Genomic DNA, 56,839 nt, shown 5'->3' on the forward strand with positions numbered 1-56,839 from the left:
CGGTGAGATCTCCACGCGCCATGCCCGATGACCTACCAGGACCGCCGGCCGTACCGCAGGCAATCCCTCTGATCTCAACTCCGTACAGGCCCTAGTGGCACATGACGCCCTGACCCGCGCGGAGCTCAAGTTGCGATCCTCGGTCGCCCCGAAGGGTGACCGCCACGCGCGCGCTCCAGGAGCTGCGCGACGTATTCAAGAAAGTTGCGATCCTCGGTCGCCCCGAAGGGTGACCGCCACCCGACCATCCCGGCCTGGAACAGGCGACGCCAGATGTTGCGATCCTCGGTCGCCCCGAAGGGTGACCGCCACCGTGGGGGTGATGGCCGCGTCGTCGCCGTTGAGGACGTTGCGATCCTCGGTCGCCCCGAAGGGTGACCGCCACTGCAGGTCGTCGAGGAACCGGTTGCACTCCTCCAGGTTGCGATCCTCGGTCGCCCCGAAGGGTGACCGCCACACTACCCCACAATGGGCGCGCTGCATTTGCCACGGGGTTGCGATCCTCGGTCGCCCCGAAGGGTGACCGCCACGGCATTTGATCAGGCATTATGCCCTCACGGAGCCGATAACAAGAACTCTTCAATCTACTTATCAAGGAACAAATACGGCGATATCTCATTCGGAAGCTCCCGCGTGTCGCATGAGCACTCCAGGTTCCGAACTACAGGATCAACGGGTCATGATGGGGCACAGGCTGGGCTACTCCGAGCCGGTGTACTGTGGCGAATCCGTTCGCAGGCAGTCGGTACACCCGTACGGAATCATCGTCGGGGTCAATGATACGAGTGGTTCCATCGAGCAAGGTCAGCAGTTCCGCATCGGTACAGGTAATCTCGAACACGGATTTCTGTACTCGATGCCCGTACCCTTCGCACAGTTTGGCCATTTGTCGAAGGCGGCGTCGCCCTTCAGGGGTGGTGGTAGCCACGTCGTAGGTCAACAGCAGCTGCATCAGCTGACCGTCCAGGGGACGTAGGAGGGAAGCTCCCCGCGAATGTGTCGGGCGAGAAGACGCGATTGGACCACGGGCAAGAGTGAGGCCGAGACCTTGCGGCCGAGAAGCCGGTGAGGCCACTCCTTGCTCTTCCAGCCCTGCCATTCGGTGAGAACAAGGCGCCGTCCGTCTTCGGTAAGCTGCACAGCGCCGCCGGGAAGAGTCTCGAAATGCTCCTTACGGAGCTGCTTGCGATTAAGCATGTTAAGGGCAAGCCGGTCGGCGTGAATTGGCCGAAATTCCTCCATCAGATCAAGGGCGAGGGCAGGTTTTCCTGGGCGCAGGCCGTGAAGGAATCCAAGGTAAGGATCGAGACCAACCTGTTCGGTCGCTCCGTGGACGAGGGCGCGGGTCAACCCGTACAGAAATGACAGCAGGGCGTTGACAGGATCGGTGGGAGGACGCCGGATGCGGGCGGTGAACGGAGCGATGTCGGGCTGGGTGCGCATCATGCCAGCGAGGCCCTCGAAATAGAGTTGGGCGGCCCGCCCTTCCAACCCCATGAGCTTATCCAGGTCAGCAACCTCACGGGAGCGCGTCAGCAGGTCTTCGAGATCTTCAGCCAGGGCTCGTAATGTGGTCTGAAGTGAACCGGTTGCATCACGGGCGCCGCGGAGCAGGATTTGCCGGGAGTTCTGGACTTTGCCAGCGACGCAACATCTGGCGATCTGGAGGCGTGTGTCCGAGGCGGCATGGGCGAGGTGCTGGGCGTGACGGAGCAGAACATTGCCACGGGTGGGGCCGTCGACTCGGCCAAGAAAGCGTCCGGACAGGCTCATCCAGACCACAGACCGGCCGTCGTGAGCACATCGAGTCAGTAGATCCGCTGACAGCGCCACGTGGCCGTAGACAACGATACCGTTCAGGCGGCGCAGCGGAAGTGTCCGTTTCGGAACTTCAGGGGCGACAACCTTGAGGCTGTCGTGGTCCAGGTGGAGGCTGGCACCTTGTGTCTGGACGTACAGGGTGTTGAGAAGTTCAGTCATCCCAGGCTGCTTCGGATTGGGGGAAAAACACTGTCGAGGCCGTGTGGGTGAATGCCTTTGCGCGGGCCAGGACGCGGGGCATGCACATGTCTCGCATCGAACATCGTCGGCATCTCTGATCGGCCGGCGCGGCTGGAAGCGCCATGGCTGCCAGGAGCCCCCTGACGGAATCAGCCAGTGTGATGACACGTCGCTGTATGGCGCCGTCAATAGTGACGGTGTGCCGACGTCGGTCTGCACCGGAGTAGATGACACCGTGCGGGACCGGACGGCTGAACATCGCTTCGAGGCACATGGCCTGGCCCGCTACCTGGATGTCGGCGGGGCCTCCGGGGGTGTAGGCGCCGGACTTGTGCTCAATCGGGATGATGGGACCGTTGTGGTGGATCTCCACGACATCACATACTCCGATCAGTGCGAGTTTGTCGTGCCATACGGGGAGAGCCCGGAGAGTGCGGATCGCGCCACGGGTCTCATGTCCGGGCTCGTGGACACGCTGGTGCATGAGTGTTCCGCGTATGGTGGCCGCGTCATCGGCGTAGCCGTCTTCGAGAAGAATCAGTCCCGCCTGACGGGGACAGTAAGCGTAGTGCTCCAGCGCCGAGAGAGTGACCTGGAGCAGCGGGCCGCTGGTGTCCACGGCCCGCGGAGAGGAGGAGTTCACCCGACCAGGCTGGTGAGGGTAACGCCGTCGGGCAGGTCATTACCGATAGTGATCTTATAGTCGCTGAAGGCCCGCGGGGGCCTGGTCTCGTCGATCAGCTTGGCCTCAACGCGGTCGAACAGCGTGTGAGCGGGCGCGCGGCCGAAGGCGTCATCGTGGGTGAAGGCATACAAACCCCGCAGAGCCACCTCGCCACGGGTGGAGGCGCGATCGTGCTCGAACATCATGGTCAGAGCACGCCAGAAGGTCTCCAGGTCCTGACCGTTCACACCGGTACGGCGAGCCAGCGGGGCACTGAAGTGTCCATAGCCGCGGTAGAGGCCGTACGGGATCATGTGCTTGTTGCCCATCTCTGTCGACTCGCCCTTGTCGATGTCCTCCTGACGGGTCTGGGTTACGCGGGTGATGCCGTGCTCCTGAGGGAGGACGGAGTGGATCGAACGGGAGAAGGTGAGCTGCAAGGGACCCTGTACACGTCCGCAGGGCTTGGTTCCGGTGCTCATCACCGCACCGAACATGCGCACGTCGTAGAAGGTCTGACACATCCACTGCTGGGCTTCCGGCTCGGACTTACGCCGCTGCTTGGGGTCCAGGCTCAAGGCCGTGTAAGCGCGTTCGTGCTGGGCGTTGAGTGCCACACCGGATTCGACGTAGGTGTCATAGCCAGGCACGCCTTCTTTGAGCAGTGCGACCATGTTTCGGATCTTGCGCTTGATCGCGACGTCGGTAACCAGTCCCTGCCCGGTTTCCGGATCGGTGCGAGGCATGCCTCCGGCGTCGGGGTCGCCGTTGGGGTTACCGTCGCGCACGTCGAACAGGAAAACGAAGTCATGCTTGCGTGCCGGGTCTAGGTGGACGGACATCCAGAGGTTCCTTTCAAGGGATGACGGAGGATCTGTGACCAGTCAGAGGTCAGGCGGGTCCAGTCACAGACGACTTACTCCCGATGGCGGCGCGGGCCGCTGCTCGATCAGCGGCCCGCTGGTGGTGGTAGCCGAGGACGAACAGTCCCTGGCCGGGCAGGTCCAGAGTGGCGGGGATCTCGGTGGTGAACAGGTCCAGGACTTCGTCAAGGCGTCTGTCCAGGGCGGCACCGGCCGCACGCTTGGAACCACGCAGCCGTCGCAAGTGGCCGGTGGCGTTCTTGCGAAGCATCATCAAGACGGCCAGGGGCCTGCCCATGGCCGCACCGAAGAACTTGTCGGCGATGGTGGTGTTGATGTTGTCCAGCGCGGTGCGCTGAATGCTCTCCAGTACGGCGAACAGACGCCCGCTCAGATAGGCGGGATCGGTGGTGTTGACGTTGAGGTGGTCCAACAGGATCTCCCTGAGGGCGTGGTTGGCGCGCAAGAGCAGTGCACGTAGCAGGGCCGCGCGAGCCAGGTCGACTCGACCGTCGGTATGGATGCGCTGTATGAGGCGAGACAGCAGGTGAGCGGGGAGCCGTGTGCCGTGCAGGGCCGCGGCCATGAGGTCACGTTCCGCGGAGTCAGGAGCGGTGTCCCTGACATATCCCTGCTTGCCGTGGCGTCCCAGCGCGGCGGCCATCCGCCAGACCGCGACATACTGCGGACCATCGGCCCACAGGTCGGTCATCGCGTGGTCATTGAACCAGGCCCGTACGTTCTTACAGAGTGAGATGAGAGGAACGTCGATCCAGCCACGGATGACGACGCGGCTCTGGTTGGCCGACAACGTGATGGCGTAAAAGGCGTTGTCATCGAGCCAGGAGGCCCGCCGTGCGGCGGGAAGCCGCGCCTGTTCGATGATCGCGTTGACGTCGCCGGGCTGAGCATCGCGAACAGCGCCCAGGACCGAGATGGGCGCCGGTCGACGCAACCACCACGCCAGCACGCTGTCGGTGCCGCGATAGTGGTGATGTGGGTCGGCCAGCAGCGCGTTCAGCGCCGCCATGGCCAGCCCTCCGCAGGTGTCGCAGATCGGAGTGTTGGCCAGCTGGATGATGCCGCCGCGGCCCTGCGCGGTCTTGTTGATCGAGATCAGCTGTGCGTCACGACCTCTGCCGTTCGCGACCGGAATAGCACCGGACTTGACCGGCTCGGGGATGGTGTCCAACAGCGGCCCCGGTTTGCCACAGGCCAGGCAGATGCCATGACCGCTGGAGGAGCTTTTGCGCTCGCGGACGATCTGCCCCCAGGTGGCAACGGCGGAAGGCAGGTCGTGCACCCAGCCGTGGTCGGTCCTGATCGCGATCACGTCGGTCGGCTTGGTCTCCTCGGGGATCACGATCTCGGAGAAGGCTCCGCATTCAAAAAAGCGCACCACAGGGGCGGCCAACGGCTCATCCTTGGCCCACCGGTAGACCAATTCGGCAAAGTCGGCGGTGCGCCGCTCCGCGTCCCTGAGCTGTTTTTCGCTGTCGTCCTTCGGGACGGACAAGACATACTGCAGGGTGTCGGTGAGTAAGAACGGCAGCGATCCGGTGCCCGAACGCTGCACATACGGAGCGGAGAGCATGATGCCGGATTTAGCCTCCGGCCCGCTCAGATCAACCAGCCGGTTGCCCCGGGGGCGACCTTGAGCGTCCAGGTCCACGGCCCAGCGCACGCTGCGGTGCCGGTAATACGGCGGGGGCAGGTCGCTGCGATCGCGGGCGTGCGCGGCGAGACGGTCAATCAACATTCCCTCACCGCCGCCCGCCGGTGCGGCCGGGTCCACCGGTGGGCAGTTCGACGCCCTCACGCGGAATCTCAAGGACGCCGTTCCTCACTTCGGCGTCGAACCAGAGGTAAGTTTCGCCAGCGTTTCCATAGACGATGCTGTGCAGCATCACACCCAGTTTCTCATCGTGCGGGATCGGGGCTCGGTCTGTTGGGGGATGGAAGGACGCGGAGAATTCCCGTACGCCCATGAAGGGCTGCGAGAAACACGCGCCGCGCTCCACCCTGCGACGGAACTGATCACGGTATTTGGCCTCAGGGTCGGCCGTGTGCGGGTGCGGCCGTACCTGGGTGTGGATGCGGTAGGCGACGTCGCGCAGGCAAACCATGTTGCGCTGGTCACGGTCGGCCTCGACGTCAAAGCGGACAGAGGTGTCGCTCATCGCGTCCCGCACCCAGCTCAGCGACAACATCGAGGAGACCTCGTTACGACGGATAGATGTCCAGCAGACCGGCGCCAGCAGGTCGATCCGCACAATGTGGTACGAGAACTCGGGCTTCCAGAAGATCGCCTCCAGCACGCCTCTGGCGGCGGACGGAGTCATCATCGGGTAGCTCAGCCGCTCGGTCTTGAACTCCGGCCGAGTGAAACAGGCATAAGGAGCCTGTACTTCCACCACGAGCGGCGGGGGTGGATGGTGAGCGCGGTGGGTGGTCAAAACACCAGCTCCTGTGGGTCAGGGGAAGCGATCTCAATACCTCGCTGCGGGTGGTAGTCGCCCACCCATTCGACAAGGTCGCCGACGACGGGCACCGCGAGTCCTTCGTTCACGGCACGACGGGCCGCCCCACGGGGCAAAGTCGCCAGGTAGGGGCGGAGCGCCCGCAGTTGGGCACCTCCACCGGGATGGCCGGAGCGCAGATGGTGCAGGATTCGCGCCAACTGCTCGATGTCGCCATAGTGCACGGCCACCGGAACGGTCCACTCGTCGATCATCCGGAACAGTTCGGCCACCCTGGGGAAGTCATGGGCCTGGCGCTCCTTCTGGATCTCCTGACCGGCCTGCTCGACGTTGTGAAAGTCGAAGCGTGCTCGGTAATAGGCCTCCAGCGCATCCAGATCGTCCGGGGAACAGTGCGGGCCGAATCGATCGCGGGTGGCTTCCAGCGCCGCGCCATACAGCATTTGGACACCCTTGTTGCCATCCTCCGGGTCGAAGACGACAACCCGTCCGTAGGGTAGGCGACCGCTGCGATTGACCCGCCCTGCGGCTTGTTGCAGCGAATCCGCCGAAGCGATCGCCCGAAACCCGATGGGAAAGTCCACGTCGACACCCGCTTCGACCAATTGAGTGCTCACCACCGCGACCGGTTTCTCCGCGGCGAGCAGTTGCTTGATCTCCTGCAGCGCATTCCGGCGATGTGCGGCCGCCATCCGCGTGGACAGGTGCAATGCGGGACGGCGTTCGTCGACAAACCGATGCAGTCGGCCAGCGTCCTTGGTCGTGTTGACCACCAACAGCACCCGCTGCTCGGCTGCCGCCTCCTCAGCGATCTGTGCCAGCGTCGGCTTGGGATCCAGCCGCCACTCATAACGCACTCGATCCAGTGCCTTGTACAGCGGTTTCGGCTCCGCGATCACATCGCGAATCGACGTCGTGTGCAAGGGGCTGAGCAACTCGAAAGGCGGCTGGGTGGCCGAAGCCAGCAACACCGTGGCACCGAATCGTTCCGTCAACGTCCGCAGCGCGGACACGATCGGGATCAGCAGGTGATCTGGCAGAGCCTGCACCTCATCCAGCACAATGACCGCCCCTGCTAAACGGTGCACCCGCCGCATCGCCGCCGGCTTGTTGCTGAACAGCGACTCAAACAATCGGACCGTGGTCGTTACAGTGAACGGCGCGTCCCAGTTCTCAGCGGCCAACCGCTGCCAACGGCCCTTGGGGTCACCGCCGTCCAGGTCGATTCCGCTGTGATGTTCCAGCACGACCGGCTCTTCACCGTCACAGTCGAGCAGACGCCGGTAAACATCGGCATTCTGCTCGGTGATCGACATAAACGGCACCGCCACGATGACACGCCGCAGGCCGTGAACATGCGCGTGATGCAGTGCGAAACCGCCCGCGGCGAGCGTTTTCCCCGATCCCGTCGGCCCGGGAATCCGGTAGATCCCCCGAGGTCCTCCCGCTGCGGCGATGGCTTGCCGGTACACCTCCTGACGTAGCCCATCAATCGGAGACGACAGCCCGTCGGCGATAAGCCGTAAGCGTCCCTGTTCAAAACGATCCACCAGATGAGCGGCACTGACCGGATGCGAGGGCCGTGTGGCAGCAGCGAAATGCTCCTCGGTGTCCAGGAAATCAGCATCGACAACCGTGCTGTAGACCATACGCACCAACAGGTCCAATACGTACGGATCCTCCTGGACTGCCCCCGTCAGCCAATCAGGCAGAGCGATAGGCCCCGGTAGATGAATTTCCGGAACAATCTCCCCTACCCGCTGAATCGCCTCGGCGACCAGCGGATGATCATCTGCGAACCGTAACTCCGCCTGCAGTCGCGCCCTGCTCGGCAAGCCACCGTGATGCCCGAACACGATCGCGGCCATGATCCCCAGACTCTGCTGATCCAGCAGCCAAGCACCCGCGTGCTTGTGCGGAACCCCAACGGGACCACTACGGCTTTCCGCTCGAATCAGACCTTTCTGCCATTCGCACGAGCCTTTTCCCACGTCATGAACAAGACCACAGTGAGCGGCCAACGGGCCGGCGCCGAAGATCTCACCGAACGCACCCGCCCGCCACGCCGTACCTCGCAGATGATCGGCAAGCCCATGGCGAAGCCCATCACCATCACGCGCACTGTGCGCCCATAGACGCTCAACCATCCCACTCCTTCATGCATGGAGAAAACAGCGAGAGCCGCACTGTAGGAGACGCCACTGACATTTTCGCGAGATCGACAAACATAGTTGCCGAACAGATTTAACCTCTATCAGCTGATTCGGGTCGGCCACATGGAGGACCGACCCGACATAGCAACCGTTTTCGCAGCTCAGCCACGGTCATTATTACGACCCTCGACCCCATGATCATGCTGAGGTCGCCAGACGTCGATGACGCCGTTGGCAACCCTAGTTCAACAACCACTGCTGGGCAACAGTCATCCTTCAATGAACGTGGAATGAGCCGCTTCACAGGAGCGTAGACGGTAAGGCTCAGCTGCGCTACTCTCGGGGCGATCATCAGACGGAGGCAGCCAGTGCCAACCCATACAGGCTCCGCTTCATACACGTAAGCCTAAAAAAGACGCCTCGTCATCGGAGGAGGTGATAACACACCATGGATTGGCGCGGCCTGCTCATAAGAGAGATGGCGCGGACGGTCAGGGCTGCCCTCGAAAGCTGGCCCCAGACCGCCCGCTTCTGCCTCTTGATGGCAGTAGCGACGCTCGCGCTAGCGAGCATCGCGCTTACTGTCTACCTCATCCGACGTTAATGTCAACGCACCCGTAGTGATCATCGAGCGCGCCCTTCGAAACCTCCCAGCGTAGCGACGACTCTGCGGAACGCGTAAGGATCCCAAAATGGAAGGTGAGCCTGGGCCGTTCTTAGAACAGCCCAGGCTCACCCTGTCGAGACCTCGAAACCTCCCCGCGCTTGCCCTCTCACCCCCGGAAGTGGCCTTCACTTCTACATTCCGCCGACGACCCCTGGCCATGCGTGTGCGATCCTCGGTCGCTCCGAGGGGCCCCCGCAGCTCGACGATCTCACCGAGCAGTTCCTCAATGTTGCGATCCTCGGCCGCCCGGGAGGGCGACCGCCACACCCCGGCGAGCGCTGCGGCGCCCTCCTTGGAGGTGAGGTTGCGATCCTCGGCCGCCCGGGAGGGCGACCGCCACCCATGTTCAGGCCTGAGCCCGAAGCCGCGCCCTCGTCGTTGCGATCCTCGGCCGCCCGGGAGGGCGACCGCCACCTGGTGTTTACCAGATGTACCAGGAAGAGGGGAGTGGGTTGCGATCCTCGGCCGCCCGGGAGGGCGACCGCCACCTTGACCGTCTGGTTCACCAGTTCGTCCCGGTGGACCAGTTGCGATCCTCGGCCGCCCGGGAGGGCGACCGCCACGTCGCGCTTGCGGTGGGGTGCCGGTACGGCTGGGCGTTGCGATCCTCGGCCGCCCGGGAGGGCGACCGCCACCAGGGAGGTGGGAGGCGGAGTGCGGTGCCATGGGGTGTTGCGATCCTCGGCCGCCCGGGAGGGCGACCGCCACCCCTGCTAGAGGCCCGGCGACTCGCACGCCGCGAGATGTTGCGATCCTCGGCCGCCCGGGAGGGCGACCGCCACCAGCGTCTCGGTCACCTACACCACCTCCGCGTCGGCGTTGCGATCCTCGGCCGCCCGGGAGGGCGACCGCCACGACCAAGGAGACGCTCACCGATGACTGACACCCCGAAGTTGCGATCCTCGGCCGCCCGGGAGGGCGACCGCCACTCCAATGGACGCCCCACAGCACCCCCGCCCGCCACGTTGCGATCCTCGGCCGCCCGGGAGGGCGACCGCCACGGCGTTTGAGCAGGCATTATGCCTTCACGACACCGACTATCGAGACATCCCAATCTACTTTTCACGGGACATACGTCACGATATCTCCCTGGGAAGGACTCGCGTGTCGCGTGAGCACTCCAGATTCCGCAGCAGGGGTCAACCAACTACGTCCAGGCGAAATCCTCAGGTAACGCGTAGAAGAGCGCCTATTCCGCTCACCCAAATCTTCTCGGCCTCGGTGAACGAGCCAGTGCGTAGCTGAAGACCTGACGCATTTTACGGAGGCTACGCCGCTGTCCTCTTCTCGGATTCACGGAGGTCGCCTCGTTAAGACGATCCTCGTCCTTCAAGCCCATGACGAACGATGATGGGGTGTTTCCCGGACTGGACCTTGGGGGGCCGTAATTTCGGGTCTGGAGTTTTCGGTTAGTCGAACTTTCCGGACTTCAGGCTGCCGATGAAAGACTCCCAGGCGTCCGGGGAGAGGAGGAGAGCGGGGCCGGTGGGGTTCTTGCTGTCGCGGACGGCGACGACTCCGGGGAGGTTGCCGGCGACCTCGACGCAGTTTCCGCCGCTGTCGCCGCTGCGGGAGCTCTTCTTCCACGCGGCCTGGGAGAGGTCCACCCCGATCAGCTCTTTCTCTGCCACTGGTCCCTCACTTCCTTAATCATCTCTAGCGACTGCCCGGGACGGTACGCTTCCGTTCGGATCCTGTCATATCTACCCCAAATGACAGTCACCAGTTCATGCTCCGCCGACACTTCGCCCGCACCCGCCGACTCTACGGAGACGGTGGTCGGCGCGTCCGGCAGTTCCGCGAGAACGAACCCGGACATCAGACCCGCCGTACACGGCGAGTCGTGGGGAACGAGCTGAATCGTCACGTTCTGGCGCTCGGCGACGGCCACGAGGTGGTCGAGTTGCTCGACCATGACCTCCCGGCCGCCGATGGGACGGCGGATCACCCACTCGTCCAGCAGCGCCCACAGGACCGGCGGGCTGTCCCTCTTGAAAATCAGCTGGCGCCGCATGCGAGCGCTGATCTGCTCCTCGACCTGCTGCTCTGAGGTGGCCAGGCCCCCCTGGAAGACGAGCCGCGCATAGCTCGTGGTCTGCAGCAGGCCGGGGACCAGCAGTGGATCCCAGCTGCGCAGTATGCGCGCCCGGGGCTCGATCTCGTCCGACCACCTGAGGAACCAGCGTGGTCCGGAGGGGGAGGTGATGTTCCGGCAGAGACGGGCGAAGAGGTCGTCCGTCTTGAAGATCTCGTCGCACCGCGCGGCCAGCTCGGGCCTGGGTGTCCGGTTGCCTATCTCGATGTGTCCCACGAGTGACGACGAGACACCCAGGTGCGCGCCGAGCCGCGCCTGTGACAGGCCCGCCTCCCTGCGGGCCCGCCCCAGCTCGCGACCGAAGCGCTGAATCGGCGTCAAACGCGGATCTAGATCGTTAGCCATATCCACCCCTTAAGTGTGCGCATAGGGCGCGACGGTTTCTGTCGACGAATCGGCGACTAACAGATACATCATGCGGAGGTTTCTGTCAGCGGAATGTCCGCAGATTCCTCCTGCAATCTCCCCATCGACCTGGGCACCCTGTAGGCCCAAAAGTTTTCTTCGGGCGACTTATGACAAAAAAGCGATAATTTGCCCGAGATGGTGGGGTCGACATGACAGGCAAAACGCGAATGCACACGCCGCACGAGGAACAGCTCATTCATCTGGTGCGGCTGGGATGGGATCTGCGTTCTCGCGGGGTGGCCACCTCGCTGGTCGTTCCCGCCGTCGGGCCGCCGGTCATGGAGATCATGTCCACCTCCGGGGTACGGGTCCGCGTTCGGGTCGTCCAGCGGGCATGGGGCTGGGTCTTCATCTGGCGGCCGTGGTGGTCCCGGCTGTGGAGACGGGACAAGTGGGTATGGGCGTTCGACGAGCACGCCGCAGACATGATCATGGCGGCGGTGACCGCATGACGACCCGGGAGCGAGGTGACCGCGTGGCGACACAGGAACGAGGTGTCCATGTGGCGACACAGGAGCGGGATGACCACGTAGCAGCACAGGAGCGAGGCGACCATGTGGCGATACGGGAACCGAGGGCGGCCCTGTGTCCCGGCTCATACCGGGTGAGGAGCGGGCGACCGGCCCAGGGGGTCGAACGACGGATTCGGCTGCACACCCTCCACCAGCGAGACTTTCCCGGCCTCCCGCGGTCGGCCGGGACGGTGCGGGGCTGGACGGCGGAACTGCTGGCCGACCAGGTGGCAGCCGAGACGCTGGAGACGGTCACACTGCTGGTGAGCGAACTGGTCGCCAACGCCGTCGTCCACAGCGACTCCTCCCTGCCGGGCGGCACGCTGACCGTCTGCCTGGGCATCGGAGACGACGTCCTGCACGTGGAGGTCATCGACGACGGCTCGGCGACCAGCGTGCCCACCATGCGCACAACCGACGACGACAGTGACAGCGGCCGGGGCCTGAGCTGGGTGGACCTCCTGGCCGACGCCTGGGGCACCGATCAGGACGACGAGGCCGGCAACGCCGTCTGGTTCCAGATCACCTCGACCGGACGGAACACCCCAGCCAAGCAGAACACCTCGGCCGGGCGGACGCCCCTGACGGCCGTGCCGGACGCGGGCCGGCGCGACCTGGCGGAGTGAGGATGCTCAGCCCCGGTGACCCGGTGGGGATCGTCTCACGAGGCAGGGCCACCGAAATCCGGGGCCGAGACAGACCAGCCACCAGAGAGCAGGCGGTTGTCAGACCGCGTTAACGTCCCTGGCAGAGCGAGCGAACGTCCATGACCACCTGGCCTGCGGCCTGAACTACCGGGTACCTATGCGGGAGCCAGTTCGGATTTCACGGCTTCCAGGCCGGCGAGCTTGGCCAAGATACGTTGGTTTGGATCTGGCACTTTCACAGCATTAACGATCACCTGGGTGATGAAGCCCTCAACAGTTGAGAGCAACCCGTCGGCAACCTCACTGCGCGTCCAGTTGTCGATTCGATCTTCCCTGGCCAGGGCCAGCACAGCTTCCCGGCCAAGGAACTTGGCCTCAACGAAACTGTTCAGCTCATCGAGAGACTCGAATGCGATGTCTGCCACCTCGCCGGCGTCTGAGCGATCGAGACAGACGTAAGCCCAGGCGGAGAGCCCCTGGGAGCTCTCCAGAACCTGGGTAAACAGGACAAAATCACCGTTCACACGGAAGGTACCCGTCAACGGGATCTCATACTCATGCCAGACATCAAGATCGGCCACTCCCGGCCTCGGCCGCCAAGGAGGACAGCCCCGCTTGATGAGCGAGTCTAGATTCATCCGTTTCACCTCCCGTCTACCTAGTACCCATTGAAGCACCGAACAAAGCGCTTCGACACAGTTGGGGGCCAGGGAATATCCTGGCGGTTGGTCGGATCGTCGTCCGGCCAAACGATCGAGACATGCTGCGAAGCGGTCCCGCAGCGGCCAAGCAGGCGTCCCGGCGTGTGGACAACGGCAAATCCCTCCGCACGGAGCCTACCTGCCGATGTGTAGCGTACAGCAGCGGCCTCAAGTGCTCTAGCGGTTATCACACGTCTTCGATAGCGACTGACCTCCTCAGCCGTAAGCTCGCCGGTAAGCAGGGAAACCTCCCGCTCCTTGTCATACCTGGGAGCTTCCAGGAACCTGTCCACATTGAAGGTGTGATGGGTGAGTACTGTCTCATCTGGCAGGCAAAGCCAAGGGGTGGAGGTTGCCCTGCAAGCTTGCTTTCGCACATAGGTTGAGTCAGGCTCCGGCATAGAAGTTAAGAATATAGCCGCGACTCCATAGCGTCAGCGAATCGCTCCATATTCGCCGAATAAACCCCAATCACTCGGCACAGCGATACCCCCTCGCACACGACAACCAACACCGTTAATGAATTATTACAAATTCACCTATTTCGATATCTTAAATCCCATTATTCTCCTCAATGGCGTCCTGGCGCCGCATTTATCCGGATGAGCAGGGTTTCGGACCTCTTTACTGGATCCGCCCCGTCAGCCAGGCGCCGGGGTCCACACTGTTGGGTACAGCCATCGCTCTCTTCTCCTTCGATCTTGGTTCCACAACCTGAAGGATCACGCGACGGCCGTCCTCGTTTCACGACGCCACGCCTGTTACCAGCGAAAACTCGCGCACCACCTCCGTGGACGCAACCCTGGCCTTGAGAGCATCCACACACCCTGTGGTCGCGGTCGGGACCACCGCGGTCAATCCAAGTCGTGGACAGACCGACCGCACTCCCTGTTCCGCCTCCGTCCCTGTCTCGCGAGACAGGGACGGAACAGGGCCGCCTCGAAGATCGCCCAAAAGCGTGAGAAGACAAGGAACACCCTCGGTCGGAGCGGGGTCTTCCCACTTCGGGCCCTACTTCAGGAGCTGGCGGGCCATGACCATGCGCTGGATCTGGTTGGTGCCCTCGTAGATCTGGGTGATCTTGGCGTCGCGCATCATGCGTTCGACCGGGTAGTCGCGGGTGTAGCCGTAGCCGCCGAGGAGCTGGACGGCGTCGGTGGTGATCTCCATGGCGGCGTCGGAGGCGGCGCACTTGGCGGCGCTGGAGAAGAACGTGAGATCCTTCTGCGGCCGACCGTGCATCGCCAGCTCCGACTTGGCCGCGGCGGCGTAGGTGAGCTGGCGGGCGGCCTCCAGCTTCATCGCCATGTCGGCGATCATGAACTGGACGCCCTGGAACTCGGCGACGGCCTTGCCGAACTGCTTGCGCTCCTTGACGTAGCCCACCGCGTAGTCGAGCGCGCCCTGGGCGATGCCGAGCGCCTGGGCGGCGATGGTGACGCGGGTGTGGTCCAGGGTGGCCAAGGCGATCTTGAAGCCGGTGCCCGGCTCGCCGATCATCCTCCAGGCCGGGACGCGCACGTTCTCGAAGATGACCTGGCGGGTCGGCGAGCCCTTGATTCCGAGCTTGCGCTCCTTGGCCCCGAAGCTGACGCCCTCGTCGCCCTTCTCGACGACGAACGCGGAGATGCCCTTGGCCCCCACGCCGGGCTCGGTCACGGCCATCACCGTGTAGTACTCCGAGACCCCGGCGTTGGTGATCCACATCTTGGCGCCGTTGAGCACGTAGTGGTCGCCGTCGGCCACGGCGCGGGTCTTCATCGCGGCGGCGTCGCTGCCCGCCTCCGCCTCGGACAGGGCGTAGGAGAACATCCCCTCGCCCCGCGCGACCGGCGGGAGATAGCGCCGCTTGAGCTCCTCAGAGCCCGCCAGCAGCAGGGGGACGGTGCCGAGCTTGTTGACCGCCGGGATCAGCGAGGACGACGCGCAGGCCCGCGCCACCTCCTCGATGACGATGACGGCCGCGAGCGCGTCGGCTCCGGCCCCGCCATACTCCTCGGGGACGTGTACGGCGTGCAGGTCGGCCGCGACGAGCGCCTTGTAGACGTCCCAGGGAAACTCGCCCGTCTCGTCCGCCTCGGCGGCACGAGGGGCGATCTTCTCGTCGGCAAGGGCACGGACGGTCTCCCGGAGCATCTGGTGCTCCTCGGGCAGCGCGTAGAGAGGAAAGCTCATAGGAAAATAGTAGGACGTCCAACCAAATGTGGACCGCTCCACCGCTGTGATCTCCATCGCCACCTGTTTGTGCAGGTGGCGACAGAGTACGCAGCCGGGGATGCCGATACCCTGACGACACACAATCGGGCAGAACCGAAAGGAACACCAGTGGCCTACCGCCTGACAATGGTGGGAACCGGATACCTGGGCGCGACAACGTCGGCATGCATGGCGGAGTTGGGCTTCGAGGTCCTTGGCGTCGATGTGGACACGGAGAAGGTCGCCCGCCTACAAGCCGGGGATCTGCCCATCTACGAGCCGGGCCTGGAGGAGATTCTCCAGCGTAACCTCGCCAACGGGCGACTGCGCTTCACCACCTCCTACGAGGAGGCGGCCGCATTCGGCGACGTGCACTTCCTGTGCCTGGGCACCCCGCAGAAACCCGGCGAGTACGGGGCCGACGTCTCCTATCTGGACAGCGCGATCGAATCACTGGCCCCCCATCTGAAACGGGAGTGCCTGATCCTCGGCAAGTCCACCGTGCCGGTGGGCACCGCTCGGAGGCTGGCCGACAAGCTGGTACGGCTGGCACCCATCGGCACCGGGGCGGAGCTGGCCTGGAACCCCGAGTTCCTGCGCGAGGGCTTCGCCGTGAAGGACACCCTGCATCCCGACCGGATCGTGCTGGGGGTGGCCTCCGACCGGGCCGAGAAGGTCATGCGCGAGGTGTACGCCTCCATGCTGGAACGGGGCACCCCGCTGGTGGTCACCGACTATCCGACGGCCGAGCTGGTCAAGGTCGCCGCCAACGCCTTCCTCGCCACCAAGATCTCCTTCATCAACGCGATGGCCGAGGTCTGCGAGGCCTCCCACGCCGACGTCAAACAGCTGTCGCTGGCGCTCTCCTTCGACGACCGGATCGGCGGGAAGTTCCTCAACCCGGGGCTGGGCTTCGGCGGCGGCTGCCTGCCCAAGGACATCCGGGCGTTCATGGCCCGAGCCGGTGAGCTGGGCGCCGACCAGGCGCTGACGTTCCTGCGCGAGGTGGACGCGATCAACATGCGCCGCCGGGCCCGCATGGTGGACCTGGCCCGCGAGCTGGCCGGCGGCTCCTTCCACGGATGCACGGTCGCCGTTCTCGGCGCCGCCTTCAAGCCCAACTCCGACGACATCCGCGATTCCCCCGCCCTCGACGTCGCCGTCAAGATCGGCGAGCAGGGGGGCCGGGTCACCGTCTACGATCCCGTCGCCCAGGAGAACGCCCGCCGCGCCCATCCGGAGCTCTCCTACGGCACCTCCGCCCTGGACGCCGCTCGCGACGCCCACGTTGTGCTGCTGCTGACCGAGTGGCAGGAGTTCATCGACCTCGACCCCGAAACGCTCGGCGCCGTCGTCACCACCCGCAAGATCGTCGACGGCCGCAACGCCCTCGACGCCGAGATCTGGCGTGCCGCGGGCTGGCACTACCGCGCCCTCGGCCGCCCCTGACCGACAGCGCCTCCCCCTGACCGGCGGAGCCTCCCCAGGCCGGCGAATCTCCCCAGGCCGGCGGAATCTCCCCAGACGGCCGACGGAGTTTGACGATCGACGGAGCCTCGGGCACGCCGCCCCGTGACACGCCTTCCACGACGGTCACGGGGAGGCGTTCCGGCGTGGTGGCGGGCCCCGCCGGACGGCGTCGCCGGCGGCGCTCGGAGAGGACGTCAGTCGAACTCGCCGAGCTTCACGCCGCCGACGAAGGCGTCCCACTCCGAGCGGGTGAAGAACAGCTTCGGCCCCTCGGGGTTCTTGGAGTCGCGCAGCACGTACAGGGAGCCGAGTCCGGCCTTGTGCCCGGCGCCGATGGCCTCCACCACGGCCACCTCGACACAGTTGCCGCCGTTGTCGCTGCTCAGGGCGGCTTTGCGCCAGACGGCCCTGCTCAGGTCTGTGTCCATGTCTCCATCACCTTCGTCATGAGGTCGATGCTCGCCCTCGGGGGGAGGGCCTCCGTGCGGAGCTCTTCGTAGCGCATGCAGACCTCCGCCACGTCACGTGGATGGTCCGTGACATGCCCTTCGGCGGCACAGTCCGCATAAACAGTATCCGCGCTGCCATCGACACTCGCTATGACGAACGCCCCACTCAGACCGGCCGTGACGGTGACGTCCCCGGGCACGATCTGGACCGAGACGTAGCGGTTCTCCATCGCCGCCACCACGGCCGCGATCTGGCCGCGCATGATCTCCGGGCTGCCGATCCGCCGGTAGAGCACGCTCTCGTCGATCACCACCCAGAGCAGGGGCGGGTGAGCGCCGTGCAGCAGGCTCTGCCGCTCGATCCGCCCGGTCACCAGCTCCTCGACCCGTTCCTCGGCCGCGGCTCGCCGTCCCCTCAGGAGCGCGCGGGCGTAGTCGGGGGTCTGCAGCAGGCCGGGGAAGACCAGGGGCTCCCAGTTCCTGAGGGTGTGCGCCTCGCGCTCGACCTCCACCCACGGCCGGAACCACGGAGGGTAGGCCGCGTGGCTGAGCAGCGGCCAGACCCGCATGAGCGTCCCGCCGGTGTTCAGCATCCGGTCGCACCGTTCGGTGAAGTCACGTGACGGGTTGCGTCTGGCGGTCTCCACCATGCCGACCAGAGCCGTGGAGTAGGAGACCGCCTCGGCGAGCTGCTCCTGCGTCCAGCCTGCCTGGTCGCGCAGGCGGCGCAGCTCCGCGGCGAAGAACGCGAGGGGACTTGACCTGCTGTCGAGCTCACGCGAGGGGGGCATCACGAACTCCTGTCTCACGTCGGAATCACGCCGTGGCCGTTCACGATCACAGCCGCGGTTTTCGCAACGACTTAATCACGCACGGTAATGTCACGCCGCGCCCTTGGGAAGCGCATCCCCCAAAAGACGTCAAGATCGGCCCCGCTAAATCCGACGATCCCCACCGCTCGACCACGAATCAGCCCACGTCACCGCCGACTTTGCCCTCAGCGAGACGACGACACCGCGCCAGAGAACAGACCGGCGAGGAGAACGACATGTTTTTCACCTATCACGGAGCGTGACATCTCGTCTGGGCGATACCAGCTCGACACCGCCCCTCCGGGCGACTCCCACCACTTCCTTCCGAATCCGCCCCTTGTTCCCGTCATGTCACGTAGCAGAACCAGGGTGATGTCGAACCCATAACGGGATCTTGTCGACATACGGACATCAACGGAGATTGCGGATGTTTCCCTCTGTCTGGAGGCTCCGCGTGCCACCGCTCCGAGCAGTCCTCATCACCATGGCCGTCGTCGCACTGGGCACCACCCCGGCCCACGCGACCGCCGCCCCCTCCATCACCGTCGAACGGGGACGGACCCAACCGGTCTTCTCCTACACCGACGCCGTCCGCGAGCACGTCTACGTCGAGTCGAGCGTCGACAGCGACTCCGACGGGAGACCCGACCGGGTCCGCGTCGACATCATCCGGCCCAGGGAGTCGGGCCCCGGGCTCCGAGTCCCGGTGATCGTCGACGAGAGCCCGTACTATGACAACTCCGGCCGGGGCAACGAGGCCGAACGCAAGGTCTACGACTCCGCCGGAAACGCGGTGAAGTTCCCGCTGTTCTACGACAACTACTTCGTGCCACGCGGTTACGCCGTCCTCAACGTCGACATGATCGGCACCACCAAGTCCGACGGCTGCCCCGACGGCGGCGGGCGGGCCGACGTGCTGGGCGGCAAGGCCGTCGTCGACTGGCTGAACGGCCGCGCCACCGCCTACCGCGCCGACGGCACCCCGGCGGTGGCCGACTGGACCACCGGCAAGACCGCGATGATCGGCAAGTCCTACGACGGGACGCTGGCCAACGCCGTCGCGGCCACCGGCGTCGAGGGGCTGGAGACGATCGTCCCCATCTCGGCGATCAGCTCCTGGTACAGGTACCAGCGCTCCAACGGCGTGATCTACAACTACGACTACATGTCATGGCTGGCGAAGTACGTGGACACCGACCCGGCGGCCAAGTGCGCCGCCGTACGGGCGGGCATGGACGCCGAGGACGGTGACGACACCGGCGACTACAACGCCTTCTGGGCCGGTCGCGACTATCTCACCGGCACCCTGGCCAACGCCTCCAGGGTGCGTGCCGCCGTCTTCGCCGTGCACACGGTCAACGACCTCAACGTCAAGCCGGACAACTTCTCCACCTGGTGGCGGGCTCTGGCCGACAGGAACGTGCCCCGCAAGATCTGGGTCGGGCAGTACCAGCACGTGGACCCCTTCGACTTCGAGGGGCGCCGCGACCTCTGGGTCGACACGCTGCACCGCTGGTTCGACCGCTGGCTGCTCGGCGTGGAGAACGACGTCATGCGGGAGCCCCGCGCCGACGTGCAGACCGCCCCCGATCACTGGATCACCCAGCGCGACTGGCCGGCACCGCTCACCCCGAAGGTCCCCCTGCACCCCTCGGCCGACGGCTCACTCGGCCTCGCCCCGGCCGGGAGGGGGGAGACGGCCGTGTTCACCGACGTCCGCCAGTCCGAGGAGGCGATGGTGGCCGACGTCGGTACGGCCGGGCCGGGGAGGGTGGCCTTCACCACCGGCGCCCTGCCGCTGAACCTGCGCCTGTCCGGCACGCCCGTGGTGGACCTGCGCGTGGCGCTCGACCGGCCCACCTCGAACCTGACCGCGCTCCTCGTCGACTTCGGTGCCGACACCCGGGTCGACTGGCGGCGAGGCCAGGGCATCAGCACGCTCGCCGAGGAGAGCTGCCACGGCGAGAGTACGGCCTCCGACGACGCCTGCTACCGCAAAGTCGTCACCAACCTGGCCACCCGCCCGCTGGAGATCGTCTCCCGCGGCTGGATCGACGTGCGGAACCGCGAGTCGCTCAGCGAGCCCTCATCGCTGCCTCCGGGAACGTACGGCAGGGTCAGGTGGGAGACCCTGCCGCAGGACTACGTCTTCAAGAAGGGGCACCGGCTGGCCCTGGTGATCGCCGGCACCGACTCGACCTACAGCGACGAGGCCGCCACCGGCGCGAACGTCACCCTCGACCTGGCCGGAAGCACGGTACTGCTCCCGCTGGCGGGCGGCGCCCTCGGCAGCGGCGACCTGCCGAAGGACAAGAGCAGGTGGTACGGCCCGCGGCGACTGAACCTGCCGCCCCCGGAGAACCGGTTCTTCTGACCTTCCGCCCCACCTCCTCCTCCGGGGCGGCGGGTGAGCCGTCCTATGCCGCCCCGGTGAGATCAAGACGCCAGTCGTTGCACCGCATCGTGGTGCCCGGCGGATATTCGAAGTCGCATTCGGCGACGAGAACGAAGCCGAGCCTCCGGCAGATGGCGTTCGAGGCGGGGTTTCCGACGGAGGGAAACGCGTGAACGTATCGGTGTCTCCCCTCCGCCGCGGCACTCGCGACGGCGGCCTCACCGGCCGCCGTCGCGATGCCCCTGCCCTGAAACCCCGGCAGGATGCCCCAGCCCGTTTCATACACGGTCTCGTCGTGCCAGACGCGTTCCCAATATCCAATGCTGCCGACCGTTTCAAGCCCGGGAAGCAGGAGGACGGCGAACATCCGGGCAGCCCTCCCCTCGCCGCTCTCGACATATCTCCGGTGCCGGGCGAGGAGCCGCTCCTCGCTCTCCGGCCCTCCGAGATGCGTCATCATCTCCGGGACGTTCAGGCGGCGCAGCAGGTCGAAGTGGGGGTCTCCCCAGGGCTCAAGCCGTACCCCAGGGGTGTTCGCGCGCTCTGTCATCCGTCTCACTCCCGCCTCCGGCCAATCACCTTCGGGAACGCGCCGAGTCTGCCATGCGCCACCGACAATCGACTTCCCCGAATCGAGGGCGGGCCCGTCGAGGAGCCGGCGAACGCGGACTTCGCCTGGTGTGAGGGAGGAGGGAGAGGCCCGGCCGGGGCGGTCGGCGTCCTGGGCAGGGCCGTCCCGGTCAGTTGTCGAACTCGCCGAGTTTCACGCCGCCCACGAAGGCGTCCCACTCCGAGCGGGTGAAGAACAGCTTCGGCCCGTCGGGGTTTCTGGAGTCGCGCAGCACATAGAGGGAGCCGAGCCCGGCCTTGTGCCCCGCGTCCGGAGCGTCCGGGGCCTCCACCACGGCCACCTCGACACAGTTGCCGCCGCTGTCGTCGCCCAGGGACGCCTTGCGCCAGACGGCCTTGCTCAGATCTGCTTCCACGTCGTCATCACCTTCGCCATGAGATCGACGGTCGTCCGCACGGACAGGACCTCCGGGCGGATCGCTCCGTAACGCTTGCACGCCGCCGTCACGCCACAGGGACGGTCCGTGGTGCACCCTCCGATGACGGACTCCAGGAACACAGTATCGGGACCACCTCCGGCGGCCGCAACGACGGGGCGCCATGCGAGGCGGCCGGCACCTCCCGGGGAGTGACGGCCCCTCAGGAGAGTGACGGGGGTTGCGACGGAGTCCTCAGAGGGCGATGGGCGGCCCGGGAGGGCGCTGGAGACGGACTCAGGGGGGATGTGGGCGGGCTCAGAAGGTGATGGAGGCGGGCTCCGGAGGGTGGGGACGGCTCAGCCGGCGAGGCCGGCGGCCTCCGCCCGGAGCTTGGCCCCCTTGGCGTGGGCCTGCTCCTTCAGGGACACCTGGAAACGCTCCATCTTGGCCCTCAGGTCCTCGTCGGACGCGGCGAGGATCCGGACGGCCAGCAGGCCGGCGTTGCGGGCGCCGCCGACCGCGACGGTCGCGACCGGGACACCCGCGGGCATCTGGACGATCGAGAGCAGGGAGTCCATGCCGTCGAGATACTTCAGCGGCACCGGGACGCCGATCACCGGCAGGGGGGTCACCGAGGCGAGCATGCCGGGCAGGTGGGCGGCTCCCCCGGCCCCCGCGATGATCACTTTCAGGCCGCGCCCGGCCGCCTGCGCGCCGTAGGCGATCATCTCCTCGGGCATGCGGTGCGCGGAGACCACATCGGCCTCGAAGGCCACCCCGAACTCGGCCAGCGCCTCGGCCGCGAGCCGCATCACCGGCCAGTCGGAGTCGCTGCCCATGACGATGCCGACGGTGGTCATTCGCTCTCCTCGCGGTCTGCGGCCCACGGGCCGCGTTCACAGTGCTGCCGGGCTCTCAGCCGCCGGGCTCTCACGGGTGGACGCCCCCGGAGCCGCCCTTGGGGACGCTCACGTGTAGACGCCGTCGGAGAGGTAGGCGGCGGCGTGCCTGGCCCGGGCCCGGACCTCGTCCAGGTCGGTGCCGAGGGCGGTGACGTGGCCGATCTTACGGCCGGGCCGCACCTCCTTGCCGTAGAAGTGGACCTTGATCCCGGGGTCGTGGGCCATCACGTGCTCGTAACGGGAGAAGATGTCCTCCTCGTCGCCGCCCAGGAGGTTGGCCATCACCACGACGGGGGCCGACGGGGCGGGCGAGCCGAGGGGGAGGTCGAGCACGGCGCGCAGATGCTGCTCGAACTGGGAGGTGCGGGCGCCGTCGATGGTCCAGTGGCCGCTGTTGTGCGGGCGCATGGCCAGCTCGTTCACCATGAGCCCGGAGGCGGTGGCGAACATCTCCACGGCCAGCAGCCCGGTGACGCCCAGCTCGTGGGCGATCCGCAGGGCGATCCGCTGCGCCACCGCGGCCTGCTCGGGGTCGAGGCCGGGCGCGGGGGCGAGCACCTCGACGCAGATCCCGTCGCGCTGGACGGTCTCCACGACCGGATAGCTGACGCCCTGCCCGTGGGGCGACCTGGCGACCAGGACGGCCAGCTCACGCTCGAACGGCACGAACGCCTCGGCCATCAGCTGCACCCCGGTGGCCAGCACCTCGGCGGCCTCCCCGGCGGACCGGCAGACCCAGACGCCGCGCCCGTCGTAGCCGCCGCGCACGGCCTTGAGCACGACCGGCCAGCCGTTCTCCCCGGCGAACTCCTCGACGTCGGCCACCTCGGTGATCCGCCGCCACGGCGGGCAGGGGGCCCCGATCGCGGTCAGCCGCTCGCGCATCACGGCCTTGTCCTGGGCGTGCACCAGCGCGTCGGCCCCGGGGTGTACGGCGTAGCCGTCCCCGGCCAGCGCGTGGATGTGCTCGGTGAGCACGTGTTCGTGGTCGAAGGTGAGCGCGTCGCACCCCTTGGCGAAGTCGCGCAGGTCCGACAGGTCCCGGTAGTCGCCCAGCCGGACGTCGGCGACCACCCGGGCCGCGCTCTCGTCCGGGGAGTTGGCCAGCACCCGCAGCTCCACCCCGAGGGCGATCGCCGCCTGCTGGGTCATCCGGGCCAGCTGACCGGCTCCGATCATGCCGACGACGGGTCCGATGGGGCTGGAGGAGGAGGTGCTGTTCACGACGGTTGAGTTTACCGGCCCCCCGTACGGCGCCGACCGGCGGGCGAGGCCGGAGGAGATCTGGAGGGTGAGGTCGCTGGGAGGCGGGCGGAGCCGGCGGCGGGGTGGAATGCGAGATTCCTGGGAGGCGGGGACGGAAAGGTGAGATTCCTGGGAATCCGGTGGGCCGGGGGACTCCCGGGAATCCCCTGAAAAGGAGTAGCCTCAACCACCCGGATACACCGTCAGCATCAGACATTTCCGTAAATATCGCCAGCTGACGGGTATGCACAACATCTGGTCAACCCCCGCCCGGAACGGGCGGGTGGACCGGTAGCCTGGCAGAACAGTGCCCGAGGTCCCCCGAGTGGCGGATCGACAACCGACATCGACAACCGGCGTCGACGGCCGACGTCGACAGCCGCCCCCGGAAAGGACCGTGCAGGAGACGTGCAGTTTCTGCGACGCGCCTACCAGCAGCTCGCCGACCTGATCCACGAGCTGTCGAAGTTCGGGGTCGTCGGGGGGATCGCCTTCGTCATCGACACCGGCGGCTTCAACCTCCTCCACTACGGCCTGCACTGGGGCCCGCTGATCTCCAAGGTCGTCGCCACGGTGGTCGCGGCCACGTTCTCCTATCTGGGCAACCGCTACTGGACCTTCGGGCACCGCGAGCAGAGCGGGTTCGCCCGGGAGTACTTCCTGTTCTTCCTGCTCAACGGGATCGCGCTGCTGTTCGGGCTGCTCTGCATCGGCTTCACCAGCTACACCCTGGGGCTGACCGACCCGCTGAGCACCAACATCGCCAACCTGGTCGGCATCGGTCTGGGAACGCTCTTCCGCTTCTGGTCCTACAAGAAGTGGGTCTTCCTGGCGGCCACCGAGGACGTGCCGAGGGAGCTCCCCGGCGAGGTCACGCGGGCCCGCTGACCACCCGGTTCCTGCCGGTGTCGCCGACCTGCCGCAGGAAGAACGCGAAGGCCGCCGGGCGGGGCCGTACCAGCTCCAGCCGTCCGCCGTCGGCGGCGGCCAGGGCACGTGCCAGGGTCAGCCCCAGGCCGGTGCCGCCCGCCCCGCTCACGTTCCGCTCGAAGATCCGGTTGGCCAGCTCGTCGGAGACGCCCTGGCCCTCGTCCGTGACCTCGATCACGATGGATCTGTCCTTGTCGCTGGTGGTCACCTTGACGGTGCCGCCTCCGTGCTCCAGCGAGTTCTCCAGCAGGGTGGAGATCACCTGGCTGACGCCGCCGCTGGTGCCCAGCGCCTGAAGGCCGCGCGTGCCGGAGAGCTGCAGCCGCCGTCCCACCCGGCGGAACGCCGGCCCCCACTCGATGAACTGCTGGTCCAGCAGGTCGTCGAGGTCGACCACGTCGGTCTGGGAGTGCCGCTGGCGCCTGGCCGCGGCCAGCAGCTCGTCGATCACCGCGGTGAGCCGCTCGGCCTGCACGATGGCGGCCTCGCCCTCCTCCTTGACGATCCCGGGCTCGTGCGCGGCCGCCACGATCTCCTCAAGACGCATGGTCAGGCCGGTGAGCGGGGTCCGCAGCTGGTGCGAGGCGTCGGTGGCGAACTCCCGCTCCCTGGCCAGCAGGTCAGAGATGCGGGTCGCGCTGCGGTCCAGCACCTCGGCCACCCGGTCGAGCTCCTGGATGCCGTAGCGGTGCTTGCTCGGTCTGGCGTCACCGGAGCCGAGCCGCTCAGCGATCATCGCCAGGTCGCTGAGCGGGAGCGTCAGGCGGCGTGACTGCACGATGGCGAGCCCCACCGCCACCGCGAGCGCCGCCGCGGCGAGCGCCAGGATGAGCAGGAGCCATGCCCTGACCTCCCGCTCCACCTGGGTCTTGTCCCGGCTGACCGCGACGTACACGCCGTTCTCCGACTGGGCGTCCTCGGTCATCTTGCGACTCTCGGGGGGCTCGGTGCCCACCATCGTCACCTGGGGAGGAGTTCCCTTCGCATAGATCTGGATGTATCGGTCGGGATATTTACGTTTCAGCTGCTCCGGATCAACGGGCTGATCCTGAATCCGGGCATACTCCACCTCCCCCAGCAGGCCCTTGGCCTGGGAGGAGAGCTCCTGAGTCGCCTCTTCCTCGATCAGCCGGTTGACCGCCACGCCCAGGGGGATGCCCAGCAGCAGCACCCCGATGACCGCGACGAGCAGGGTCGAGGAGAGCAGGCGGCGGCGCATCCCCTACTCTCGTTCGAACCGGAAGCCGACCCCTCGTACCGTGGTGATGTATCGCGGCTTGGCGGCGTCGTCGCCCAGTTTGCGGCGGAGCCAGGAGATGTGCATGTCCAGCGTCTTGGTGGAGCCCCACCAGTTGGTGTCCCACACCTCGCGCATGATCTGCTCTCGGGTGACCACCTTTCCGGCGTCACGGACCAGGACCCGCAGCAGGTCGAACTCCTTGGTCGTCAGGTGCAGCTCCTTGTCGCCCATCCAGGCGCGACGGGAGTCCGCGTCGATGCGCACGCCCTGCACCACGGGTGTCTCGGACGTGCCGCGCCGTAGCAGCGCGCGCACCCGGGCCAGAAGCTCGGCCAGCCGGAACGGCTTGGTGACGTAGTCGTCGGCCCCGGCGTCGAGGCCGACGACGGTGTCCACCTCGTCGACGCGGGCGGTGAGTATGAGCACAGGCGTGCCGTGCCCTTCGGCACGTATGCGCCTGGCAACCTCCAGGCCATCCATCTCTGGCAGGCCCAGGTCAAGAACGATCAAGTCGATGCCACCCGACAGCGCCCGTTCCAGGGCCTGCGGGCCGTCGGGGCTCACCTCAACTTGATAACCCTCGCGGCGCAGTGCACGCGCCAGTGGTTCGGAGATCGAGGTGTCATCCTCGGCGAGAAGTACACAGGTCATGTTGCGATCGTAGGACCTTAAGGGATCGTTTCCCGGGTACAGCGCGCGGTTTGACTCGTCATTGACCTATCCATTGACCTGGGCAAACACTGATAAATCCCGGATAGTCGTCCCGCAACGGCTGAGGCGTACGCGGTACGGCTCCCGCCTCGGAAGTCCATGGAAACGACAGGCGTGCCAAGGAGCCCGGCGCCGCTCCATCACAAAACCAAACACGCCCGCCGTAAGGGACCCGGCGGGCGTGTTCGGACAAGTCAGCTCAAGATGCCGACGGCGGCTCGGCGTAACGGGCCAGATAGAGCTGCTCACCGAGACTGGTGATGAGCCCCAGCTCGGTCTCCAGATAGTCGATGTGGTGCTCCTCGTCCTCAAGGATCTCCTCGAAGAGACGCGCCGAGGTGGCATCGCCCTTCTCGCGCATCAGGATGATGGCGGGCTTGAGCCGGGCGACGACCTCCAGCTCGATGTCCAGGTCGGCGCGGAGCTGCTCCTGGACGGTCTGGCCGATGTGCAGCGTGCCAAGTTTCTGATAGTTGGGCAGGCCCTCAAGGAAAAGAATCCGGTCGGTCAGCTTCTCCGCGTGGCGCATCTCGTCCATGGACTCTTCGCGGGTGTACTTCGCGAGCCTGGTGTATCCCCAGTTCTCCTGCATCTTCGCGTGCAGGAAGTACTGGTTGATCGCGGTCAGCTCGGCCGTGAGCTGCTCGTTGAGCAGCTCGATGATCTTTTTGTCACCCTGCATGGCCGGCTCCCTGTGCTATGCGGTCGGCATCAATTCCTCAGACCGCTTCAGGATCGCACAGATCTTGCGCACGCAAGATGCGCAGTCGCCGCCGGCGCCGGTGGCGTCGCGGACCTGCCGGGCACTCCTCGCCCCCGCCGTGATGCAGTCGTGCACCTCGTTCTCGGTGACCGCGCTGCAGACGCACACGTACATGGCGGGGGAGACACCTTTCTCAACAGAGCACGCATAGGTAAGGCACACCTAACGTAACCCATCGAGTTAGGTCTGCCTATGTGATATGAGTCACACAGGCGTCCGCTCCCCCGCCATCCCGCCTACCGTCTCACCTGCCGTCCCGCCGTGACGGGACGACGATCAGTGTCCTCTGTCCAGCCACTCCTGAAGGTGCGGGGCCTCGGCGCCGATGGTGGTCGAGTCGCCGTGCCCGGTGTGCACCACCGTCTGCTCCGGCAGGGTCAGCAGCCGCGTCCGGATCGACTCGACGATGGTGTCGAAGGAGGAGAAGGACCTGCCTGTGGCGCCCGGACCGCCCTTGAACAGGGTGTCCCCGGTGAAGACCGCGCCGAGGCCGGGGGCGTGCAGGCAGACGGCGCCGGGCGCGTGGCCCGGCGTGTGCAGCACGGTCAGCTCCACTCCGCCGGCCGAGAGCACCTCGCCGTCCCGCAACGGGGTGTACGGCAGGTCGGGGTAGACCATCTCCCACAGGACCTGGTCGGCCGGGTGGAGCAGGATCGGCGCGCCCACCAGGGCGGCCAGGTCTGCCGCCGCGTTGATGTGGTCGTTGTGCGCGTGGGTGCAGACGATCGCCTTGACCTCCCGGTCGCCGACCCGCGCGGCGATGGCCTCGGCGTCGTGCGCCGCGTCGACGACGACGACCTCACTGCCGGAGCCGACCAGCCAGACGTTGTTGTCGACGTCCCACGTCCCGCCGTCCAGCGAGAACGTTCCCGAGGTGACGACGCGGTCGATCACAGGACCACCACCGAGCGGAGGACCTCGCCGCGCTTCATCTTGGCGAACGCCTCTTCGACGTCGCCGAGGCCGATCGTCTCGGAGACGAAGCCGTCCAGGTTCAGCCGCCCCTGGAGGTAGAGGTCGATGAGCATGGGGAAGTCGCGGCTGGGCAGGCAGTCGCCGTACCAGGAGGACTTCAGCGCCCCGCCCCGGCCGAAGACGTCCAGCAGCGGCAGCTCCAGCGTCATCTCCGGCGTGGGCACGCCCACCAGGACCACGGTTCCGGCCAGGTCGCGGGCGTAGAACGCCTGTTTGTAGGTCTCCGGGCGGCCGACGGCCTCGATCACCACGTCCGCGCCGTTGCCGCCGGTGATCTCCCGGATCGCCTCCACCGGGTCGGTGTCGCGGGAGTTGACCGTGTGGGTGGCGCCGAACTCCTTGGCCCAGGCGAGCTTGCGGTCGTCCACGTCCACCGCGATGACCTTCGTGGCGCCGGCCAGCCAGGCGCCGTGGACGGCCGCGCCGCCCACACCGCCGCAGCCGATGACCGCCACGCTGTCGCCCCGGGTCACACCGCCGGTGTTGATGGCCGCGCCGACGCCGGCCATCACCCCGCAGCCCAGCAGGCCGGCCACGGTCGCCGGGGCCGCCGGGTCCACCTTGGTGCACTGGCCCGCCGCGACCAGGGTCTTCTCCACGAAGGCGCCGATGCCCAGCGCCGGGCTGAGCGGGGTGCCGTCCTCCAGCGTCATCCGCTGGGTGGCGTTGTGGGTGTTGAAGCAGTACCACGGACGGCCTCGGCGGCAGGCGCGGCACTCGCCACAGACCGCCCGCCAGTTCAGGATCACGTAGTCGCCGGGGGCCACCTCGGTGACGCCCTCGCCGACGGCCTCGACCACCCCGGCGGCCTCGTGACCGAGCAGGAACGGGAAGTCGTCGTTGATCCCGCCCTCCAGGTAGTGCAGGTCGGTGTGGCAGACGCCACACGCCTGGATGTTCACCACCGCCTCCCCGGGGCCCGGGTCCGGAACGCGGATCGTCTCCAGGGAGACGGGGCCTCCCTTGCCACGCGCGACCACGCCTTGCACGGTGTACGGCATATCTCCTGCACCTCATCTTCGAACTTGGTTACCGGGTTGGACGGCTGCTCGTCCGACGCGCCCCCGCGCCAATCCTTTCAGGCCCGGTGCGGTGCCCCGTGGCCCGGACCACCCGAACCCTCCCGGGGGCTCCTACGGCTCCCCGTCGGTCGCGTCGTCGAGGGCTCGGAACAGCTCGGCCCGCACGTCCTGGATGCGGGGAATGTCGCGCAGCGTGATGTGCCCCTGCTCCCCGGCCGACTCGACGTTGAGCGTGCCGCTGCCGAACATCCGCTCCAGCAGGGTCTGGTCCGCGCTGACCGTGTTGACCTTGCTCATCGGGATGTCGTCGTTGGACTTGTTCAGCACGCCCGTGCTGATCGTGAGCCGGTGCGAGGTGAGCACGTAGGAGGTGTTCCTCCACCGCAGGTACGGCACGAACGACCACACGGTCAGCAGTCCGACGGCGATGACCGCGACCGCGATCCGGGCGTAGGAGTCGTAGGCGAAGGCGGGCATGAAGAGGATCGCGGCACTCGACCCGGCGATGATGACGACCAGGGCGAGGGACGGGACGACGAGGCGCTTCCAGTGCGGGTGGAACGCGCGAATGCGCTGTTCCCCCTCTGTCAGGTGGTGATCGGGGAGACCCATGGGGCAAATCGTGGCATGCCCAGACGCTCTACGTCATGAGGCGTGCGGGCGAACATGCACGACGTCGCCCGCGCTCAGCGTGTGCGACCGCCCCTTGGACTCCACCAGCAGGTGGCCGGAGTCGTCGATGCCGGTGGCCGACCCGGTGAGCACCCGCTCGCCCGGCAGCTCCACCCGGACCTCGCGGCCGATCGTCGCGCTGACCCCCAGGTAGGCGGCCCTGAGCCCGCACGCGTCGGCGTCGCCGTCCGCCTGGGACCACTCGCGGTAGTGGGTCTCGATCTCCCGCAGCACCGCCCGCAGCAGCGGATCGCGGTCGACGCAGGAGGCGTTCTCCAGGGCCAGCGAGGTGGCCGTCCCCACCGGCAGCTCGTCGGCGCGGACGCTCACGTTGAGCCCGACGCCCACGATGACCGCGCTGTCGATCCGCTCGGCGAGCACCCCGGCGAGCTTGCGCTCCCCGACCAGCAGGTCGTTGGGCCATTTCAGCCGGGCGTCCACCTCGGCGACCTTGCGCACGGCCGAGACCGCGGCCAGACCGACGAGCAGCGGCAGCCAGCCCTGCCTGCCGGGCGGCGGCTCAGGCCGCAGGAGCACCGAGAACATCAGGCCGGAGCGGGGCGGGGCGCTCCAGGTGCGGCCGAGCCTGCCACGGCCGGCGAACTGCGCCTCGGCGACGGCCACGGCCCCCTGCCGGGCGCCGTCGCGCGCGGCCTGCGCGAGGTCGGCGTTGGTCGAGCCTGTTCGGCCGACAACGGTGATGCCCGACCACAGGCCGCCGGGGCGGACCAGGGCACGGGTGAGGGCCGCCTCGGAGAGCGGCGGGCGGTCGAGATCGGTGAAGGGCGAGTCGAGCACTTGGCCATCTTCCCGCCCCCGGCGACCCCCTGTTACCGAATTACGGCATTGAGCAGGGAATACTGTTAAGGGCAAGTGACACAAGGGGCAAAATCGGGCTATAGGCCCGATATGCCGGAGAAGGGGGACGGAGACGTGGTCAGGGGCCTCGACCCGCGTGACCCGGCCGGAGGGCGGCCCGCCGGGCCGGTGGGGCGTCGTACGGCGGAGCGGACGGTGGAGCGTCCCGGCCCGAGCACCGTGACCCGGATCCGGGAGGTGCGGGGCGGGATCGCGCGGGACCGCCGTGACGACCTGGCCACCGAGGAGCCGATGGAGATCCGGATCGCCTCCGGTGAGACCCGCCGTACGCTCGCGATCACCATGCGGACCCCCGGCGCGGACTTCGAGCTCGCCGCCGGGTTCCTGCACGGCGAGGGGGTGACCTCCCCCGGCGAGATCACGTCCATCGCCTACTGCACCGACGACGACGTGGCCCCCGAGGCCCGCTACAACACGGTGACGGTACGGCTGCGCGGCCCCCTGCCCGACCTGCCGTCCCTGGAGCGGCACTTCGTGACGTCGAGCGCCTGCGGCGTCTGCGGCACCGCCGGCCTCGACGCGCTGCGCGACCGCTGCGCCCCGCTCTCCCCCCTGCCACAGGACCTGCGGGTCTCCCCCGAGACCCTGTACGGCCTGCCGCACCGGCTGCGGGAGGCCCAGGGCGTCTTCGGCAGGACCGGGGGCCTGCACGCGGCCGGGCTGTTCACCCCGGACGGCGACCTGGTGGTGCTCCGCGAGGACGTGGGGCGGCACAACGCGGTGGACAAACTCGTCGGCTGGGCCTCGCTGAACGGCCGGCTGCCGCTGGAGGCGCACCTGCTGATGGTCAGCGGCAGGACCAGCTACGAGATCATGCAGAAGGCCCTCGCCGCGGGCCTGCCGATCGTCTGCGCGGTCTCCGCGCCCTCCTCCCTGGCCGTCCAGCTGGCCAGGGAGTTCGGGATGACGCTGGTCGGCTTCCTCCGCGAGGAGCGCTTCAACCTCTACTCCGGCGCGGAGCGGGTCACCACGTGATCAGCCGGTGTTCTGCAGTCCGGCGGCGACGCCGTTGACCGAGAGCAGCAGCAGGGTGGACAGGCGCTCGCGCTCGTGCTCCGACAGCTCCTCCTCCGAGCGCAGGGTGGACAGGGCGCGGAGCTGGAGGTGGGAGAGCGCGTCCACGTAGGGGTCGCGGAGCTGGACCGCGCGGGAGAGCACCCTGCGGCTCTCCAGCAGCCGGGTGTGGCCGGTGACCTCCAGGACCAGGCGGCGGGTGAGGTCGTACTCCCGCAGGAGCCGCCCGGCGAAGTCGTCCCGGCCGCCCAGCGCGAGATAGCGGGCGGCGATGTCCCTGTCGGTCTTGGCCAGCGACATCTCCACGTTGTCCAGCAGCGAGGCGAAGAGCGGCCACTCGCGGTAGGCGGCGCGCAGCTCGTCCAGGCCGGACTCGGAGGCGACCGCCTCCAGGCCGCTGCCCAGGCCGTACCAGCCGGGCAGGTTGATCCGGGTCTGGGCCCAGGCGAACACCCACGGGATGGCCCGCAGGTCGTCCAGGGAGCGGGGCGCGCCGAGGCCGCGCCTGGCCGGCCGGGAACCCAGGCGGAGTGAGCCGATCTCCTCCAGCGGGCTGACCAGGGAGAACCACTCGGGGAAGCCCGGCGCCTCGGTCAGCGACCTGTAGGACCTCTCCGAGGCGGAGGCGACCTGCCTGGCCATGGCTCGGAAGCGTCCCGCGGCCTCGGCCGTCCGGGCCTCGACGGTCGGGGTGGAGGCCAGCAGCACCGCCGAGGTGATCTGTTCCATGTGGCGGCGGGCGATGGCGGCGTGGCCGTAGCGGGCGAAGATGACCTCGCCCTGCTCGGTGACCTTGAACCTGCCGCCCACCGAGCCCGGCGCCTGGGCGAGCACGGCCCGGTTCGCCGGGCCGCCGCCCCGGCCCAGGGCGCCACCCCGGCCGTGGAACAGGGTCAGCCGTACGTCGTGCTCGGCGGCCCAGGCGGTCAGCGCCTCCTGCGCCTCGTACAGCTTCAGGGTCGCGGCGGTCGGCCCGAGCTCCTTCGCGGAGTCGGAGTAGCCGAGCATGACCTCCAGGCGGCGGCCTCCCGTGGCCAGCCGGCGCTGGATGCCGGGGATCTCCAGCATCCCGGTCAGCACGGCGGGCGCGTTGGCCAGGTCGGCCCCCGACTCGAACAGCGGGACCACGTCGAGCAGGGGGGCCCGGTCGCCGAGCGCGTGCTCGGCCAGCGAGTAGACCGCGGCGACGTCGTCGGCGGAACGGGTGAAGGAGACGACGTAGCGGGAGCAGGCGTCCACACCGAACCGCTCCTGGATCCAGGCGATCGTCCGGATGGTGGCCAGGACCTCGTCGGTGCGCTCGGAGGACCGCCCGGCGGCGAGCTCGGCCAGCGCCTCGGCGTGGACCTGCGAGTGCTGGCGCACCTCCAGCTCGGCCAGGTGGAAGCCGAACGTCTCCACCTGCCAGATGAGGTGCTGCAGTTCGCCGTAGGCCTGCCGGGGAGCCTTGCCCGCGACCAGCGACGCCTGGGCGATCCGCAGGTCGGCCAGGAGCTCGCCGGGCGAGCGGTAGGCCAGGTCGAGTCCGCGCTGCCGGGTGGCGCCGATCCGGGCGGCGACGAAGAGCAGCCACTGCCGGTGCGGCTCCTGGGGGGAGCGGGTGGCCAGCTCCGCGACCAGCTCGGGGTGGTCGTTCTCCGCCGCGGCGAGCGCGGCCCGGAGCCCCGTGGAGGCCGGGGTGTAGGTGGACGTCAGGGTGAGAGTCCTGCCGACCCCGAGCGTGGCGTTCTCCAGCGCGGTCAGCACGTGCTCCGACTGGATGAGCACGGCGTCCCTGGTCACCTTGGCGGTGACGTTGGGGTTGCCGTCGCGGTCGCCGCCGATCCAGCTGCCGTAGCGGATGAAGGCGCGGGCCAGCGGCTCACGGGTGCCGGTGCCCTCGCCGAGCGAGGCGTCCAGCGAGCGGTAGATCAGCGGCACCACGCGGAAGAGCGTCTCGTCGAACGCGGCCATGGCGGTGCGGACCTCGTCCAGCGGGTTGAGCTTGGTGGACCTGAGCTGGGAGGTGCGCCAGAGCAGGTCGATCTCCTCCAGCAGCCGCCGCCGCGTCTCGGCCCGCTCCGCGGCGCCCCGCTCGGGGCTGTTGTAGGCGGCGAGCCGGCCGCTGATCCGCTGGATCGCGGTGACCACGGCGCGCCTGCGGGCCTCGGTCGGGTGCGCGGTCAGCACCGGGTGCAGCCTGAGCCCGTCCACCAGCTCGGCGACGCGCTCGCCGCCCAGCTCCTGCACGACCTGCGCCAGCGAGTCCGGCAGCGGTTCCTCGCCGGTGTCGCGGACCTGGAGCGTGCGGATCCTGAAGTGCTCCTCGGCGAGGTTGGCCAGGTGGAAGTAGCAGGTGAACGCACGGGCGATCTGCACCGCGCGGTTGATGGGCCACCCGGCGACCATCGCGGTGATCTCGTCGCCCGAGACCTCCCCGCGACGGGCCGCGATGACGGCTTTGCGGAGGCGTTCGACATCGGCGAGCAGGTCGTCACCGCCGTGCTCGGCGACCACCTGCCCCAGAAGCCCGCCGAGCAGCCGCACGTCCGCGCGGAGCTCGTCGGGCATCTCGGTGACAGCGGATGAACGCTCTGCCTGGTTGTTCGCGATGGCAGACATATTCGTCAGCGTAACCAGTCCGCTTTTCCGGACGGCGACCGGTCTCACCTGCTGGGCCAGGCCGATCAGCTCCCCTGGGAGATCGCCGCCAGGATCTCGGGATACCGGCGGAAACCACGATCACCGGCGAGGCGGCGGCCTCCCCAGGAGACCAGCAGCCCGTACGGCACGGCCAGCACGCTGACCCAGGTGACGCCGAGAAGCACCGGCAGCGCGATCGGCAGCGACAGCAGGCCGCCGCCGATCATCGCGCCCATCGAGGCCGCGAAGGCGACGCCGCCCTGCCCGGGGGCGGCGCCGGTGAAGGCGTTGAGCCGCTCGGGCACCGTGTACGGCACGAGCACGCTCGTCACGGCGCCCACGCCGAGGCCGACGCCGAGGACTCCCCAGGCGGCGAGCGCGGCGGGGACGGCCCAGAGCAGGTCACCGGCCAGGAACGCGGCGACCACCGCGAGCAGGGCCAGCAGCGGTGTCGCGATCGTCGCGACGGCCAGGTGCCGCCCGGCCAGGTCGGTCCGCCAGGCGCGGCCGGTGCCGTAGACCATGGAGTTCATCCAGAGCGAGCGGCCGTCGATGCCGAAGGAGTTGGCCGACTGCAGGCCGATCATCATCGCGCCCAGGCAAGCCGGGCCGACCGCCAGGGCGAGGCCCGCCGCGCCGTCGCCCCTGCTCAGCGAGAAGGCCATGAGGCCGGTGACCGCGATGGAGGCGAACCAGCCGACCCGGCCCCTGGGGTCACGGCGGGCGTACTTGAGCTCCTTGCCGGCGACCGCGGCGAGCGGGCCGTCCGGCAGGACGCGGGCCAGCAGGCCCCTGGAGTTGCGGACCGAGGCGCCCTCGGTGGAGGCGTCCGGGGTGACCAGCGCCCGGCGGAGCGCGACGATCCACAGCCACCCCACCACCCCGACCAAAACCGCGAGGAGGGCCAGCTCGGCGAGGGCCGTCGGCCCGCCGCCGGTGATGGCGTGCGCGACCATGCCCGACGGGGTCCAGCGCAGCACCGAGGCGACCTCGTGCAGCAGCGCCTCCGGGTGGTTCGCCAGACCTCCGTTGAGCAGCAGGTTGGGAAGCTGCGCGACCACGACGAAGAAGAGCACCGAGATGGCGAGCACGTCGCGGCCCCTGCGGGTGCGCAGCACGCCGGACAGGGCCGTGGTGACCAGCCGTGAGGTGACGATGCAGAGCGCGAAGAACAGCAGCACCCCGACGACGCCCAGGAGCGCTCCGCCGACGCCGGAGGTCAGGCCCGCCAGTGCGCCGAACATGATGATCAGCGTGGCGATCGGCCAGACACCGGTGACCGAGGCGGCGAACATGCCGACCGCCAGCTGCCCGGCCCGCAGCGGGAACAGCGAGAGCCTCGACGGGTCGAGCGTGTCGTCCAGGCCGAAGGCCAGCAGCGGCACGACCGCCCAGCCCACCAGGAAGGCGGTGAGCAGCACGGTCCCGACGTCGGTCGCGACGTCCTGCGGGGCCAGCCGCAGCATGGCCAGGACGAGGAACCCGAAGAACGCGGCGGCGACGGCGGCGATCACTGTGAAGATGAAGCCGGCCAGGCGCACGCCGTTGCCCCGCAGGTTCCCGGCGATCAGCCGGAGCTTGAGCCGTACGAAGAGCCAGGGCCCCACCCGGACGGCACCGCCGGCGGAGCCCTCCGGGGCGCCGCGCCCCCCCTGACCCCCCGTACCCTCACCGAGGGCTCCGGCCCCTCCGGCGACGGGGTTTCCGGCGCCGTGGCCCGTTCCCGCGGCGCTCATGCCGAGGTCGCTCCCAGCCATGACAGGCCCTCCTTCCCCTCGCCGCCGTCCCGGGCGCCGACCAGGGCGAGGAACGCCTCGTTGAGGCTCCGCCCGGCGCGGACCCCGTCCAGCGGGCCCTGCGCGACGATCCGCCCCCTGTTCATCACCGAGACCCAGTCGCACAGGCGCTCGACGAGCTCCATGACGTGGCTGGAGAAGACGACGGTCGAACCGGAGGCGGTGTAGCGCCGCAGCACCTCGACCAGCGTGTTGGCGCTGACCGGGTCCACTCCCTCGAACGGCTCGTCCAGGAAGAGCACCCTGGGGTTGTGCAGCAGCGCGGCGGCCAGGCCGATCTTCTTGCGCATGCCGGTGGAGTAGTCGACGACGAGCTTGTCGGCCGACTCCGTCAGGTCCATGACCCGCAGCAGCCCCTCGGCCCGCTGCTCCACCTCCGCCCTGGGGATGCCCCGGAGCTGGCCGTTGTAGGAGAGCAGCTCGCGGCCGGAGAGGCGCTCGAACAGGCGCAGCCCCTCGGGGAGCACGCCGATGCGGGCCTTGACCTGGGCCGGGTCGCGCCAGACGTCGAGGCCGTCGATGTGGACGACACCGCCGTCCGGCCGGAGCAGACCGGTGACCATGCTGAGCGTGGTGGTCTTTCCCGCGCCGTTGGGGCCGACCAGCCCGGCGAAACTCCCCCGGGGGACAACGAGATCGACACCACCCACAGCCACGTGGTTCCCGAAACTCTTCAACAGCCGCTCTGTGCGTACCGCCTCGGCGATGTCCGTCATGACGCCTACTTTGCCAGAATTACCTGTTTAACGAACATGGCTCCGCTCACCGGTCGAACGGTCGCCCCCGGTGAATATCCGCGTAGGCGGAGGGTTAACCTGCTGAGAACGAGCGGGAGGCGGCCCCTGCGCCACAGGCGGAGCGGGTCGCGCGAAAGAGGGCGTGCCCCACCCGGGCGCGCCTGCGAACGCAGTGTGACCGAGCGAGGAGTGCTGAGCGGCCCGATGAGCGCTGAACCGGTAGCCCCCGGGGTTGACATCCGCACCACCGCGGGCAAACTCGCCGACCTGGAGCGCCGCCTGGACGAGGCCGCGCACGCCGGCTCCGCGCGCGCGGTGGAGAGGCAGCACGCCAAGGGCAAGATGACCGCCAGGGAGCGGGTGCTGGCCCTTCTGGACCACGGCAGCTTCATGGAGTTCGACGAGCTGGCCAGGCACCGGTCGACGAGTTTCGGCCTGGAGCGCGAGCGCCCGTACGGCGACGGCGTGGTGACCGGTCACGGCACGGTGGACGGCCGCCCGGTGGCGGTGTTCTCCCAGGACTTCACCGTGTTCGGCGGGTCGCTGGGCGAGGTCTTCGGCGAGAAGATCGTCAAGGTGATGGACCACGCGCTGAAGACCGGCTGCCCGGTGGTGGGCATCAACGACTCCGGCGGGGCGCGCATCCAGGAGGGCGTCGTCTCGCTGGGCCTGTACGCGGAGATCTTCAAGCGGAACGTGCACGCCTCCGGGGTGATCCCGCAGATCTCACTGATCATGGGTCCGTGCGCGGGTGGCGCGGTCTACTCCCCGGCGCTCACCGACTTCGTGCTGATGGTGGCGGAGAAGTCGCACATGTTCATCACCGGCCCCGACGTGATCAAGACGGTCACCGGCGAGGAGGTGACGTTCGAGGAGCTCGGCGGCGCGCGCACCCACAACTCCAGGTCGGGCGTGGCCCACTACGAGGCCGCCGACGAGGCCGACTGCCTGGAGTTCGCCAGGGCGCTGCTGTCCTACCTGCCGTCCAACAACATGGACGGGGCACCGGTCCTCGACGCCGACGTCGCGCCGGAGACCACCGCCGAGGACCTGGAGCTGGACACGCTGATCCCGGACTCGGCGAACCAGCCGTACGACATGCACGCGGTGATCGAGCACGTGGTGGACGACGGCGAGTTCCTGGAGTTGCACGCGCAGTTCGCGCCCAACCTCCTGGTGGGCTTCGGCCGGGTCGAGGGACGTTCGGTGGGGGTCGTCGCCAACCAGCCGATGAGTTTCGCCGGGACACTGGACATCGCGGCCTCGGAGAAAGCCGCCAGGTTTGTCCGTACATGCGATGCCTTTAACATTCCTGTTCTGACATTTGTAGATGTGCCGGGATTTTTGCCGGGAACCGACCAGGAATGGAACGGGATCATTCGCCGCGGCGCCAAACTGCTGTACGCCTACGCCGAGGCGACCGTTCCGCTGGTCACGGTGATCACCCGCAAGGCGTACGGCGGCGCCTACGACGTGATGGGCTCCAAGCACCTGGGCGCGGACGTCAACCTGGCCTGGCCGACGGCGCAGATCGCGGTGATGGGCGCGCAGGGCGCGGTCAACATCCTCTACCGGCGCGAACTCGCCTCGGCCGAGGACCCCGACACCGCGCGGGCCCGGTTCGTCGCCGAGTACGAGGACACGCTCGCCAACCCGTATCTCGCGGCCGAACGGGGGTATGTGGACGCCGTGATCCGCCCCTCCGACACCCGGGTCCAGATCGTCAAGGCCCTGCGCGCGCTCCGCAACAAGCGCATGACCCTGCCCCCGAGGAAACATGGGAACATCCCGCTATGACACATCTGAGAATCGTCCGCGGGGACGCCACCCCGGAGGAGATCGCCGCACTGGTGATCGCACTCGCCACACAGACCGCTCCCGCCCCAAAAGCACCACCAAAGCAGGAGAATTGGCGTAACCCCGCACATGCCATGCGAAAGCCCCTCCCGGTCGGACAAGGCGCATGGAGATCAAGCGGGATGCCCGGATAGATCCGCGGAACCGGGTGTCAAGTTACATGAGACTTGGGACTATCTAAGAAATGGGCGCATATAGTCAGCCCGATCAGCTGGTTCCGAGGCCTGGAGGACGACATGACCATCCTGGACCTCACGTCCCACCCCGTCGCCGCCAAGTACGCCGTCCTGGTGGACGTGGGGTATCTCTACGCCGCGGCGGGAGAGGTGCTGCTGGGCGCCAAGGAGCGCAAGGAGTACCGGGTCGCGGCCGACGAGCTCATCCAGGCCCTGCAGAAGCACGCGGAGAGCCGCATTCACGGTGAGCTGCTGAGAATCTACTGGTACGACGCCGCCCGCGACCGGGTGCCCACCGTGGACCAGCGCGTCATCGCCCAGCTCCCCTGGGTCAAGGTGCGCCTGGGCAACCTGAACGCGCGGGGTCAGCAGAAGGGGGTGGACGCGCAGATCAGAAGCGACCTGGAGGCGCTGGCCAGACACCACGCGGTGAGCGACACGATCCTGCTCGCCGGTGACGAGGACATGGTCCCCGCCGTCGAGGCCGCCCAGGCGTACGGCGTGCGCATCCACCTGTGGGGCGTCGAGCCGCCGTACGGCACCAACCAGGCCGAGCGCCTCGTCTGGGAGTCCGACACCGTCGAGATCATCAGCGCCGACTTCCTCCGCTCCTTCTTCAGCCGCGCCCCGGCCTCCGTGCCCGTCCCGATCCCTCCGGCCACCCCCTCCCCCGCGCAGGTCTTCGCCGGCCGTCCGCCCACGGCGGTCAAGCCCAAGGCCCCCGCGGGCCAGGTCACCAAGCTCGGCCCCAGCCGCCCACGGGTCGAGGAGGTCGGCGAGCACGTGGCCCAGAAGTGGATCCTCACCCGGGGCCGCGACAACATCCGCGACCTGCTGCCCGGCCCGATCCTTCCCACGGTCATCGACACCGAGCTGCTGATCGAGGCCGAGAAGGAGCTGGGTCACTCCCTGCGCCCCTACCCCGAGGCCCGCGTCTGGCTCCGGGACGGCTTCTGGGCCCGGGTCTACCGGGAGTTCGAGATCGGGGTCGGCGTCTCCTCCAAGTGAGGGCCGGCCCAAGGCTCACCGGCCTCCCTTGACCGTGCTCTGCACCTCTCCCACCGGAACGTCACGGGTGGCGCTCGCCTGGATCGGCTGGTAGGCGCCGGCCACGTTGCCCTGCACCGCGACGGTCCAGACCGAGGTGACCGTCAGTTCGTAGACACCGCGCGGCCGGTCGGCCGAGGCGCGCAGATACCGGACACCACAGGTGAAACTCTCCCCCTTGGCGTACGGCCTGCCGCCCGGCCCGCACCGCTCCTCCTTCTCGGCGCGGTCGGAGGTCGTGCCCGGGTCGATCCGCACGTCGCCGAGGGTGGCGGTCACGGTGGCGCTCATGAACCCCGGGATCGTGGCCGTCACCGACCGGGTGGTCGCGCCCACGTCGCCCAGCCAGACCCAGGTCGGGAGGTTGACGTAGCTCCGGGCGTCCGGGTTGAGGCGGATCTTCGGCTCGGGCACGGTCAGCGCGGCCCTGGCGATCTCGACGAGCTCCTCGACGGTGATCCCGGCGGGCGGGGTCGTGCCGGGCGGCACCCACACGAAGGGGTTCAGGCCGTTCCAGCAGGACAGGCCGTCGGGGTCGGCGCCGTTGTAGGCGGGCGCCCACCAGCGCCCCTGTCTGCCGACCTTCTCCTTGAACTGCTTGAGGAACTCCTGGTACTTCTCCTCGGTGGCCCCCGGCGTGTAGCGGAACCACCAGTCCCGCGCCGTCTCCTGGTTCTGCAGCATGTCGGCGGCGGTCTTACCGGGTTCGTACCAGCACGGCCGCTTGATCCGGTAGCCGTCGCTCTTGCCGCTGACCCCGGTCCCGGTGATGACGATCTGGGAGTTCTCCAGGCGGAGCCCGACCGTGGAGCCTCGCTGGACGACCTTGCCGCCGCCCCCGCCGGGGTCGTCCCCTCCGGAAGAGAGCAGCAGCAGCCCCGCAACGACCACATTCATGATCATCGAAGACATCCCTTCACGGCTTCGCTGGGAAGTTCGGCGTGCCGGAGCAGCTTGATCCGCCACACTCCGTCGTCGCCCCGCCGTACCCCGGCCACCTGGAGGAACGGCTTCCTGGTCCAGTCGGGCTGGTCGCCGACCTCCTTACCGGTGCCGGAGTCCACCAGCCGCATTCCGGACTCGTCCACGCAGACGTCGAGCTGCGCCCCGGGGCCGGTGACCGAGGCGACGTTCAGGGCGTACAGGCGGGCCGTACCGCGCACGGTCCGGCGCTGGTCCAGGAACTCCTGAACCCACGAGTAGGCGTCCCGGCTCGCGGTGTCCTGGACCGTCTCCAGGTAGGCGGTGTCCCGGCCACCGGTCACGACCGCCCTGAACGAGCCGGTGAAGTAGCCGCGGAACGCATTGATCATGCCGGTGGTGTCCGGGTCGGCCGTGGCGGGCCATTCGATCACAACCCGGACGCCGGGCTCGACCCGGACCGTCTCCACCCTGGCCGCAGGCCCGGTCATCGGCTCGGTGGTGGCCCCGGTCGCGGGTCCGGCCGTGGACCCGGCCGTCGGGTCGGCCGTGGGGTCGGTCTCGGCGGCGGCCCCGGCTTCCGGCGAGGAGCTCCGCCCGTCGGCCGGAAGGTCCACCGGGGTGAACGGGCGGGCGGGCCGCGAGGAGCAGCCCGCCAGCCCCGCCGACACCAGCGCCACCGCGGTCACCGCGGCCGTCACCGCCCCTCGGCCGTCGCGGGCGCTCATGCCGACGGCGCCGAACGGATCCGCCACGAGGGCAGCAGCTCGTCGATGAGGGCCTCGGTCTCCGGGGCCATCCCGCCGCCCGGCTGGGCGGCGGCCCGCCGGTGGAGCGCCTCGACCACGGTGCGCAGCCGGGCCGGGTCACCGGCCAGATGGGTGGCCCGCAGCAGGTCCCGCCAGAGCCCCTCGTCGTCGGCGGCCAGCAGCAGCCCGGCCCGCACCGCGGCGACGGCCTGCTCGGCCGAGCCCTCGGCCATCCGGATCTCGCAGAGCCGGTGGGCGGCGTCCGCGACGGCGGCGGTCACGTCGTACTCCAGGTCGTCGTCGGCCAGCCAGGCGTATCTACCGCGCGGCCGGCCGTTCAGCAGCGGGCCGCGCACCAGGCTCAGCGCCCGCTCCAGGAGCACGGCGCGCACGGCGGCGTCCGTGTGGGAGCGGCGGACGAGGTCACGGAAGATCATCCAGTCCGTGCACACCTCGGGGCCGAGGCGGATCCGCCCCGAGTCGTCGGCGTAGAGGTTGGGCCGTCCGGCGCTGTCGGTGCCGAGCCACGCCACGACCCTGGCGATGGTCGCGTCCCTGACCGTCGGCTGCACACCGCGCGGCCACAGGATGCCGCCCAGCACGACCGGGTGGACACCGCCGGGGTGGGTCGCCAGGTAGACGAGAAGCTCGGCGGCGAGCACCCCCCGGCCCTCCTCCATCGGCGACGGACCGGTGATCTCGACGGGGCCGAGAAGCCCCACCTCGACCGAGGCCGTCTGCGGCACCGGTTCCGGTTCCGGCTCGTCGACCAGGGGCTCCCCTTCGAACCGGTCGGCGGTGCGGAAGAGGTCGATCAGGGCGCGGTAGTGGCGGCGGGGCAGGAGCTGGGCCACCACCTCGAAGCCGAGCGCGTCGACCGTGGCCCGGCCGTCCTCGGTGATCTCCCAGTTCCAGGTGGCGTGCGGAACGTCACCGGCCACCACGTATCCGGCGGCGGTACGGGTGCCCTTCCTGGCGAGCACCGCCAGCCGGTGCCCCTCCTCGGCGGTCGGGGCGACCGCCGACAGCACGTAGTGCGGCGGCCAGATCGGGTCGGCGGCCCGCCCGTGGATCCGGCCGGTGAGCACCTCGCCGCCCTGTCCGCGCTCGTCGGCCCTGGCCTCCAGCTCGGGCAGGATCTCGGCCAGGCCGTCCACGTACCGGATCCGGTCGGGGGCGATCACGGCCAGCTCCTCCCCGAAGCCGACGAGCGTGATGCTCATCCGGTCCGACCAGCGGTTGGTGGCCAGCTCCACCGCGAGCGCGGCGAGGGCCTCGGTGGTCCGGGAGCCCCTGAGGCCGATCAGCCCGTGGGCCGCCTCAAGGTCCACCAGCACCCGGCCCTCGCCGTTGGAGCCCAGCGAGACCAGGCCCGGGTACGGCGCGGGCGCCTCGGAGAGCGACCGCTCGTCGAGCATCCGGCCCTCGTGGGCGGGGAGCCGCCAGACCTGGCCGCCGTCGTGGGCGCCCCAGGGCGCGGGGGCCTCGGAGTCGGGCGGGTGGATCCACAGGTCGAGGCTCTGCGGGGACAGGTGCGCGGCGTAGATCGTGGGCGGGACGCGGTCGTGGGCCGCGAGCGACCTGCCGAGGAGCCGGAGCCCGATGTCCAGCATGCGGCTGCCCGGGGCGTCGGCGCCGAGCCGGAGCGCGAGCTCGGCCTGGGCCGCGTCCTCCCTCGGCCGGGTGATCCGCCGTCCGAAGGCCCGATGCCACAGCTGCAGCCTGCGCCTGCGCCCGAGGGCGGCCAGCAGGCCCGCCGCCGCCAGCGATGCACCCGCCAGGTAGTCGAGCACGCCGAGCCCGGAGTCCTGCCCGGACTCCCCCTGGCCGGCCGCGACGCGCGGCCCGCGCTCGGCGCCGGAGGCCGTGTCCCCGGACGAGTTCCGGGAGGAGGGTGCCGTCTCCTCGGGTGACCGCCGGTTGGACGGGGTCGTCTCACCGGACGAGTTCCGGGAGGACCCGGCGGACTCCTCATCCGGCCGGCGGGAGGGCGGGGCCGTCTCACCGGACGGGCTCTGAGAGGGCCGGCCGGACTCTCCGGGTGACCTCTGTGAGGGGTGGGCGGGCCTGTCGGGTGTCTCGGCGGAACGGGCCGCCCCGTCACGGCCGGAGCCGGGCAGGACGGAGGTGTCCGGGGACCGGGTGGCCTCGGGGCTGGACTCCACCGGCGGGTCCGTCCGGCCGGTGGCGAAGGTCTGGGTGCGGCCGTCGAGCTCGGCGGGCCTGCCCGGGTGGTCCTTGAGGGTCTCGTCGCGCCCCTGGGCGGCCGGGACGAGGTGGACGTTCCTCGCGTCGTCCGGCATGTCGAGGACCCAGCCGGGCCTGATCAGGTCGGCCATGTGCAGGCGGCTGCCGTCCGGCTGCTCCTTGTGCTGGTTGAGCCGGTAGATCTCCGGATAGCGCCGTCCCTCGCCGAGGCACTTCTCCGCGATCTCCCACAGGCTCTCGTGGTGCCGTCCGTGTGGCGGCTGCACCACGTAGACCTTCTTGGCCTTCCGCACCGGCGCCAGGGGCGGCCGCTCCTCTCCGACCGGGGCGGACAGCGCGGTCGAGGCGGCGACGGGAGTGGCGGCCGGCGGGCCGCTCGGCCGTATGATCGGCACGACCACCGCCGAGACGGTGAACAGCACCAGCACGGCCGAGACCAGCCGGTTGGCCAGCATCTGGGTGCCGCCGGAGAGCGGGACCCTGGCGGGCATCCCGACCCTGCGCAGCCCGGCGTAGATCTCGACGATCACGCAGACGGTCAGCTGGAGCCAGGCGAGCCAGACCAGCAGCACGAGGATCGCCACGACCGTGCTGGTGCCGACCTGGCTGGTCAGCAGGTCGAGCTTGAGCAGTTCGGCCGGGAGCGGCGGCCCGGCCAGCCGGAGCAGCGCGTAGGGAACCCCCCCGACGAGCGCGACGAGCACGACCAGCGCGCCGAGTCCGGCGAACAGATCGCCCACCGTGCGCCTCGGCTCTATGCGCGTGGGCTGTCGCGTGGACATGTGCCTCCCTCCTCATCCAGATTCGTCATCCGTCGTCCGCTCGACCAGTGATTCACGGCAATCGGTCTGGAACGTCCTCGGCGCCTCCGCCCGGACGCGCTCCGGCGGCGCCGGGTCACGGAGGGGCCGGCCATCAGGCGCCCTGTCCGATGTCCGGACCGGCGGTGGCCGTGGCCTCCATCTCGGACCCGGGAAAACCCAGGGCTGCGAGGAAGAACGCCGTCCAGCCGACGGAGATCCTTACGGTGACCTCGCCCTGACCGGCGCCGACCGCGCACTCGCCGAGCCGGACGTCCGAGGTGGCGTGAGCGGAGACGACCTCCCCTGCCTTGGCGCAGACCGTGCCCTCCTCCAGCAGCCGGGCCTGGCCGGTGGCGCGGAGGTGTTCGACGTCGATCTGGTCGGCGGCCGACCTGGCCGCCTGCTCGGCGATGTCGGCGGCCCACAGCCGGGCGTTGATCGCGGCCCCGCCGTCCACCAGGAGCCCGGCCAGCAGGAAGACCACCACCGAGAAGATCACCGTGAAGACCGACATCGACCCCCGGTCACCGGCGGCCCCGCGGGGACGGTTCATTCGACCCTCCGGAACCGCTCCAGCGGGACGACCGAGTCGCCCTTCATGTCCTTGGCCGCGCCGAAGCCGAGGAAGTCCAGGTCGAGCGGGCAGCTCACCACCGCCCGGACCTGACCGCCCGCCTCCCAGCGCGTGCCCTCCAGGCTGACGGCGGGCTCGCACTCCCCCGACAGCGCGGTCTTGGCCGCCTCGGCGGCGGCGGCCTCGGCGTCGGCCCGGGTGCGCTCGACGGAGGCCGCCCTGGCGGCGTCCCTGGCCGCGCCGTTGACCTCGCCCTGGGCCTCGACCACCCGGCCGGCGCCGACCACGAACAGCAGGAACAGCAGGAAGACCGGTGCCAGCAGCACCGTCTCGGCCGACAGCGACCCACGGTCACCGGGAGGCCCCTGCCCGGCCCCACACGAGGAGACGGCCTCGGAGCCGTGCCCGTGCCGTCCACGCCGGGCAGGAGGCCGTGAGGTCACCGGCACCCCTCGCTCCCGTCGTCGGGGCGGAAGCACTCCACGGGGCCGCCGAACCGCGAGGTGACGGTGAAGGTGGTGGACGGCAGCAGCGGGACGACCTGGACCGCCGTGGCCGTGATCTCGACGCCCCTCCGGTCGCCCTCCTCCCAGGTGGTCACGGTGGCGCCGTCGAGGAGCTTCGGGCCGATGGCCTTGAGCACCTGCTCGGCGCGGTCCGTGGCGTCCCCCTGCCAGGACTCGGTGTCGATCCGGGCGAGCCTGGCCCCCTCCCTGGCCGCGGCGTCGGCCACCTGACAGCCGTGGAACCAGAGGGCGAACTGCACGATGAGCAGGACGGTCGCCAGCACCACCGGCATGATCATCGCTAGTTCGACGACGGCGGCGCCCCGCTCGCGATCACGATTTCGGACCGCCATCAGGGACACCTCCGCCGTCCGTGCCGCCGTTGCCGAACTGGTCGGAGATCTCCGCCTGCCGGCCCTCGACCAGGCTCTTGATGAGCGTGGCCAGGCCGAGCGCGACCCCGGCGATGATGGCCGTGATGATGACCCACTCCACCGCCGAGGCGCCTCGGCTGGGGGCGGTGCGGGCCTTCTCGATCCGCACGCTCAGGAAGGCGGTCGCGTAGACGATCCACGGATGGCTCAGCATGGTCAGGACCCCAACATTTTCATAGCTGCCGGAAAACTCAAGAAGATCACAAAGCCGGCGCAGAGCAGAAGCTGAGCGACGAGCATCGACTGGGACCGTTCGCCCGCCTGTCCCTCCACCTCGGCGAGCTCGCGCCGCCGCAGGGTCGCGGCGCGGGCGGACAGGGAGGCGCGGACCTTGGCGCCGTCGTCGGCGACCAGTCCGAGCGCGGCGGACAGGTCCCGCAGCTCGTCCACGTTGATCTCGTCGCCGAGCTGTCCGAGGGCCTGCCAGGGGGTGATGCCGACGATCCTGGCGTTGCCCAGCGCCTCACGGATGCGGGCCATCGCCCAGTTGGCCCCCTCGTCGTCGGCGCCCGGGGCGCCCACCGAGACCGCCATCATCAACGCCTCGGGCACGCCGCGCCCACCGGCCAGGTTCATCGCGACCAGGTCCAGGAAGGCCCCGACGACGTGCCGGAAGTCACGGCGCATCCGCGCGGCGTCCCGCCTGGTCTGCAGGTCGGGCAGGACGAAGAAGACCCCGGCCACGGCGAGGGCGGCCCAGAGCGGCATGGTGAGCGAGACGCCCCACCCCATCAGCGCCAGCCAGCCGAGCAGCAGCGGGAACGCCAGCAGCCCGGAGACCGCCAGCAGCACCTTGGTGGCCAGGAACCCCTCGAACGACCTGCCGAGCAGCGCCAGGTCGGCCTTGGCCGAGCGGACCTCCCAGCCCCTGGCCGCGTACAGGCGGGCCAGCCGTACGCCCAGGCCCCGGCGGAGCGCGCTGACCTCCTCGTCGGGCAGGACGAGCCGGGCGCGCGGGACCTCGATGCCGTCCCTGGCCGCGTCCAGCGCCAGCAGCCGGGTCACCAGCCCGGGGCGGGGCGGGAACAGCGCCCGCATCAGCAGGAACAGGCCCAGCCCGAGCACTCCTCCGGCGAGCACCGCCCTGGTGGTCTCACTCACCGCGCGCCTCGCCTCCGGTGGACAGGCCCAGCAGCCGGGCGGGTTTGTCGAAGCGGGCCAGGCGGCGCATCCAGGCGAACCCGGCGCCGAAGAACGCGGCGACCACCACGAGCACGGCCTGGCCGAGGGCGTTGTCGTACTCGGCGACGTAGGAGGGGTTGAACACGACCAGCACGACGGCGAAGGCGATGGCCGTGCCGACCACGATCTGCACGCTGCGCCGGGTGGAGCGGCGCTCGGCCTCGACCCGGCGGCGCATGTCGAGCTCCTCGCGGGCCGAGACGGCGAGCGCGCCGAGCACGTCGCGCAGGCCGGGGCCGCGGAGCTTGGAGTTGAGGATGAGCGCGGCCACGACCAGGTCGGCCGAGGGGTCGTCGAGCTCGTCGGCGAACATCCGGAGCGCGTCGGGCAGCGCCATCCGGGTGTGCAGGCGGTCCACCAGGGCGCGCAGGTGCGGGCGGAGCGTCGGGGCCGCGGCCCGGATCGAGGAGGGGATCGCCTGCTCCAGACCGGCGGCCCCGGCGATGGTGTCGCGGAGCGACTCGGTCCAGGCCGCCAGCCCCTCCAGGCGGTGCATCGCCGTGCGCTCCTCGGCCGCGCCGCCGGACAGGCCCCGCCAGCCCAGGGCGAGCAGTACGGCCCCCGCCGCCATGACCGGCCACCCGGTCACCACGAGCACCGCCACCCCGGCGATCGCGCCGACCGCCGACCGGGTGGACAGGGCCCGGATCAGCTCGCGCCTTCCGGCCCTCCTGCCGGGGACGGCGGGGCGGGCGCGCACGCCGTACAGGGAGAGGCCGAGGAGGAACAGTCCGGCGCCGATCGCGGCTCCGGCGAGCATGACGAGCGGGTCGAGCAGCCCCGGGGGGAGGGGGATCACGCCCAGCCTCCGGGGTCGTAACCGTGGTGGGCGAGCTCCTCCAGGCAGGAGAGCGGGGCGTGCGGCAGGACCCGGCCGTCGGGCGAGAGGGCGAACACCTCCGAGGAGAGCACCCTGCCGTCGACCCCGGCCACCTCGCGCACGCTCGACACGTAGCGGCGCAGTCTCCCGCCCGCCGCGTAGTCGTTGCGCTTCTCGACGAAGACCACGAAGTCGATCGCGCCGGCGATGAGCATGTGGGTGGCCTCGATGGGCAGGCGCTCGGTGGCCTGGAGCGCGTAGGTGGCGATGCGGTTGAAGACCTCCATCGAGGAGTTGGCGTGGATGGTGGAGAGCGAGCCGTCGTTGCCCTGGGTCATCGCGTTGAGCATGGTGACGATCTCGTCGCCGAGGACCTCGCCGACGATCACCCGGGACGGGTTCATCCGCAGCGAGCGGCGCACCAGCTCGGCCATGGAGATCTCGCCCTGGCCCTCGGAGTTGGGCAGCCGCTGCTCGAAGGCCACCACGTTGGGGTGGAGCTCGGCGAACTGGTCCAGGCCGAGTTCGAGGGCGCGCTCCACGGTGATCAGCCGCTCGGACGGCGGGATCTCGTTGGCCAGCGCGCGGAGCAGGGTCGTCTTTCCCGCGTTGGTGGAGCCGGAGATCATGATGTTCTTCCGTGCCAGCACGGCCGCCGAGAGGAACCGGCCCAGCTCGGGGGTGAGGGTGCCGTTTCCCACCAGGTCGCTGAGGAAGACCTTGCCCAGCCGGGAACGGCGGATGGACACGCTCGGGCGGACCGTCACGTCCATGACCGCCGAGAGCCGGGAGCCGTCCGGCAGGCGCAGGTCCAGCTGCGGGTTGGCGGTGTCGAACGGCCGGCTGGACAGGCCGCTGTAGGCGGCGAGGATCTGGATCAGCTCGATCAGCTCCTCGTCGGACTCGGCCACCGGCTCGCGCATGATCTCCTGACCGTCGGCGTAGCCGACGAAGACCCGGTCGCAGCCGTTGATGTCGATGTTCTCGACGTCGGGGTCGTCCAGCAGCGGCTGCAGGCGGCCGACGCCGAACAGCGCCGCGTGGATCCCGGCGGCGAGCGCCTCCTCCTCCTCGGCGGTGGGCGGGGTCCGGCCGACGCCGATCTCTCCCCTGGCGAACTCCTCAAGCACCTGCGCGATCAGCGCGCGGGCGAACTGGCGCTCGTCCTCGCCGGTCATCGGTGTCAGGCCGCCGGCCTGGTCCAGCCGGCGCTGGTGGGCCAGGCGGTCTCCCACCTCCTGCCGGAAGCGCTTCACCAGGGTGTGGTCGATGGTCATGCGGCGGGCTCCGGGGCGCGGACGTGGGCGGCGAGGCGGCCGGCCAGCTCCCGGGCGGTGCGGATCAGCAGGGAGCGGTCCAGGCGGCCTCCCCACTGGCCGCGCAGCAGCTCGGCGCCCTTGGGGTCGTGCGCGAGCCCGCTGACGAAGGAGACCTGCCTGCCGGTGGAGAGGACGATCCGGCGGACCTCGTCGATCGTGGTGCGGTACTGACGGGGGTCGGCGATCACCACCACCCCGGCCCGCACCGACCCGGGCAGCACCTGCAGGCGCTCCCGCAGGTGGGCGACGTGGTCCAGGCTCGCCCTGGTGAACAGCACCACCAGCGCGGCCTCCGCCAGCAGCTCGGCGGTCTCCGGGTGGCCGCCGAGACGGCCGCAGTCGGCCAGCACGTCGGCGTGGGGCAGCGCGGCCAGCGCGCGGCCGAGCGGACCCCAGAGCCAGGTCAGCCCGGCGGCCTGCTCGCCGTGGGTCAGCCCGGCCAGCACGTCCAGGCCGCCGACGATCCTCTGGGTGTGTTCGTGGATCTGCTCGGGCCGCAGGCCGCGGCGGGCCGTCGCCCCCAGGGTGAGCAGCCCCCTTCCCGGGTTGAGCACGCCGCCGTCGGCGGCGGGCAGGCGGTAGGCGAGGTCCCCGCCCGCGGGGTCGCACTCGGCCAGCAGCACCGGGCGCGGCCAGATCGCGCCGAGCGCGGTGGCGGCCGTGGTCACGCCGGGAGCGCCCTTGTCCGCGGCCAGCACGATGAGCGCCACGTCAGCGCGCCCCCGGCAGCACGGCCAGCGCGATCTCACCGGTGGAGGAGTAGGCGGCGATCATGGGCGACAGGGTGGCGTCCACGACGATCGCGACCTGGCCGGTCGAGCCGTTCCTGCCGGGCGCGCCGATCCGGTGGACGAGCGCGCTCGCCGCGAGCGTACGGCTCTGCGGGGTGCCGCCGCCCCGGCCCGGCACGTAGATGACCTGGACGCGGTCGCCCTCGGCGAGGGTCAGGGGCATCTGGCCGGGCTTGAGGGAGAGGCCGACGACGGCCTTGCCGGGGCCCAGCTCCCGGCTGGAGGAGACGACCATCTCCCGGGTGAGCAGGGTGCCGGGCAGGAGTGTGACCCTGGCGAAGTTCTCCGCGACGCGGGCGCGGTCGGCCCAGGCCACGTAGGCGACGCCGGTGTCGGCGATCTGGACCTCCTGCATGGCCGTCTCAAGCATGGGCTGGCCGGCCCCGATCTGCCGGCCGATCTTGATCGCGGAGATCCGGTCCCCGCTCCGCAGGACCAGGAGGGTGGTGGCGAGCGCGCCACCCAGGATGAGCAGCAGGGCGAGGGCCGCGAGCGCGGGTTTGCGCTCGCGCGGGGGCACGGGAAGCTTGCGCGACGCCGGCCCGGAAAGGGTGGCCGGCGAGCCCGGCCGCTCGGCGCCCGCCGGAGCGCGGCCGGCGGGCTTCTCACTGGTCCTCATGGGCAGGGGGACTCCCAGAGTGATCTCAAACACGGAGGCTACCGCTCGAATTTACGCCATTATCCGCACCGCACCTCCGAACTTCCGGACAAAAGCCAGGACCCATGCTCGTTTGACAGGAACGGGTCTGTCAACGTGGCCTCGGCGGAAACCACCGGCTTCGCTAGATGACAAGTGACTTATCGGGATGATAAGGACTCCAATTAACTCATGTATCATCTATCCCAGTGTTTACCCGCCCCATTACCAGGGAAGACCCCGGCCCCTTCACCCCCCGAGGGTCCGACATAGTCGACAAACGTGTCGAGTTGTCCGTTTCAGTCTCGCTGCTCGAAAACCGTGGAGAAAGTTTACGTTGCCGGAGACCGGTCCCGTCGAAGGCCAGGTCAACCGGATCATTATGCGGAATCCGACGTGTGCGCCCAGGAACGATGGAGCGACCCCCGGTCCGGGGGCCGGGCCGGAGGCAAAGAGCGAGTTCAGTCGGTGATCGCCCTGCGGAGCGCGTCACGTAGCTGGCCGCGGGTGGTCACACCGAGCTTGGGAAAGACGTTGTAAAGGTGCGATGCGACAGTGCGGTGTGACAGGAACATCTGGTCGGCGATCTCTCGGTTGGGCAGGCCCGCTGCGGCCAGTTGCGCGATCTGGTACTCCTGCGGAGTCAGCCGCACCAGTCCATCGTCCGGCCTGCGACGCGTATTGACACCGGCGCCCCGCAGCTCGGCGCGCGCCCGGTTGGCCCACGGCTGCGCCCCTTGCGTTTCGAACAGCTCCAGTGCCTTCCGCAGTTCGGCGCGCCCGGCGCTGATACGGCGGTGCCGGCGCAGCCATTCGCCGTAGACCAGTCGGGTCCTGGCCTCCTCAAGGGGCCATTCGGCCAGGCCGGGCTCGGCGAGGGCCATGTCGAACGAGGCGATCGCCGCGTCGTTGCCGGAGGCGAGGAGCCCATTCGCCCGATGGAACCTGACCCGGAGGTAGGAGGAATCGTACGCGCTGAGGTCGGGTATGAGGGCGGTGACGAGCTTTCTGCCTGCGGCGACCAGGTTCGCGTGGACCGCGGCCTCGGCCAGGTCGGAGATGGCCCACAGCTCGGTCAGCCCGTCCACACAGGGTGATCCGGGCTTGGCGAGGTCGCTGAACGCCTCGAACGCCTCCCGGTAGCGGCCGCCGACGAGCGCGGAGATGCCCTCGGCGCGACGGATGTCGGCGCGGATGAAGGCCGGCGGGGTGCTGTCCAGCAGCTGTTTCGCATGGTCGAGTGAGGTCAGGGCACGCTCATCGTCGCCGCGGAGCGTCAAGACGTGCGCATTCAGCACAGCGCAGATCCCCTTGTAGTACTTCTCATCGGACTCGGAGGCCAGCCGCGACGCCTCTTCGATGGCCATGTTCGCGGAACGGAGGTGCCCGCCGGCGATGTGGAGCCTGGCCATCCGATACAGCGTGACCGTGAGCTGGCCGGCCGCTCCGGCGCGCCGGAGCATCTCAACGACCGCGCGCCACGCGGCGGTCGCCGTCGGAAGCAGCTGAAGCGCCTCGGCGGCACAGCCGAGTCCCATCAGGAGCGGTGCGAACGGCGGGGTCTGCTCGACCATGGCGACGACCGTCGGCGCCAGGGACCGGTGTTCCCGGGGCAGGACCATGCTCAGGGTGACCACCCGCACCGAATGGTCGGAGGGCTGGCCGAGCGCCTCGATCGCGGCGACGATCTCACGCCGTGAGACGAGGGAGCCGGCGTTCTGGAAACATTCGGCGGCCGCGCAACCGACCACGTACGAAGCCAGCTCGGGGTCGCTCGTGGCGACCCGGCGGGCGACGGCCACCACTTCGGACAGGTCGACGACGGACACCCCGCGACTCATCGCCTCGGTTGCCTCCGCGAACAGCAGTCGCGCGGTGAGCACGGGGTCGTCGGTGAGCGCGCGCGTCTCATGGATGAAGCGGCGCATCACCGAGGTCAGCCCTGCCCGTTGTGCCGCCTCCACTGCCAGGGTGAGCCGCTGTGCCCGACGCTCGGGCGACGGCGACAGCCGAGCGGCTCGTTCGAAGGCATGGACCGCCGTACGGGTGCCACCCCGTGAGCTGGCGCTTTCGGCGACGGACTGAAGGGTGGCGGCGACCCGTTCGTCGCGTCCGGCCGTCGCGGCGGCGCGATGCCAGACCGACCGGGTGACATCGTCGGACAGGACGTCGGCGAGGGTACGGTGCGCGCTCATCCGTTCGGAGAACGCGGCGGTGGTGTACACGGCGGACTGGACCAGCGGATGCCGGAACGAGATGGTGTCGCCGACACAGAACACGAGTCCTTCGTGCTCCGCCGGCGCCAGGTCTTCCACACCGAGCCCGTGCTGGGCGGCGGCCAGGAGGAGTTCGGTGAGCGACAGACTGTCGTTCGTCGCGGCGAGCAAGAGTACCTGCCGGGTACGTGCGGGTGTGGCGGACACGCGAGCGGCGAAGACCTCCCGGAGCCGTTCGGTCAGCGGCAGCCGAGACGGCAGGCCCGTCACGTCGGGCAACCCCTGGTCCCGCACCGCTTTCGGGAGCTCGACCAGCGCGAGCGGGTTGCCCTGCGCCTCGGCCAGGACGTGACCGCGCAGCGCTCCCGCCAAGGGCACCCCGACCTGGTCGAGCACCCGGTTGGCCTCGTCGAGCGCAAGCCCGGTCAGATACAGGCGTGGGATGGCCAGCTCGGTTATCGGGCCTCCTCCCCTTGATCGGCAGGCGGTGAGCAGCACGGCCGGGCTCGGGGCGAGGCGACGCGCGACGAAGCGCAGGACGTCGGCGCTGGAACGGTCGAGCCAATGAAGATCCTCGACCACCAGCAGGAGGGGACACTCGTGTGCCACGTCCTCCAGCAGGCTCAGCGCCCCGAGCCGGACGAGGAACGCATCGTGGGAGACATGGTCATCGAGGCCGAGCGCGGCACGCAACGCCGACGCCTGGAGGCTGGGCAGAGAGTCGATGCGGTCCCTGACCGGATGGAGGAGCTCGTGGATCCCCGCGAAGGCGAAGCATGACTCCGTTCTTGTGCCCCTGCAACGCAGGATGTGAAAGCCCTGCTCCGAGGCGGCGCCGACGGCGGCATCAATGAGTGTGCTCTTGCCGATGCCGGCGTCGCCGTGAATGAGCAGAGCCGAACCGCTCGTGCGCACGCCCTCAAGCATGGCGCGTATCCGGCGGAGCTCGGCGTCTCGGCCGATCATGCGCCCATGATCCATTGAGTCGGCTCCCAGGGCAATCCGATTCTACGCCCAGACCTGAAGTCCCAACATACCCAGGTTCAGTAATTTGACGGAAGAAGTCGGCATGCTCATATCCATACGGTCTTGATAGGTAAACCACCTGATTACGGGGCTGCCCAATTGCGTCATGGAAAGGCGCAGCCCTGAAGGACCGCTCCGGTGCGCAGCCGGCCGTCCGCCGGCCCGCGAAACACCGTTTCGTCAGGACACGACGTCACCAACAGGGCCGGGGCCGTGCGCGCCGGTCTCCGCAGAAGGAGAGTCTGTGATCTCGAAGAGCAAGAAGAGCGCCCGCTCCATAGCCGTGGCGCTCGCCGCGACCGCCGCCTTCACCGTCACCATCCCGGCCGGCCCCGCCTTCGCCATCAATCACGTCCGATGCGTTGACGGTGAGAACTTCCTGAAGATCTGGTCACACCTCTACAGCTTCCGCAGCGTCGACTGCTACGCCAACGGCGGAAAGACCGACTTCGGCGGATGGTGGGTCGACCGGATCTCCACGGGCAACAACGACCTGATCTACTACGACGCCAACGGCGCCTCGGTGAGGATCAATCGCTGGCGCGACATCACCTTCCCGAACCGCCCTCCGCAGGTCATGGCCATCCAGATCCTGTGACACGCCGACATCCGGCCACCGCCGGAGTCGCCGGCCGGTCACGCCCCGCAGGCGTGACCGGCGGCGGGCAGGGCGACAGGCCGGCCAGGGGTGGGACCGGCGGGCACCGTGGGATGCGGATGGGCTACCTACGGGGCGAGGCGTCCGCCGGTTCCGCATGTGGCCGGCGGGCGGAACGGCCGGGCGCAGAGCGGTTTTGCAGCGCGCTCCGTTGATCAAATTCGACCGATTCCATGATCATCTTCTGAGAGGGGCAGCACAGACTTGCCAAACCTTTCCGCCAAGGCCAGGAAAGCCTGGTCGCGCACCCTTCCCGGCCTCCCCCGAAGCCGGGGCCGGCGTCTCCCGCGCCGGCCAACGGCCCTGATCGCAACCGTGATCACCATTGTCGTGGCGACGCTCGGCGCCCTCATCCCGGCCTCGCCCGCGATGGCCGCCGACCCCGCCCCACCGCGCGCGCTCCCGCAGAACGCCACCGAGGCGGACCTCAAATGGCAGCCAGCCCTCGACTACGACACCAACGGCTGTTACAATGTCCCGGCCATCGGACCTGACGGTCAGATCGCTGAAGGCCTGGACAACCACAACACCACAAGCTCCTATCTCTGCCGCGACAAAGCAGACCTGGACAACACCAACGCCTACTCCCGTCAACGGTGCAACTCCGGCTGGTGCGTCTATCTCTACGACTACTACTTCGAGAAGGACGTCGCCGTCGAGCATGTGCACGACATGGGCGGCCATCGCCACGACTGGGAGCACATCGCGGTCTGGGTCCAAAACGACCAGGCGAAGTATGTGGCCGCGTCGGCGCACAACAGGTATGAGGTCAGGCCGGCCGACAAGGTCCGCTGGGACGGCACCCACCCCAAGATCGTGTATCACAAGGACGGCGGCTCCACCCACGCCTTCCGCTTCGCCACGGCGAACGACGAACCGCCCGAGAACCACTACCAGCAGTGGCGCCGCTCGACCCTGGTCTCCTACAACGGTTTCCCGGATGGACTTCGCGACAAGCTGTTCAATCACGACTTCAAGGGCGCTTTGATCGCGATCAAGGACTCCAAGTTCGCGGATAACCTCGAAAAGGCCATCCCCAAAGACAGCCGCATCGTGTGCGTCCCCAGGGGGCAATGCTCGGAAATCCTGACCCCCAAGTTCCCGTTCGACTACACACGCGACGAGAACTCCCCTGGCGACCCGCCCGACACCTCGGCCCCGACCGTGCCCGGAAACCTGCGCTCGACCGGCGTCACCGCCGACAGTGTCGCGCTGGCCTGGAGCGCCTCCACCGACAACGCCGGAGTCACCGGCTACGAGGTCTACCGGGGCACCACGCTCGTCACCACCGTCACCGGCACCACCTACACCGACACCGGCCGGAGCGCGAGCACCGCCTACACCTACACCGTCCGTGCCCGCGACGCCGCCGGTAACCGCTCCGCCGCCAGCGCCGCCGTCACGGCCACCACGGGTGACATCGGCGGCAACAAGGTGCTCGGCTACTTCGCGGAGTGGGGCGTCTACGCCCGTAACTACCGGGTCAAGAACATCGACACCAGCGGCTCGGCGGCCAAGCTGACGCACATCAACTACGCCTTCGGCAACGTGACGAACGGACAGTGCACGATCGGCGACAGCTGGGCCGCCTACGACCGCGCCTCCACGGCGGCCGAGAGCGTGGACGGCGTGGCCGACACCGGGGACATCGGCGCGCTGCGCGGCAACTTCAGCCAGCTGCGCAAGCTCAAGAAGAAGTACCCCGGCCTGAAGGTGCTCTGGTCCTTCGGCGGCTGGACCTGGTCCGGCGGCTTCGGCCAGGCCGCCCAGAACCCGGCCGCGTTCGCCGACTCCTGCTACAAGCTGGTCGAGGACCCGCGCTGGGCGGATGTGTTCGACGGCATCGACATCGACTGGGAGTACCCGAACGCCTGCGGCGTGACCTGCGACACCAGCGGCCCGGCC

Annotated in this window: 52 protein-coding genes and 2 CRISPR repeat arrays (1 of these 54 cut by a window edge); of the genes, 11 read left to right on the forward strand and 41 right to left on the reverse strand. The window is 68.9% G+C overall.

All coding sequences use genetic code 11. The features are described from left to right. Positions 1-129 precede the first annotated feature (129 nt). Positions 130-530: a CRISPR direct-repeat array (repeat unit 37 nt; unit sequence GTTGCGATCCTCGGTCGCCCCGAAGGGTGACCGCCAC). 131 nt (positions 531-661) lie between these two features. The 9 genes from cas2 to ACWEF2_RS04940 form a co-directional block, all read right to left on the reverse strand. Next, positions 662-952 carry a CRISPR-associated endonuclease Cas2 gene (gene cas2 / locus ACWEF2_RS04900; RefSeq protein WP_453811984.1) on the reverse strand — a complete coding sequence of 97 codons (291 nt, stop codon included), beginning with the start codon at positions 950-952 and terminating at the stop codon, positions 662-664. After that, complete coding sequence (gene cas1c / locus ACWEF2_RS04905; RefSeq protein WP_453811986.1) at positions 952-1,980, reverse strand: type I-C CRISPR-associated endonuclease Cas1c; 1,029 nt, start codon at positions 1,978-1,980, stop codon at positions 952-954. Before cas1c ends, cas2 begins: the two co-directional genes overlap by 1 nt. Then, positions 1,973-2,644 carry a CRISPR-associated protein Cas4 gene (cas4, locus tag ACWEF2_RS04910; RefSeq protein WP_453811988.1) on the reverse strand — a complete coding sequence of 224 codons (672 nt, stop codon included), beginning with the start codon at positions 2,642-2,644 and terminating at the stop codon, positions 1,973-1,975. The genes cas1c and cas4 overlap by 8 nt, the downstream gene beginning before the upstream one ends. Then, positions 2,641-3,507 carry a type I-C CRISPR-associated protein Cas7/Csd2 gene (gene cas7c, locus ACWEF2_RS04915; RefSeq protein ID WP_453811989.1) on the reverse strand — a complete coding sequence of 289 codons (867 nt, stop codon included), beginning with the start codon at positions 3,505-3,507 and terminating at the stop codon, positions 2,641-2,643. Before cas7c ends, cas4 begins: the two co-directional genes overlap by 4 nt. 49 nt (positions 3,508-3,556) lie before the next feature. Beyond that, positions 3,557-5,287 carry a type I-C CRISPR-associated protein Cas8c/Csd1 gene (gene cas8c, locus ACWEF2_RS04920; RefSeq protein ID WP_453811991.1) on the reverse strand — a complete coding sequence of 577 codons (1,731 nt, stop codon included), beginning with the start codon at positions 5,285-5,287 and terminating at the stop codon, positions 3,557-3,559. Positions 5,288-5,291: 4 nt separating this feature from the next. After that, on the reverse strand, positions 5,292-5,984 hold the full coding sequence (gene cas5c / locus ACWEF2_RS04925) for a type I-C CRISPR-associated protein Cas5c (protein WP_453811992.1): 693 nt from the start codon (positions 5,982-5,984) through the stop codon (positions 5,292-5,294). Continuing rightward, entirely contained in the window at positions 5,981-8,155 is a 2,175-nt protein-coding gene (gene cas3 / locus ACWEF2_RS04930; RefSeq protein WP_453811994.1) for a CRISPR-associated helicase Cas3', read from the reverse strand. The genes cas5c and cas3 overlap by 4 nt, the downstream gene beginning before the upstream one ends. A 901-nt stretch (positions 8,156-9,056) precedes the next feature. Then, positions 9,057-9,829: a CRISPR direct-repeat array (repeat unit 37 nt; unit sequence GTTGCGATCCTCGGCCGCCCGGGAGGGCGACCGCCAC). Positions 9,830-10,237: 408 nt separating this feature from the next. After that, complete coding sequence (locus tag ACWEF2_RS04935; RefSeq protein ID WP_453811996.1) at positions 10,238-10,459, reverse strand: DUF397 domain-containing protein; 222 nt, start codon at positions 10,457-10,459, stop codon at positions 10,238-10,240. Further along, positions 10,441-11,268: a helix-turn-helix domain-containing protein gene (locus tag ACWEF2_RS04940; protein WP_453811998.1), complete on the reverse strand. Its 828-nt coding sequence runs from the start codon at positions 11,266-11,268 to the stop codon at positions 10,441-10,443. The genes ACWEF2_RS04935 and ACWEF2_RS04940 overlap by 19 nt, the downstream gene beginning before the upstream one ends. 212 nt (positions 11,269-11,480) lie before the next feature. On the opposite strand from ACWEF2_RS04940, the gene ACWEF2_RS04945 reads away from it, so the two are divergent. Continuing rightward, entirely contained in the window at positions 11,481-11,783 is a 303-nt protein-coding gene (locus ACWEF2_RS04945) for a hypothetical protein (RefSeq protein ID WP_453811999.1), read from the forward strand. A 152-nt stretch (positions 11,784-11,935) separates the two neighbouring features. Beyond that, complete coding sequence (locus ACWEF2_RS04950) at positions 11,936-12,469, forward strand: ATP-binding protein (protein ID WP_453812001.1); 534 nt, start codon at positions 11,936-11,938, stop codon at positions 12,467-12,469. Between the two features lie 176 nt (positions 12,470-12,645). On the opposite strand, the gene ACWEF2_RS04955 is transcribed toward ACWEF2_RS04950, so the two are convergent. Together ACWEF2_RS04955 and ACWEF2_RS04960 are read right to left on the reverse strand one after the other, a co-directional pair. Next, positions 12,646-13,071, reverse strand: a complete 426-nt coding sequence (locus ACWEF2_RS04955) for a hypothetical protein (RefSeq protein ID WP_453812003.1) — start codon at positions 13,069-13,071, stop codon at positions 12,646-12,648. Positions 13,072-14,202: 1,131 nt separating this feature from the next. Further along, entirely contained in the window at positions 14,203-15,366 is a 1,164-nt protein-coding gene (locus tag ACWEF2_RS04960; protein ID WP_453812005.1) for an acyl-CoA dehydrogenase family protein, read from the reverse strand. Between the two features lie 168 nt (positions 15,367-15,534). Here ACWEF2_RS04960 and ACWEF2_RS04965 point away from each other — a divergent pair, with 168 nt between their 5' ends. Beyond that, the gene (locus ACWEF2_RS04965; RefSeq protein ID WP_453812425.1) at positions 15,535-16,836 is read left to right on the forward strand and encodes a UDP-glucose dehydrogenase family protein; all 1,302 of its coding nucleotides are present in this window, start codon (positions 15,535-15,537) and stop codon (positions 16,834-16,836) included. Between the two features lie 215 nt (positions 16,837-17,051). Here ACWEF2_RS04965 and ACWEF2_RS04970 read toward each other — a convergent pair whose 3' ends face one another. Both ACWEF2_RS04970 and ACWEF2_RS04975 read right to left on the reverse strand, forming a co-directional pair. Next, positions 17,052-17,285, reverse strand: coding sequence for a DUF397 domain-containing protein (locus tag ACWEF2_RS04970; protein WP_453812007.1), 234 nt, complete (start codon positions 17,283-17,285; stop codon positions 17,052-17,054). Next, complete coding sequence (locus tag ACWEF2_RS04975; protein WP_453812009.1) at positions 17,270-18,097, reverse strand: helix-turn-helix domain-containing protein; 828 nt, start codon at positions 18,095-18,097, stop codon at positions 17,270-17,272. The genes ACWEF2_RS04970 and ACWEF2_RS04975 overlap by 16 nt, the downstream gene beginning before the upstream one ends. A 448-nt stretch (positions 18,098-18,545) precedes the next feature. Between ACWEF2_RS04975 and ACWEF2_RS04980 the strand changes: the two genes are divergently transcribed. Continuing rightward, on the forward strand, positions 18,546-20,492 hold the full coding sequence (locus ACWEF2_RS04980) for a Xaa-Pro dipeptidyl-peptidase (RefSeq protein WP_453812010.1): 1,947 nt from the start codon (positions 18,546-18,548) through the stop codon (positions 20,490-20,492). Between the two features lie 43 nt (positions 20,493-20,535). Here the strand turns inward: ACWEF2_RS04980 and ACWEF2_RS04985 are convergent, their stop codons facing one another. The 4 genes from ACWEF2_RS04985 to ACWEF2_RS05000 form a co-directional block, all read right to left on the reverse strand. Continuing rightward, a complete protein-coding gene (locus tag ACWEF2_RS04985; RefSeq protein WP_453812012.1) occupies positions 20,536-21,063 on the reverse strand; it encodes a GNAT family N-acetyltransferase in 528 nt (175 codons plus the stop codon). A 190-nt stretch (positions 21,064-21,253) separates the two neighbouring features. Next, on the reverse strand, positions 21,254-21,499 hold the full coding sequence (locus ACWEF2_RS04990) for a DUF397 domain-containing protein (protein WP_453812014.1): 246 nt from the start codon (positions 21,497-21,499) through the stop codon (positions 21,254-21,256). A gap of 359 nt (positions 21,500-21,858) precedes the next feature. Further along, a complete protein-coding gene (purE, locus tag ACWEF2_RS04995; RefSeq protein WP_453812016.1) occupies positions 21,859-22,362 on the reverse strand; it encodes a 5-(carboxyamino)imidazole ribonucleotide mutase in 504 nt (167 codons plus the stop codon). A gap of 108 nt (positions 22,363-22,470) precedes the next feature. Then, a complete protein-coding gene (locus ACWEF2_RS05000) occupies positions 22,471-23,628 on the reverse strand; it encodes a 5-(carboxyamino)imidazole ribonucleotide synthase (protein WP_453812018.1) in 1,158 nt (385 codons plus the stop codon). A gap of 429 nt (positions 23,629-24,057) precedes the next feature. On the opposite strand from ACWEF2_RS05000, the gene ACWEF2_RS05005 reads away from it, so the two are divergent. Continuing rightward, positions 24,058-24,537, forward strand: a complete 480-nt coding sequence (locus tag ACWEF2_RS05005) for a GtrA family protein (protein ID WP_453812019.1) — start codon at positions 24,058-24,060, stop codon at positions 24,535-24,537. On the opposite strand, the gene ACWEF2_RS05010 is transcribed toward ACWEF2_RS05005, so the two are convergent. The 8 genes from ACWEF2_RS05010 to ACWEF2_RS05045 all read right to left on the reverse strand — a co-directional run bounded on the left by ACWEF2_RS05010 (position 24,521) and on the right by ACWEF2_RS05045 (position 30,760). After that, complete coding sequence (locus ACWEF2_RS05010; RefSeq protein WP_453812022.1) at positions 24,521-25,798, reverse strand: ATP-binding protein; 1,278 nt, start codon at positions 25,796-25,798, stop codon at positions 24,521-24,523. The two genes, ACWEF2_RS05005 and ACWEF2_RS05010, sit on opposite strands and share 17 nt — an antisense overlap. A gap of 3 nt (positions 25,799-25,801) precedes the next feature. Next, a complete protein-coding gene (locus ACWEF2_RS05015) occupies positions 25,802-26,470 on the reverse strand; it encodes a response regulator transcription factor (RefSeq protein ID WP_012888073.1) in 669 nt (222 codons plus the stop codon). 259 nt (positions 26,471-26,729) lie between these two features. After that, a complete protein-coding gene (bfr, locus tag ACWEF2_RS05020; protein WP_453812023.1) occupies positions 26,730-27,212 on the reverse strand; it encodes a bacterioferritin in 483 nt (160 codons plus the stop codon). Positions 27,213-27,227: 15 nt separating this feature from the next. After that, entirely contained in the window at positions 27,228-27,407 is a 180-nt protein-coding gene (locus tag ACWEF2_RS05025; protein WP_453812025.1) for a (2Fe-2S)-binding protein, read from the reverse strand. A 162-nt stretch (positions 27,408-27,569) separates the two neighbouring features. Further along, positions 27,570-28,187, reverse strand: coding sequence for an MBL fold metallo-hydrolase (locus tag ACWEF2_RS05030; protein ID WP_453812027.1), 618 nt, complete (start codon positions 28,185-28,187; stop codon positions 27,570-27,572). Continuing rightward, on the reverse strand, positions 28,184-29,269 hold the full coding sequence (locus ACWEF2_RS05035; protein WP_453812029.1) for an S-(hydroxymethyl)mycothiol dehydrogenase: 1,086 nt from the start codon (positions 29,267-29,269) through the stop codon (positions 28,184-28,186). Before ACWEF2_RS05035 ends, ACWEF2_RS05030 begins: the two co-directional genes overlap by 4 nt. Before the next feature lie 132 nt (positions 29,270-29,401). Continuing rightward, positions 29,402-29,902 (reverse strand): PH domain-containing protein, encoded by a 501-nt coding sequence (locus ACWEF2_RS05040; protein WP_355591771.1) that lies wholly within the window; start codon positions 29,900-29,902, stop codon positions 29,402-29,404. A gap of 33 nt (positions 29,903-29,935) precedes the next feature. Continuing rightward, positions 29,936-30,760: a biotin--[acetyl-CoA-carboxylase] ligase gene (locus ACWEF2_RS05045; RefSeq protein WP_453812031.1), complete on the reverse strand. Its 825-nt coding sequence runs from the start codon at positions 30,758-30,760 to the stop codon at positions 29,936-29,938. Between the two features lie 111 nt (positions 30,761-30,871). Here ACWEF2_RS05045 and fdhD point away from each other — a divergent pair, with 111 nt between their 5' ends. Beyond that, on the forward strand, positions 30,872-31,816 hold the full coding sequence (gene fdhD, locus ACWEF2_RS05050; RefSeq protein WP_453812033.1) for a formate dehydrogenase accessory sulfurtransferase FdhD: 945 nt from the start codon (positions 30,872-30,874) through the stop codon (positions 31,814-31,816). Here fdhD and ACWEF2_RS05055 read toward each other — a convergent pair whose 3' ends face one another. From ACWEF2_RS05055 to ACWEF2_RS05065, 3 genes are all read right to left on the reverse strand, one after another. Beyond that, complete coding sequence (locus tag ACWEF2_RS05055; RefSeq protein ID WP_453812034.1) at positions 31,817-34,456, reverse strand: phosphoenolpyruvate carboxylase; 2,640 nt, start codon at positions 34,454-34,456, stop codon at positions 31,817-31,819. It abuts the gene before it with no gap. A 65-nt stretch (positions 34,457-34,521) separates the two neighbouring features. After that, positions 34,522-36,234 carry a hypothetical protein gene (locus tag ACWEF2_RS05060; RefSeq protein ID WP_453812036.1) on the reverse strand — a complete coding sequence of 571 codons (1,713 nt, stop codon included), beginning with the start codon at positions 36,232-36,234 and terminating at the stop codon, positions 34,522-34,524. Further along, a complete protein-coding gene (locus ACWEF2_RS05065; RefSeq protein WP_453812038.1) occupies positions 36,210-36,989 on the reverse strand; it encodes an ABC transporter ATP-binding protein in 780 nt (259 codons plus the stop codon). The genes ACWEF2_RS05060 and ACWEF2_RS05065 overlap by 25 nt, the downstream gene beginning before the upstream one ends. A gap of 225 nt (positions 36,990-37,214) precedes the next feature. Between ACWEF2_RS05065 and ACWEF2_RS05070 the strand changes: the two genes are divergently transcribed. The 3 genes from ACWEF2_RS05070 to ACWEF2_RS05080 all read left to right on the forward strand — a co-directional run bounded on the left by ACWEF2_RS05070 (position 37,215) and on the right by ACWEF2_RS05080 (position 40,051). Further along, entirely contained in the window at positions 37,215-38,807 is a 1,593-nt protein-coding gene (locus ACWEF2_RS05070; protein ID WP_453812040.1) for an acyl-CoA carboxylase subunit beta, read from the forward strand. Beyond that, the gene (locus ACWEF2_RS05075) at positions 38,804-39,001 is read left to right on the forward strand and encodes an acyl-CoA carboxylase subunit epsilon (RefSeq protein ID WP_453812042.1); all 198 of its coding nucleotides are present in this window, start codon (positions 38,804-38,806) and stop codon (positions 38,999-39,001) included. The genes ACWEF2_RS05070 and ACWEF2_RS05075 overlap by 4 nt, the downstream gene beginning before the upstream one ends. Positions 39,002-39,103: 102 nt before the next feature. Continuing rightward, positions 39,104-40,051, forward strand: coding sequence for an NYN domain-containing protein (locus ACWEF2_RS05080; RefSeq protein ID WP_453812044.1), 948 nt, complete (start codon positions 39,104-39,106; stop codon positions 40,049-40,051). A gap of 15 nt (positions 40,052-40,066) precedes the next feature. On the opposite strand, the gene ACWEF2_RS05085 is transcribed toward ACWEF2_RS05080, so the two are convergent. From ACWEF2_RS05085 to ACWEF2_RS05145, 13 genes are all read right to left on the reverse strand, one after another. Beyond that, positions 40,067-40,987, reverse strand: a complete 921-nt coding sequence (locus ACWEF2_RS05085) for a hypothetical protein (RefSeq protein WP_453812046.1) — start codon at positions 40,985-40,987, stop codon at positions 40,067-40,069. Positions 40,988-40,989: 2 nt separating this feature from the next. After that, positions 40,990-41,766, reverse strand: a complete 777-nt coding sequence (locus ACWEF2_RS05090) for a hypothetical protein (protein WP_453812048.1) — start codon at positions 41,764-41,766, stop codon at positions 40,990-40,992. Beyond that, a complete protein-coding gene (locus ACWEF2_RS05095; protein ID WP_453812050.1) occupies positions 41,736-44,750 on the reverse strand; it encodes a hypothetical protein in 3,015 nt (1,004 codons plus the stop codon). Before ACWEF2_RS05095 ends, ACWEF2_RS05090 begins: the two co-directional genes overlap by 31 nt. A 133-nt stretch (positions 44,751-44,883) precedes the next feature. Continuing rightward, positions 44,884-45,324: a pilus assembly protein TadG-related protein gene (locus ACWEF2_RS05100; RefSeq protein ID WP_453812052.1), complete on the reverse strand. Its 441-nt coding sequence runs from the start codon at positions 45,322-45,324 to the stop codon at positions 44,884-44,886. After that, positions 45,321-45,788, reverse strand: a complete 468-nt coding sequence (locus tag ACWEF2_RS05105; protein ID WP_453812054.1) for a TadE/TadG family type IV pilus assembly protein — start codon at positions 45,786-45,788, stop codon at positions 45,321-45,323. Before ACWEF2_RS05105 ends, ACWEF2_RS05100 begins: the two co-directional genes overlap by 4 nt. Next, positions 45,785-46,204, reverse strand: coding sequence for a TadE/TadG family type IV pilus assembly protein (locus ACWEF2_RS05110; RefSeq protein ID WP_453812056.1), 420 nt, complete (start codon positions 46,202-46,204; stop codon positions 45,785-45,787). Before ACWEF2_RS05110 ends, ACWEF2_RS05105 begins: the two co-directional genes overlap by 4 nt. Further along, the gene (locus tag ACWEF2_RS05115) at positions 46,185-46,439 is read right to left on the reverse strand and encodes a hypothetical protein (protein ID WP_355591728.1); all 255 of its coding nucleotides are present in this window, start codon (positions 46,437-46,439) and stop codon (positions 46,185-46,187) included. Before ACWEF2_RS05115 ends, ACWEF2_RS05110 begins: the two co-directional genes overlap by 20 nt. A 2-nt stretch (positions 46,440-46,441) precedes the next feature. Next, positions 46,442-47,386 (reverse strand): type II secretion system protein, encoded by a 945-nt coding sequence (locus ACWEF2_RS05120; RefSeq protein WP_453812058.1) that lies wholly within the window; start codon positions 47,384-47,386, stop codon positions 46,442-46,444. Then, positions 47,379-48,266, reverse strand: a complete 888-nt coding sequence (locus ACWEF2_RS05125) for a type II secretion system F family protein (RefSeq protein ID WP_453812060.1) — start codon at positions 48,264-48,266, stop codon at positions 47,379-47,381. Before ACWEF2_RS05125 ends, ACWEF2_RS05120 begins: the two co-directional genes overlap by 8 nt. After that, a complete protein-coding gene (locus ACWEF2_RS05130; protein WP_453812062.1) occupies positions 48,263-49,564 on the reverse strand; it encodes a CpaF family protein in 1,302 nt (433 codons plus the stop codon). Before ACWEF2_RS05130 ends, ACWEF2_RS05125 begins: the two co-directional genes overlap by 4 nt. Next, the gene (locus ACWEF2_RS05135) at positions 49,561-50,316 is read right to left on the reverse strand and encodes a hypothetical protein (RefSeq protein WP_453812064.1); all 756 of its coding nucleotides are present in this window, start codon (positions 50,314-50,316) and stop codon (positions 49,561-49,563) included. The genes ACWEF2_RS05130 and ACWEF2_RS05135 overlap by 4 nt, the downstream gene beginning before the upstream one ends. A gap of 1 nt (position 50,317) precedes the next feature. Further along, positions 50,318-51,016, reverse strand: a complete 699-nt coding sequence (locus tag ACWEF2_RS05140; RefSeq protein ID WP_453812066.1) for a hypothetical protein — start codon at positions 51,014-51,016, stop codon at positions 50,318-50,320. Between the two features lie 479 nt (positions 51,017-51,495). Continuing rightward, positions 51,496-54,216, reverse strand: coding sequence for a helix-turn-helix transcriptional regulator (locus tag ACWEF2_RS05145; protein WP_453812068.1), 2,721 nt, complete (start codon positions 54,214-54,216; stop codon positions 51,496-51,498). 304 nt (positions 54,217-54,520) lie between these two features. Between ACWEF2_RS05145 and ACWEF2_RS05150 the strand changes: the two genes are divergently transcribed. Both ACWEF2_RS05150 and ACWEF2_RS05155 read left to right on the forward strand, forming a co-directional pair. Next, entirely contained in the window at positions 54,521-54,874 is a 354-nt protein-coding gene (locus ACWEF2_RS05150; RefSeq protein WP_453812070.1) for a beta/gamma crystallin domain-containing protein, read from the forward strand. A 375-nt stretch (positions 54,875-55,249) separates the two neighbouring features. Beyond that, on the forward strand, positions 55,250-56,839 hold the 5' portion of the coding sequence (locus tag ACWEF2_RS05155; protein WP_453812072.1) for a glycosyl hydrolase family 18 protein. 636 nt of this gene lie beyond the right edge of the window; the window shows 1,590 of its 2,226 coding nt (coding positions 1-1,590); its start codon is at positions 55,250-55,252; its stop codon lies beyond the right edge, outside the window.

This window comes from Streptosporangium sp. NPDC004631 (assembly GCF_053601935.1).

Bases quoted from the DNA above. Each gene is read 5' to 3' on its own strand.
- ACWEF2_RS05065 (WP_453812038.1), bottom strand. From the start codon at position 36,989: ATGACGGACATCGCCGAGGCGGTACGCACAGAGCGGCTGTTGAAGAGT.
- ACWEF2_RS05115 (WP_355591728.1), bottom strand. From the start codon at position 46,439: ATGCTGAGCCATCCGTGGATCGTCTACGCGACCGCCTTCCTGAGCGTG.
- ACWEF2_RS04975 (WP_453812009.1), bottom strand. From the start codon at position 18,097: ATGCCCCCCTCGCGTGAGCTCGACAGCAGGTCAAGTCCCCTCGCGTTC.
- ACWEF2_RS05130 (WP_453812062.1), bottom strand. From the start codon at position 49,564: ATGACCATCGACCACACCCTGGTGAAGCGCTTCCGGCAGGAGGTGGGA.
- ACWEF2_RS05095 (WP_453812050.1), bottom strand. From the start codon at position 44,750: ATGTCCACGCGACAGCCCACGCGCATAGAGCCGAGGCGCACGGTGGGC.
- ACWEF2_RS05085 (WP_453812046.1), bottom strand. From the start codon at position 40,987: ATGAATGTGGTCGTTGCGGGGCTGCTGCTGCTCTCTTCCGGAGGGGAC.
- ACWEF2_RS05055 (WP_453812034.1), bottom strand. From the start codon at position 34,456: ATGTCTGCCATCGCGAACAACCAGGCAGAGCGTTCATCCGCTGTCACC.
- ACWEF2_RS05015 (WP_012888073.1), bottom strand. From the start codon at position 26,470: ATGACCTGTGTACTTCTCGCCGAGGATGACACCTCGATCTCCGAACCA.
- fdhD (WP_453812033.1), top strand. From the start codon at position 30,872: ATGCCGGAGAAGGGGGACGGAGACGTGGTCAGGGGCCTCGACCCGCGT.
- ACWEF2_RS04965 (WP_453812425.1), top strand. From the start codon at position 15,535: ATGGTGGGAACCGGATACCTGGGCGCGACAACGTCGGCATGCATGGCG.
- ACWEF2_RS05070 (WP_453812040.1), top strand. From the start codon at position 37,215: ATGAGCGCTGAACCGGTAGCCCCCGGGGTTGACATCCGCACCACCGCG.
- cas8c (WP_453811991.1), bottom strand. From the start codon at position 5,287: ATGTTGATTGACCGTCTCGCCGCGCACGCCCGCGATCGCAGCGACCTG.
- ACWEF2_RS05035 (WP_453812029.1), bottom strand. From the start codon at position 29,269: ATGCCGTACACCGTGCAAGGCGTGGTCGCGCGTGGCAAGGGAGGCCCC.
- cas1c (WP_453811986.1), bottom strand. From the start codon at position 1,980: ATGACTGAACTTCTCAACACCCTGTACGTCCAGACACAAGGTGCCAGC.
- cas3 (WP_453811994.1), bottom strand. From the start codon at position 8,155: ATGGTTGAGCGTCTATGGGCGCACAGTGCGCGTGATGGTGATGGGCTT.
- ACWEF2_RS05100 (WP_453812052.1), bottom strand. From the start codon at position 45,324: ATGAACCGTCCCCGCGGGGCCGCCGGTGACCGGGGGTCGATGTCGGTC.
- ACWEF2_RS04940 (WP_453811998.1), bottom strand. From the start codon at position 11,268: ATGGCTAACGATCTAGATCCGCGTTTGACGCCGATTCAGCGCTTCGGT.
- cas7c (WP_453811989.1), bottom strand. From the start codon at position 3,507: ATGTCCGTCCACCTAGACCCGGCACGCAAGCATGACTTCGTTTTCCTG.
- ACWEF2_RS04980 (WP_453812010.1), top strand. From the start codon at position 18,546: ATGTTTCCCTCTGTCTGGAGGCTCCGCGTGCCACCGCTCCGAGCAGTC.
- ACWEF2_RS05145 (WP_453812068.1), bottom strand. From the start codon at position 54,216: ATGATCGGCCGAGACGCCGAGCTCCGCCGGATACGCGCCATGCTTGAG.
- cas2 (WP_453811984.1), bottom strand. From the start codon at position 952: ATGCAGCTGCTGTTGACCTACGACGTGGCTACCACCACCCCTGAAGGG.
- ACWEF2_RS05110 (WP_453812056.1), bottom strand. From the start codon at position 46,204: ATGGCGGTCCGAAATCGTGATCGCGAGCGGGGCGCCGCCGTCGTCGAA.
- ACWEF2_RS05060 (WP_453812036.1), bottom strand. From the start codon at position 36,234: ATGGCTGGGAGCGACCTCGGCATGAGCGCCGCGGGAACGGGCCACGGC.
- ACWEF2_RS04970 (WP_453812007.1), bottom strand. From the start codon at position 17,285: ATGGACACAGACCTGAGCAGGGCCGTCTGGCGCAAAGCCGCCCTGAGC.
- ACWEF2_RS05080 (WP_453812044.1), top strand. From the start codon at position 39,104: ATGACCATCCTGGACCTCACGTCCCACCCCGTCGCCGCCAAGTACGCC.
- ACWEF2_RS05010 (WP_453812022.1), bottom strand. From the start codon at position 25,798: ATGCGCCGCCGCCTGCTCTCCTCGACCCTGCTCGTCGCGGTCATCGGG.
- ACWEF2_RS05040 (WP_355591771.1), bottom strand. From the start codon at position 29,902: ATGGGTCTCCCCGATCACCACCTGACAGAGGGGGAACAGCGCATTCGC.
- ACWEF2_RS04985 (WP_453812012.1), bottom strand. From the start codon at position 21,063: ATGACAGAGCGCGCGAACACCCCTGGGGTACGGCTTGAGCCCTGGGGA.
- purE (WP_453812016.1), bottom strand. From the start codon at position 22,362: ATGACCACCGTCGGCATCGTCATGGGCAGCGACTCCGACTGGCCGGTG.
- ACWEF2_RS05025 (WP_453812025.1), bottom strand. From the start codon at position 27,407: ATGTACGTGTGCGTCTGCAGCGCGGTCACCGAGAACGAGGTGCACGAC.
- ACWEF2_RS04945 (WP_453811999.1), top strand. From the start codon at position 11,481: ATGACAGGCAAAACGCGAATGCACACGCCGCACGAGGAACAGCTCATT.
- ACWEF2_RS05075 (WP_453812042.1), top strand. From the start codon at position 38,804: ATGACACATCTGAGAATCGTCCGCGGGGACGCCACCCCGGAGGAGATC.
- bfr (WP_453812023.1), bottom strand. From the start codon at position 27,212: ATGCAGGGTGACAAAAAGATCATCGAGCTGCTCAACGAGCAGCTCACG.
- ACWEF2_RS05140 (WP_453812066.1), bottom strand. From the start codon at position 51,016: ATGAGGACCAGTGAGAAGCCCGCCGGCCGCGCTCCGGCGGGCGCCGAG.
- ACWEF2_RS04960 (WP_453812005.1), bottom strand. From the start codon at position 15,366: ATGAGCTTTCCTCTCTACGCGCTGCCCGAGGAGCACCAGATGCTCCGG.